The organism is Bradyrhizobium sp. USDA 10063 (genome assembly GCF_054063735.1).
Map to the genome: position 1 here is coordinate 5,167,119 of NZ_JBSSGP010000002.1, position 57,671 is coordinate 5,224,789.

The 57,671-nt window shown below is 60.5% G+C and carries 38 protein-coding genes and 20 pseudogenes (1 of these 58 only partly in view); 28 read left to right on the forward strand and 30 right to left on the reverse strand.

Going from position 1 to position 57,671, the window contains the following annotated elements; all coding sequences use genetic code 11:
* Together ACVJGD_RS26480 and ACVJGD_RS26485 are read left to right on the forward strand one after the other, a co-directional pair.
* Positions 1-415, forward strand: partial view of a Ulp1 family isopeptidase gene (locus ACVJGD_RS26480; protein WP_456637042.1) — the final stretch only. 2,552 nt of this gene lie to the left of the window's left edge; the window shows 415 of its 2,967 coding nt (coding positions 2,553-2,967); its start codon lies off the left edge, out of view; its stop codon occupies positions 413-415.
* Between the two features lie 808 nt (positions 416-1,223).
* Positions 1,224-1,697 (forward strand): hypothetical protein, encoded by a 474-nt coding sequence (locus ACVJGD_RS26485; RefSeq protein ID WP_456637043.1) that lies wholly within the window; start codon positions 1,224-1,226, stop codon positions 1,695-1,697.
* Between the two features lie 52 nt (positions 1,698-1,749).
* Here the strand turns inward: ACVJGD_RS26485 and ACVJGD_RS26490 are convergent.
* The 6 genes and pseudogenes from ACVJGD_RS26490 to ACVJGD_RS26515 all read right to left on the reverse strand — a co-directional run.
* Positions 1,750-2,271 (reverse strand): annotated as a pseudogene (locus ACVJGD_RS26490) (IS110 family RNA-guided transposase); the annotation flags it as partial.
* A gap of 61 nt (positions 2,272-2,332) precedes the next feature.
* Entirely contained in the window at positions 2,333-2,512 is a 180-nt protein-coding gene (locus ACVJGD_RS26495; protein ID WP_456637044.1) for a hypothetical protein, read from the reverse strand.
* A gap of 38 nt (positions 2,513-2,550) precedes the next feature.
* Positions 2,551-3,339: an IS21-like element helper ATPase IstB gene (gene istB / locus ACVJGD_RS26500; RefSeq protein WP_456637045.1), complete on the reverse strand. Its 789-nt coding sequence runs from the start codon at positions 3,337-3,339 to the stop codon at positions 2,551-2,553.
* Positions 3,314-4,828, reverse strand: a complete 1,515-nt coding sequence (gene istA / locus ACVJGD_RS26505; RefSeq protein ID WP_456637046.1) for an IS21 family transposase — start codon at positions 4,826-4,828, stop codon at positions 3,314-3,316. The genes istB and istA (ACVJGD_RS26505) overlap by 26 nt, the downstream gene beginning before the upstream one ends.
* A gap of 867 nt (positions 4,829-5,695) precedes the next feature.
* Positions 5,696-5,986 carry a group II intron maturase-specific domain-containing protein gene (locus ACVJGD_RS26510; protein ID WP_456637047.1) on the reverse strand — a complete coding sequence of 97 codons (291 nt, stop codon included), beginning with the start codon at positions 5,984-5,986 and terminating at the stop codon, positions 5,696-5,698.
* Positions 5,892-6,419: pseudogene (locus ACVJGD_RS26515) on the reverse strand (reverse transcriptase domain-containing protein); the annotation flags it as partial. The pseudogene ACVJGD_RS26515 and the gene ACVJGD_RS26510, both read right to left, overlap by 95 nt.
* Before the next feature lie 523 nt (positions 6,420-6,942).
* Here ACVJGD_RS26515 and ACVJGD_RS26520 point away from each other — a divergent pair.
* Positions 6,943-7,266, forward strand: a pseudogene (locus ACVJGD_RS26520) (recombinase family protein); the annotation flags it as partial.
* Positions 7,267-7,319: 53 nt separating this feature from the next.
* Here the strand turns inward: ACVJGD_RS26520 and ACVJGD_RS26525 are convergent.
* Positions 7,320-7,700 (reverse strand): annotated as a pseudogene (locus tag ACVJGD_RS26525) (recombinase family protein); the annotation flags it as partial.
* A 450-nt stretch (positions 7,701-8,150) separates the two neighbouring features.
* Here ACVJGD_RS26525 and ACVJGD_RS26530 point away from each other — a divergent pair.
* Positions 8,151-8,294 (forward strand): hypothetical protein, encoded by a 144-nt coding sequence (locus ACVJGD_RS26530; protein WP_456640602.1) that lies wholly within the window; start codon positions 8,151-8,153, stop codon positions 8,292-8,294.
* A 471-nt stretch (positions 8,295-8,765) separates the two neighbouring features.
* On the opposite strand, the gene ACVJGD_RS26535 is transcribed toward ACVJGD_RS26530, so the two are convergent.
* Positions 8,766-9,149, reverse strand: a complete 384-nt coding sequence (locus ACVJGD_RS26535; protein ID WP_456637048.1) for a DUF5372 family protein — start codon at positions 9,147-9,149, stop codon at positions 8,766-8,768.
* On the opposite strand from ACVJGD_RS26535, the pseudogene ACVJGD_RS26540 reads away from it, so the two are divergent.
* A pseudogene (locus ACVJGD_RS26540) lies at positions 9,080-9,863 on the forward strand (Mu transposase domain-containing protein); the annotation flags it as partial. The gene ACVJGD_RS26535 and the pseudogene ACVJGD_RS26540 sit on opposite strands and share 70 nt — an antisense overlap.
* Before the next feature lie 181 nt (positions 9,864-10,044).
* A complete protein-coding gene (locus ACVJGD_RS26545) occupies positions 10,045-10,539 on the forward strand; it encodes an ATP-binding protein (protein WP_456637049.1) in 495 nt (164 codons plus the stop codon).
* Positions 10,540-10,607: 68 nt separating this feature from the next.
* Here the strand turns inward: ACVJGD_RS26545 and ACVJGD_RS26550 are convergent, their stop codons facing one another.
* From ACVJGD_RS26550 to ACVJGD_RS26565, 4 genes are all read right to left on the reverse strand, one after another.
* Positions 10,608-10,877, reverse strand: a complete 270-nt coding sequence (locus ACVJGD_RS26550) for a hypothetical protein (protein WP_456637050.1) — start codon at positions 10,875-10,877, stop codon at positions 10,608-10,610.
* Between the two features lie 19 nt (positions 10,878-10,896).
* Entirely contained in the window at positions 10,897-11,502 is a 606-nt protein-coding gene (locus ACVJGD_RS26555; RefSeq protein ID WP_456637051.1) for a hypothetical protein, read from the reverse strand.
* Positions 11,481-12,155, reverse strand: a complete 675-nt coding sequence (locus tag ACVJGD_RS26560) for a formyltransferase family protein (protein WP_456637052.1) — start codon at positions 12,153-12,155, stop codon at positions 11,481-11,483. The genes ACVJGD_RS26555 and ACVJGD_RS26560 overlap by 22 nt, the downstream gene beginning before the upstream one ends.
* 263 nt (positions 12,156-12,418) lie before the next feature.
* Positions 12,419-12,748 (reverse strand): hypothetical protein, encoded by a 330-nt coding sequence (locus tag ACVJGD_RS26565; protein WP_456637053.1) that lies wholly within the window; start codon positions 12,746-12,748, stop codon positions 12,419-12,421.
* Positions 12,749-13,602: 854 nt separating this feature from the next.
* Between ACVJGD_RS26565 and ACVJGD_RS26570 the strand changes: the two are divergent.
* Together ACVJGD_RS26570 and ACVJGD_RS26575 are read left to right on the forward strand one after the other, a co-directional pair.
* Positions 13,603-13,762, forward strand: a pseudogene (locus tag ACVJGD_RS26570) (SOS response-associated peptidase); the annotation flags it as partial.
* 352 nt (positions 13,763-14,114) lie between these two features.
* Complete coding sequence (locus ACVJGD_RS26575) at positions 14,115-14,384, forward strand: transposase (RefSeq protein ID WP_456637054.1); 270 nt, start codon at positions 14,115-14,117, stop codon at positions 14,382-14,384.
* A 28-nt stretch (positions 14,385-14,412) separates the two neighbouring features.
* Here the strand turns inward: ACVJGD_RS26575 and ACVJGD_RS26580 are convergent, their stop codons facing one another.
* Positions 14,413-14,766 carry a transposase gene (locus ACVJGD_RS26580; RefSeq protein WP_456640382.1) on the reverse strand — a complete coding sequence of 118 codons (354 nt, stop codon included), beginning with the start codon at positions 14,764-14,766 and terminating at the stop codon, positions 14,413-14,415.
* Positions 14,767-14,979: 213 nt separating this feature from the next.
* Between ACVJGD_RS26580 and ACVJGD_RS26585 the strand changes: the two genes are divergently transcribed.
* From ACVJGD_RS26585 to ACVJGD_RS26595, 3 genes are all read left to right on the forward strand, one after another.
* Positions 14,980-15,264: a hypothetical protein gene (locus ACVJGD_RS26585; protein ID WP_456637055.1), complete on the forward strand. Its 285-nt coding sequence runs from the start codon at positions 14,980-14,982 to the stop codon at positions 15,262-15,264.
* A gap of 228 nt (positions 15,265-15,492) precedes the next feature.
* Positions 15,493-17,370, forward strand: a complete 1,878-nt coding sequence (gene htpG, locus ACVJGD_RS26590) for a molecular chaperone HtpG (protein ID WP_456637056.1) — start codon at positions 15,493-15,495, stop codon at positions 17,368-17,370.
* Positions 17,371-17,542: 172 nt separating this feature from the next.
* A complete protein-coding gene (locus tag ACVJGD_RS26595; protein WP_456637057.1) occupies positions 17,543-18,577 on the forward strand; it encodes an IS630 family transposase in 1,035 nt (344 codons plus the stop codon).
* Between the two features lie 283 nt (positions 18,578-18,860).
* Here ACVJGD_RS26595 and ACVJGD_RS26600 read toward each other — a convergent pair.
* Positions 18,861-19,525, reverse strand: a pseudogene (locus ACVJGD_RS26600) (IS3 family transposase); the annotation flags it as partial.
* A gap of 405 nt (positions 19,526-19,930) precedes the next feature.
* Here ACVJGD_RS26600 and ACVJGD_RS26605 point away from each other — a divergent pair.
* On the forward strand, positions 19,931-20,518 hold the full coding sequence (locus tag ACVJGD_RS26605) for a GNAT family N-acetyltransferase (RefSeq protein ID WP_456640383.1): 588 nt from the start codon (positions 19,931-19,933) through the stop codon (positions 20,516-20,518).
* A 396-nt stretch (positions 20,519-20,914) separates the two neighbouring features.
* On the opposite strand, the gene ACVJGD_RS26610 is transcribed toward ACVJGD_RS26605, so the two are convergent.
* Entirely contained in the window at positions 20,915-21,130 is a 216-nt protein-coding gene (locus tag ACVJGD_RS26610; RefSeq protein ID WP_456637058.1) for a hypothetical protein, read from the reverse strand.
* Between the two features lie 401 nt (positions 21,131-21,531).
* On the opposite strand from ACVJGD_RS26610, the gene ACVJGD_RS26615 reads away from it, so the two are divergent.
* The 7 genes and pseudogenes from ACVJGD_RS26615 to ACVJGD_RS26645 all read left to right on the forward strand — a co-directional run.
* Positions 21,532-27,987: an amino acid adenylation domain-containing protein gene (locus tag ACVJGD_RS26615; protein WP_456637059.1), complete on the forward strand. Its 6,456-nt coding sequence runs from the start codon at positions 21,532-21,534 to the stop codon at positions 27,985-27,987.
* Positions 27,984-29,435 carry an MATE family efflux transporter gene (locus ACVJGD_RS26620; RefSeq protein WP_456637060.1) on the forward strand — a complete coding sequence of 484 codons (1,452 nt, stop codon included), beginning with the start codon at positions 27,984-27,986 and terminating at the stop codon, positions 29,433-29,435. Before ACVJGD_RS26615 ends, ACVJGD_RS26620 begins: the two co-directional genes overlap by 4 nt.
* Before the next feature lie 234 nt (positions 29,436-29,669).
* Positions 29,670-29,909 (forward strand): annotated as a pseudogene (locus tag ACVJGD_RS26625) (IS5/IS1182 family transposase); the annotation flags it as partial.
* A gap of 42 nt (positions 29,910-29,951) precedes the next feature.
* Positions 29,952-30,398, forward strand: a complete 447-nt coding sequence (gene tnpA / locus ACVJGD_RS26630) for an IS66-like element accessory protein TnpA (RefSeq protein ID WP_456637061.1) — start codon at positions 29,952-29,954, stop codon at positions 30,396-30,398.
* Positions 30,379-30,732, forward strand: a complete 354-nt coding sequence (gene tnpB / locus ACVJGD_RS26635; RefSeq protein WP_018270214.1) for an IS66 family insertion sequence element accessory protein TnpB — start codon at positions 30,379-30,381, stop codon at positions 30,730-30,732. Before tnpA ends, tnpB begins: the two co-directional genes overlap by 20 nt.
* A 100-nt stretch (positions 30,733-30,832) precedes the next feature.
* Positions 30,833-32,431, forward strand: coding sequence for an IS66 family transposase (tnpC, locus tag ACVJGD_RS26640; RefSeq protein ID WP_456637062.1), 1,599 nt, complete (start codon positions 30,833-30,835; stop codon positions 32,429-32,431).
* 114 nt (positions 32,432-32,545) lie between these two features.
* Positions 32,546-33,685: pseudogene (locus tag ACVJGD_RS26645) on the forward strand (IS5 family transposase); the annotation flags it as partial.
* On the opposite strand, the gene ACVJGD_RS26650 reads toward ACVJGD_RS26645, so the two are convergent.
* A complete protein-coding gene (locus ACVJGD_RS26650) occupies positions 33,670-33,957 on the reverse strand; it encodes a T6SS phospholipase effector Tle1-like catalytic domain-containing protein (RefSeq protein WP_456637063.1) in 288 nt (95 codons plus the stop codon). The pseudogene ACVJGD_RS26645 and the gene ACVJGD_RS26650 sit on opposite strands and share 16 nt — an antisense overlap.
* Before the next feature lie 115 nt (positions 33,958-34,072).
* On the opposite strand from ACVJGD_RS26650, the pseudogene ACVJGD_RS26655 reads away from it, so the two are divergent.
* A pseudogene (locus ACVJGD_RS26655) lies at positions 34,073-34,237 on the forward strand (transposase); the annotation flags it as partial.
* Positions 34,238-34,348: 111 nt separating this feature from the next.
* Here the strand turns inward: ACVJGD_RS26655 and ACVJGD_RS26660 are convergent.
* A pseudogene (locus ACVJGD_RS26660) lies at positions 34,349-34,606 on the reverse strand (transposase domain-containing protein); the annotation flags it as partial.
* Between the two features lie 967 nt (positions 34,607-35,573).
* Between ACVJGD_RS26660 and ACVJGD_RS26665 the strand changes: the two are divergent.
* The 3 genes from ACVJGD_RS26665 to ACVJGD_RS26675 all read left to right on the forward strand — a co-directional run bounded on the left by ACVJGD_RS26665 (position 35,574) and on the right by ACVJGD_RS26675 (position 39,461).
* Positions 35,574-36,269: a reverse transcriptase domain-containing protein gene (locus ACVJGD_RS26665; protein WP_456637064.1), complete on the forward strand. Its 696-nt coding sequence runs from the start codon at positions 35,574-35,576 to the stop codon at positions 36,267-36,269.
* 321 nt (positions 36,270-36,590) lie between these two features.
* Entirely contained in the window at positions 36,591-37,586 is a 996-nt protein-coding gene (locus ACVJGD_RS26670) for a hypothetical protein (protein ID WP_456637065.1), read from the forward strand.
* A gap of 33 nt (positions 37,587-37,619) precedes the next feature.
* Positions 37,620-39,461, forward strand: a complete 1,842-nt coding sequence (locus tag ACVJGD_RS26675) for a recombinase family protein (protein WP_456637066.1) — start codon at positions 37,620-37,622, stop codon at positions 39,459-39,461.
* A gap of 6 nt (positions 39,462-39,467) precedes the next feature.
* On the opposite strand, the pseudogene ACVJGD_RS26680 reads toward ACVJGD_RS26675, so the two are convergent.
* Positions 39,468-39,911, reverse strand: a pseudogene (locus tag ACVJGD_RS26680) (reverse transcriptase domain-containing protein); the annotation flags it as partial.
* Between the two features lie 636 nt (positions 39,912-40,547).
* Positions 40,548-40,904 (reverse strand): helix-turn-helix domain-containing protein, encoded by a 357-nt coding sequence (locus ACVJGD_RS26685; RefSeq protein ID WP_456637067.1) that lies wholly within the window; start codon positions 40,902-40,904, stop codon positions 40,548-40,550.
* Positions 40,905-41,139: 235 nt separating this feature from the next.
* Here ACVJGD_RS26685 and ACVJGD_RS26690 point away from each other — a divergent pair.
* A pseudogene (locus ACVJGD_RS26690) lies at positions 41,140-41,524 on the forward strand (transposase); the annotation flags it as partial.
* 478 nt (positions 41,525-42,002) lie between these two features.
* Positions 42,003-42,209 carry a cold-shock protein gene (locus tag ACVJGD_RS26695; protein WP_456637068.1) on the forward strand — a complete coding sequence of 69 codons (207 nt, stop codon included), beginning with the start codon at positions 42,003-42,005 and terminating at the stop codon, positions 42,207-42,209.
* A 336-nt stretch (positions 42,210-42,545) separates the two neighbouring features.
* Here the strand turns inward: ACVJGD_RS26695 and ACVJGD_RS26700 are convergent.
* The 7 genes and pseudogenes from ACVJGD_RS26700 to cysD all read right to left on the reverse strand — a co-directional run.
* Positions 42,546-42,732, reverse strand: a pseudogene (locus ACVJGD_RS26700) (IS110 family transposase); the annotation flags it as partial.
* Between the two features lie 205 nt (positions 42,733-42,937).
* A complete protein-coding gene (locus tag ACVJGD_RS26705) occupies positions 42,938-44,422 on the reverse strand; it encodes a GntP family permease (RefSeq protein WP_456640384.1) in 1,485 nt (494 codons plus the stop codon).
* A gap of 3 nt (positions 44,423-44,425) precedes the next feature.
* Positions 44,426-45,445, reverse strand: coding sequence for a patatin-like phospholipase family protein (locus ACVJGD_RS26710; protein ID WP_456637069.1), 1,020 nt, complete (start codon positions 45,443-45,445; stop codon positions 44,426-44,428).
* A 1,067-nt stretch (positions 45,446-46,512) separates the two neighbouring features.
* A pseudogene (locus tag ACVJGD_RS26715) lies at positions 46,513-47,417 on the reverse strand (IS3 family transposase); the annotation flags it as partial.
* Between the two features lie 89 nt (positions 47,418-47,506).
* Positions 47,507-47,776: pseudogene (locus tag ACVJGD_RS26720) on the reverse strand (ATP-binding protein); the annotation flags it as partial.
* Positions 47,773-49,287: an IS21 family transposase gene (gene istA, locus ACVJGD_RS26725; protein WP_456637070.1), complete on the reverse strand. Its 1,515-nt coding sequence runs from the start codon at positions 49,285-49,287 to the stop codon at positions 47,773-47,775. The gene istA (ACVJGD_RS26725) and the pseudogene ACVJGD_RS26720, both read right to left, overlap by 4 nt.
* Before the next feature lie 211 nt (positions 49,288-49,498).
* Positions 49,499-49,984, reverse strand: a pseudogene (cysD, locus tag ACVJGD_RS26730) (sulfate adenylyltransferase subunit CysD); the annotation flags it as partial.
* 183 nt (positions 49,985-50,167) lie between these two features.
* Between cysD and ACVJGD_RS26735 the strand changes: the two are divergent.
* Positions 50,168-50,425, forward strand: a pseudogene (locus ACVJGD_RS26735) (transposase); the annotation flags it as partial.
* Positions 50,426-50,665: 240 nt separating this feature from the next.
* Here the strand turns inward: ACVJGD_RS26735 and ACVJGD_RS26740 are convergent.
* Positions 50,666-51,715: an IS110 family RNA-guided transposase gene (locus ACVJGD_RS26740; RefSeq protein ID WP_456637071.1), complete on the reverse strand. Its 1,050-nt coding sequence runs from the start codon at positions 51,713-51,715 to the stop codon at positions 50,666-50,668.
* Between the two features lie 73 nt (positions 51,716-51,788).
* Between ACVJGD_RS26740 and ACVJGD_RS26745 the strand changes: the two are divergent.
* Positions 51,789-52,562, forward strand: a pseudogene (locus tag ACVJGD_RS26745) (IS3 family transposase); the annotation flags it as partial.
* An 8-nt stretch (positions 52,563-52,570) separates the two neighbouring features.
* On the opposite strand, the gene ACVJGD_RS26750 reads toward ACVJGD_RS26745, so the two are convergent.
* From ACVJGD_RS26750 to ACVJGD_RS26760, 3 genes and pseudogenes are all read right to left on the reverse strand, one after another.
* Entirely contained in the window at positions 52,571-54,640 is a 2,070-nt protein-coding gene (locus ACVJGD_RS26750; RefSeq protein WP_456637072.1) for a recombinase family protein, read from the reverse strand.
* Positions 54,630-54,854: a hypothetical protein gene (locus ACVJGD_RS26755; RefSeq protein WP_456637073.1), complete on the reverse strand. Its 225-nt coding sequence runs from the start codon at positions 54,852-54,854 to the stop codon at positions 54,630-54,632. The genes ACVJGD_RS26750 and ACVJGD_RS26755 overlap by 11 nt, the downstream gene beginning before the upstream one ends.
* 581 nt (positions 54,855-55,435) lie before the next feature.
* Positions 55,436-56,975: pseudogene (locus tag ACVJGD_RS26760) on the reverse strand (S10 family peptidase).
* 216 nt (positions 56,976-57,191) lie between these two features.
* Between ACVJGD_RS26760 and ACVJGD_RS26765 the strand changes: the two are divergent.
* A complete protein-coding gene (locus tag ACVJGD_RS26765; RefSeq protein ID WP_456637074.1) occupies positions 57,192-57,335 on the forward strand; it encodes a hypothetical protein in 144 nt (47 codons plus the stop codon).
* The last annotated feature ends 336 nt before the right edge of the window (positions 57,336-57,671 follow it).

The following is a 57,671-nucleotide window of genomic DNA, read 5'->3' on the forward strand; positions in this document are numbered from 1 at the left end:
CGACATGCGGCGCGCATTGCATCGCATTGTCGTTGATCGGAACGGTAACGATATGGCCGATTTCCTGTTCTTGCCGGTGAACGATGCCAGCCCTACGGATCCTGGTCGCCGCGGCACCCATTGGTCGCTGCTGCTGGTTGATCGCCGCGATCGGGAAAGGCGGGTCGCCTATCACTACGACTCCGGTGGAGGACGCAACGACGGGCCAGGCGCACGGCTTGCAGCACGGTTGCGCGCCAACCTGCAAGACGCCAGCGTACGTCAGCAGCGGAACGGTTACGATTGCGGCGTCTTCGTCGTGGATGGCACGCGGGCGCTGGTTAGACGACTGGCGGCAAGACGGCAGCCAAACCTGCGGAACCTCGACAACCTCGTCGTCAATCGGCGGGAACTGCAAGATCGTCTGAGGGGCTGATGTCGCCGTCTACCGATAAAGCTGGCTGGTGCCGCTTGCCGCCGACCAGCCTGCCTCTGAGTATGACTTGAACGAGGGAGCCGAGCTGAGATGACTCTCTGCGCTTTGCGGATCTGCCGGTCTGCCGGTCGAGATGCGCGCGCTTCAAATAGTGTTGGCAAGCTGGAACATACGTCGATCTGCGAGCTGCGAGGTCACCGAACGTCTGTCGCGGCGGTGCCAGCATGCGCGGCGGATATCGCTCCGCGCCCCGTCCCGCCAGTCGTCGCCGCGATCGGCAAGCAGTTCATCAGAAGCGAGAGTACCGTTGCGAATTGGTGGCGCTCACGCTTGGTGTCGGGTTGTTCTTCGGATGGACGATCGGCTCGCACTGTACGGGTGCGACGATGGACATTGAGGCCGAGTGCCGACAGGGAAGCGCAGCGCATCCGAAAGGCTCGAGGCTTGCTATGGAAGAGCACAGATAGGTCGGCCTTTCGTTCACACTTTAACGCTTCAGCGACCCAATGAAATCAATGCGTTGGCCTTAGCTCCTTGGCACAGCGCAACCTCTCGGTGACGCCGGTATCTCCACCACCGAAGCGATGGCGGATCTGCTCTGGATCGATTGCAACCTGATGGAGTCGTTCGTGAGGAACGTTTCTGAGCACCGTTTTACGCGAGGCGTTGCGATAGACGGCGACAGCGTATCCAGAGCAGGACGCGTAAAAGTTCCGTGAACCAGTGGCGGAGCAGGCTGAAGATACTATGGGGTGACCGGCAAAGCCGTGAGAGTATTGAGGCTGGTCATGAGCAATGGAGCACCCCCATGCAAAATGCAAACGATCTCAGCCGATCTTCCACGGTCTTGGAACAGAACAGTACGCTGATCGCGGTCATTGAGATGAGCCACTCAAGCTGGCTCGTCGCTGGAATCGTCCCCGGATTGGATCGTCATCCGTTGAAGAAGCTTGGCGCCGACGAAGACGCGCTGCTCCTGTTGCTACATCGCTGGCGCGAGGAGGCCGCAAACGTTGGGCACGCGATCACACGCATAGCGGTCGCCTTTGAGGCCGGTCGCGATGGTTTTTGGCTGGCGCGGTGGCTGCGGGCTCGTGGCGTCGAGGCCTTCGTTATCCACGCAACAAGCGTCGCCGTCCCCCCGAGCCATTATGGATATCCGCCCACTTCTGTCCTCAATAACTCGCCGGCCTCAACGGGCCATGGCTACGAACCAGGCTTCAGAAGTGTCGGTGGAACCGTTTCTCCATTCGTCCTTTCCGTCTCGCAAACCTCGGCGTGATATCGTGCCCACGATTGGATCGTGGATCTTTCTTCCCTTCCCGGCCAGTGTGTTACGCGGTGCGACCCAAATTGGCGTCGTAGTCGCGGGCCTTTGCGAGCATGCTCCAGGCCATGCGCGCGAGTTTTGCGGCCAGGGCAACAACCAATACATTTGAATGGAGCCGCTTGGACGCTGCTTCCAGCCAAGCTCCGAAGCCGTGCCTGGGCCAGGTTTGGCGCCTCAGAAGTACGGCTCTGGCCCCCTGGATGAACAGTGTTCGCAGGTACCGATTGCCGCGCCTCGATATGCGACCGAGAATGGTTCGATCACCGGTCGAGATTTGCTTTGGTACCACGCCAAGCCATGCTGCAAAGTCGCGGCCCTTATGGAAGGCATCACCAGTTCCGATCGCGGCGACCATCGCGCTCGAGATGATTGGTCCGATGCCCGGCGCACTCATCAGGCGACGACAGTGTACATCTTGATCGGCGAGTTCGTTGATTTCCTTCGTGATCGATGCGACGCGCCGGTCGAGATAGCGCCAGTCCTCGGCCAAGTCCTGAATGAGCTGTTGATGGCGGTGCAAAAGCGCGCAAAGATGGCGACAAGAGCGGGGGCGGCGGTGCTGCCCCCGTTGTGCTGACGAGGGCCGGTCAAAGCGGATCATCATAGTTTGCTGGCGTCGCGGGTTGTTGCTGCGAGCGCTGCTTGCGCAGAATGTCGTTGAGTTGATCACCATAGGCGTCTGTGATGACGGCGAGGAGATCGTCGAGCAGTTCGAAGACGGCGAGCGCCTGTTCTGGGGTCCAGTCGTCCGGGACGAGGAAGGCCAAGCCACGCCGGCGGCCTGAGGGCAGCAAGGGTTTTGGGCTCATGATGGCGGCGGCTTTTGCGGGGAGGATTTTGTCGCGGCGCGGCGACTGGCGCGGATTTCGGCGCGTTCGCGGGCTTCCTTGAAGCGGCAGGAATCGCCTTCGATGGAGATCACCTCGGCACGATGGACGAGACGGTCGACCAGGGAGACGACGCATGCGGCGTTCGGGAAGACATCGGACCATTCCGCGAAGGGCTTGTTGGTGGTTACGAGTGTGGAGCGGTTTTGATATCTGCGGCTGATCAGCTCGAACAGCAGATCGGCGTGGCGGTTGGAATAGGAGAGATAACCGACCTCATCGATCACCAGAACGTCGGGCGCGGCGTAGTGGCGCAGGCGTCGGCGCAGCGCGGCATCGCCATCGAGGGCGGCGAGTTCGCCGAGCATCTGGCTGGCGGGTTTGAACAGCACGGTATGGCCCTGGATGAGCGCCTGGTAGGCGACGTTCTGGGCCAGGGTTGACTTCCCGACGCCGTTCGGGCCGACAAAAACGATGTTGGTGGCATCGGCGAGGAAGGCCAGTGACATCAGCTCTTCGACGGCGCCGCGGTCGATCCGTTTTGGCCATGCCCAATCGAAGTCGGCCATGGTTTTGAAGTGGCCGAGCCTGACCTGACGGATGCGACGTTGCAGTGAGCGGTGCGCGCGTTCCTCTTCCTCCCACTTGAGCAGCGGCGCGATCCATTCGGCATCGCCGACCTCGGACCAGTGGGCGACGAGGCCGTTGAGGTGCAGAGCTTTGGCGCGCAAGCGCAGCGGTTCAGTCTGGGTTGGATTGGCTATCATCGTCATCCGTGGTGGTGAGTTGATCGTAGGTGTCGAGCCGGTGAGGCTGCACGGGGCTATCCTTGCGCCGCACGTGCTCTGGGAGGTTCACCGCGACGGGCGGCGGGTTGCCGCGCGCTGCGCGTTGCCGCTCCAGCGCGGCCCGCACGGTGTTGGCGTGGGGCGATCCGGCGCGCAACGCCTCCTCGACGGCGGTCTGCAAGCTGGCCGCGCCGTAGCGATCGAGCAGGCGCAGCAGCGCGCTGGTGAGAGCACCGATGTTGGTGCCGCGCTCGGCGGCACGGGTCAGCAGCAACTGGCAGGTCGGCACGGCCCTGGTCAGAGTGTCGACGCCGCGGTGCTGGCGGGCCTTTTGTTTGAACTGCACGAGCGCTTGCAGGTGGTGCGGGTCCTCGATCTGGGCGTCGCGATCGTAACCGCGGCGATGGCTGGCGATCATCTCGGCGCCATCGAAGATCCGGACCACCTCGACGTCGGCGCGTACGGTCAGCGTGCGGCGCACGCAGGTGTGGGGGACGGTGTAGTCGTTGAGGTCGAAGCGGACATCGGGCGTCTTGGCGACCTTGACGGCCAACTGCTCCTCGACCGGATAGGGGTTCTCCGGCAGCGGCAGCAGCAGCGGCTGTTCCTGGGCCAGGGCCTGCCGGACGGTCATGGTCCGATCCTCAGGACAGGGGCGGTCGGCCGCCTGGCCGCGACACCAGTGCTCGGCCTGCGCGTTCAGATCAGCCAGATTGGTAAAGTTGCGCGCGGCGAAGAAGGCGTCTCGAACGTGACGAATCGCGCGTTCAACCCGCCCCTTCTCGTTGCCCCGGGCAACCGCCACAGGCCGGGGTTCGAAGCGATAGTGGCCCGCGAAAGCCAGAAGCGTGGGGTGGAAACGGATCGCCTCACCCTGGCGCTCGAGCACGGCGCTCTTCAGATTGTCGTAGAGCAGGACTCTCGGCACGCCACACCAGGTATTGAAGGCGCCGACGTGGCCGCGCAAAAAGTTCTCCATTCGCGCATCGAGGAAGAAGCGCAGGTGGATGTCGCGCGAGTATGAAAGCACCATGACAAAGGCCATCAGCGGCCGGCGGGCGCGACCGATCTGGATATGGCCGAAGTGAGCCCAGTCGACCTGGCCCTGCTCGCCGGGTAGCGTTTGCAGCCGCAGGTACGCCTCGGGTGCGGGCCGTCGCCGATACAGGCTGATCAGATGCCGGAAGTGATCCGGGCCGCCCTGGTATCCGCGCTCGCGCACCATGGCATGCAGCCGGCTGGCCGTGAGGTCGGGGAATTTGGTCAAGGTCTGCCGGATGAACGGCAGATAAGGGTCGATCATCGCGGAGCGCAACTGCGGGCCATGCCGGGGCAGTCCAGCCTGCGCCAGCACGCGACGCACGGTGGTATGATGCAGGTGGAGCTGGCGCGCGATGGTGCCGCAGCGCCACTTCTCGACGTGATACAGGCGCAGGATCCGGGCCTCCAGTTCAGCGGTGATGGTCACAAACACGCTCCGTGGTCAGTCGGGTGGATCGAGGGACGGCCCGCGACGTCGCACGAAGTCGATCCGCACGAACAATGGCAGCCGGCTGCAGCAGCGACAGCATCGTGGTGAACGCGATGTCGCTGTCGCCGCAGGGCTGTCGAGACCTGCCGGTTGTCCGCCGGCGACAGCGATCGAGGCCGGCGGCACTACATCATCCACGTCCGGAGCGGGTGAACCCTGATGCGTCACGATTTTATTGCGGGCGCGGTAACGTCGGGCGCGAGCCGCATGCAGATGGCGGCCGCGACGGGTGCGTTGATAGCGCCGGCCGGCGTCGCGCACGCTCGCCCGTCGCATCGTCCTGGAGCACGCAGCTGTGCAATAGCGCTGACCGCGATCGCAACGGTTACAGATCAGCACCTGGGCCCGGCAGCGGGCACACAAGAACAAGCGGCCCGCGGCCTGCATCGGCGATCCCCGGCAAACGCCGAAGACGAGGCCGACGTGAGGCTCGACGGATGTGCGATGGCTGCTAGACTGTGTGCCACGCAATCCGCCGTCTGCCGATCACGCAGACGACGCGTGGATTGGGTACAGGCGCGGCTCCGGCTTCACTTTCCAGGGTTACGACGGCGCCGCGCCTGTGGTCTCTTCAGCGACCCGTTCCCTATCCGCCGAGGCGGGGCGCTGCGGTAGGGTCGAGGACTGGCGCGCCACACGACAAGTATCTTTGTCGAGTGCGTTTCCAGCCCCCGCCACCTCGCACGGAGCGTGCGGATTTCCCGCACTCCGCGCACCCACTTGCTTCACATCAAGGTTTATGTAGCCGTATCATGCTGGGCAGCTTTCATCGTGGATACTTTACCCGGTAGTTGTTGAACAACCTCAAGGTGTCGTACAGCCACGAGTTACTCCACTGCTCCCAACCGAAGCCCCTTCGTTTCCGTGCCTGCGCGCCATTTGGCGCCTGACCTTCTTCTCTACCCAATCTTTGATGTATTTGAAGCACTTGCTAGAGTGTCCAACTGCGAAGTAGTTCACCCACCCTCGGATCTTCGGATTGATCAGGTTGATTACCCTCTCAATCGGTTGGGATCGATGGCGTCGAAACACCTCCGAGAGCTCTCGCAATAGCGCTGTTCGCTTCTTCAGCTTGGGCGTGTACTGCGGCCGCATCACTCCGCGGACGACTGCGGAGATAGCGGAAGTCGAAACCCAGAAAGCCGAAGCTCTCGCCTCGTTCCAGGTCAACTATGCGGCTCTTTTCATCATTGATTTCAACCTGCAACTTGGCAAACTCCTCTCGGAGTCGCTTGGTCACAGCACCAATCAGCCAACCATGGCGCTTGTGGGCGTGGATCAAGATCACCAGGTCGTCCGCGAATCTTGCGTATTCGACGTTGGTGAACTTGCCGTTGCGTGTGATTTCTCGCGCCCTCTCCAGCATCTTGTCCACCTCGTTGAGGTAAAGATTACTGAGCAGGGGCGAAAGAACACTGCCTTGCGGAACGCCTTTCTTGCCAGAGGTCTTCAGCATGACCCTGAGAAGACGCATGACGTCCTGATCGTTGATCCGCTGAGCCACCTTCTCCAGCATCCGGTCATGCCGGACGTTGTCGAAAGACTACTCGACAGACTACCCACCACCGCGCTCATCATCTCGACGACTATCCCGATCAGGTAACCATCGTTCGGTCGCGCCATCCCTTTGAGGGATCTGCGCTTAATGTGCTTGGCTGGTGTCATCGACGCGGCGAACTTCATCTGACGCTTGTACTGCCCGATGGTACCCGTGCCCTTGTACCGGCTGCGTGGACAGATCTGCCTATCGCACAACATTTACCGCGTGCAAGCCCGCAATGCGCTCAAGCGGCATTCCTGGCTTCGCACGCCGAGCTGCTGCACGCCCGGACGATCGTCGACGCTTTGCTGCGGCAGTTGGATGCCGCGCATACTGTCCTGCCACAGCAATCGGAGGACAGCCATGCAGCAGCTAAGCTTTCTCGACCCACCACCTCAGCGCGGGGCCGTACCCGTATGGGAGGCCCTCGATAAAGAGCAGCGCGCACATCTCGTGCTGCGACTCGCCCGACTAATCGCCCGAGCAATCGCCACTGCCGGAGATCACAACGATGAACGAACTGAGCAAGATCACCGCTGAGCACCTACGCCGATGCGCAATCGTCTACGTGCGTCAGTCCAGTACGACGCAGGTCGAGCATAATCGCGAGTCCACTGCCCGTCAGTACGAGTTAGCCGAACGCGCCGCGCGGCTTGGTTGGCGACGCGATCAGGTGAAGGTCATCGATGAGGACCTCGGTATTTCCGGTTCCGGCCTTTCCGAGCGCACCGGCTTCGCGCGTATGACCGCGGAGGTCGGCCTCGGCCAGGTGGGCATCGTGCTCGGCTTGGAAGTCTCGCGACTAGCGCGCAATAATGCTGATTGGTACCGTCTGCTCGATCTATGTGGCCTGACCCACACGCTCATCGGTGATGGAGATGGGATTTACAAGCCGTCTTCGTCCAGGATCAGTGTGTCAGCGAGTGCGCACAGCTCGAGCAATCGATGCCAGTCGGTGTTGTTGCGCGCAAGGCGCGATACTTCAAGTCCGAGTACGATCCCGACACGGCCCAGGCCAACCTCACTGACCAGACGCTGGAAGCCCTCGCGGTCGGTGGCGCTGGCACCGGATTGTCCGAGATCGCTGTCGATCACCACGATCCGATCAAGCGGCCAACCGAGCGCGACGGCACGATCGCGCAGCGCATACTGGCGCTGCGTACTCTCGGTGTTCTCAAAGACCTGGCGGAGCGTCGACTGTCGCACATAAAGGTATGCCATCCGCGACAGATGCGTGGCAGTGATCTTCTGCGAGGCCTCACCGTTCATTGACATCATCGATATCCCTCCCTCGGTATGAGCTGTTCGACACAACGCGTCGAGAGAACCAGATTGGTGAGAAGCGCGGTCAGGTCGCGGTGTGGCACACTGCCGAGCCACGCCGGCGCAGAGTCGTACGCGCCGGGAGGTTCGGCCGCAGACACCTCCGCGGGGGGTGTGGTGTGTCGCACGCCTGACGCCCGGATAACGCCCTCCAGCGCCTTGAGCCATCCGGGCATTCCTTCGTACAACAGCAAGGCGAGACCCACGCCGCGGGGCTGGCCTGCTGCGCTCGCTCCGCCGGGATTGGCTTCCGCGCCGATGACCTGTGAACGAAGCAGCTCGTAATGGGCTACGTACTGCGCGGGATCGAGCGCAATCGCTTCGGCGATCGCAGGCGTTTTTTTTCTGCCGCTTCAGATAGGGGAGCAGACGCCGCAGGATGCTGCGCGGGTGGGCATGAATGCCACAACGTTCGGCGAGGAGTTCGGCCAACTCTGCACCGCCTGGCATGCGTTCGGCCTCGCGCACCGCCTGCGCCAGCACGACAAGGGCCTCCTCGGTAAGCTTGTGCGGGCGCTTCGGCCCGCGCTTGCGGGGTAACAGGCCTGGCAGACCTTCGCGTTTGAACAGCTCCCAGGTCACGTAATAGACCGGCCGGGACAGTCCAAAGGACTCTGCCGCATCCACCACGGCGCGTCCCTCCTTCGCGACGCTGCGGAGCATCTCGTACTTGACCTGGACCAGATCGTTCGGATCGAAGAACGCACTGCCGCGAAAGAGCGGATCGGTCACGGCCTGAGGGCGGGGATTGCAGGCGCCGTGGGCCTGCAAGGCCTGTCGGCGCCGCGCCCGTTGACGTGAATCTGCTGCCATCCGGCCTCCTTGAAGCGCGAATCGCCCATGTGTCTTTATAATTAGCTTCCTTATACTTGCGACGATCAAGAGGAGAAGACCAAGAAAGCAAGCAGTATCCCGATATATACGCGCTTTTACGGAGCAGACTGCGGGTCAACGCGCACGTCAACTCCGATGCACGGACATATTTGTAAAGACACTCTGTACATAATTTGCCTAACATGACGGCGCCTCCTCTTGCCGCCAGCACTGATCGATGAGCTTGCGCAGCTCACGCAGTTGATCGGTTCGGAAGAAGGCGCGACCAGCACCAACCGTGACTACAAGGTCGGGCTCGATAACGTCAGTCCATTCGACCGGAAGTGTGCGCAGCCTCCCTTCGGGGCCTGCGTACATCACGCGGTCTCCGCCCCAGTTGTTGCGCACGGCAAGCAGATCGAACGTCTGTCCTTGTAGCGGATGGAACGGATGCGTGACCGTAAAAACTTGCGCGCCATGCTCATCACCATATGCAATGCGCGCTAGACTCCAAGGGGACCGTGGAGAACGCGATCCAGCACACCCAGGGCACCGCGCTCGCCGGGCGGCGCTTCGAGACACTCGAGGCTCAGAACAGGTTTCTGGAGCACTGGGAGGCGAACTGGGCCTCCAAACGCATCCATGGCAGCACAAGGCGTCAGGTCGAGGCCATGTTCCAGGAGGAGAAGCCGCATCTGCAACCATTGCCCGCGACCGGCTTCCGTTACTTCTCCGAGCTCGTGCGCACCGTCTACGACGACACCACCGTGCGCGTGGATCACAGCGACTATGCCGCGCGCCCCGCGCCGATCGGCAGCCAGGTCGTGGTACGCCTCTACGAGACCACGATCGAGATCCGCGACCGCAGCACCCAGGCGCTGCTGCGCGTTCATGCCCGCGCCGCACGGCCGGGTTCGCTCAAACTGCCGCACAACGAGCGCCCGTTCAATCCATCTCGTCAGACCGCCTTCCTGCTGGCAAGCGCCGGCGACATCGGCCCGCAAGCGAAGGCGCTCTGTCAGCACCTGTTCGACACCGAAGGTCGCGTTGGACAACGCGCGATGTGGGGCACTGTCGGACTTGCGAAGAAGTATCCCGCCCGGCTCGTCGAGCAGGCCTGCGATCACGCGGTGCGATATCATATCCACCGCTACAAACAGGTGCGCGCCATCGTTGAGCGATTATTCGAGCAGGCGCTCGAGCGCGTCGATCAAGCACCACACCTCACGCTGCCTCTGACGCAGGATCATCCACTGATCCGTCCCGCAGACGAATACGGCGAACTCTTTCGCCTCGGCGTCCAGAACCGTGCCAGCAACGAGAGCCGGCCCAGCAACAACGGCGATGATCAGCCCGCACCAAACCGCGCTCGCGTCGTCTCCGCAATCCCGGCCAGCTCCGACGACGCGAGCGCTCCCGTCGAGGCCTTGATTGCCGATCAACTCAGCCTTTCAACCTCCACAGGAGATCATTCGGAATGACCATGACCTTGCCAGAAATCGATCACTGTCTACGACAGTTGCGGCTGTCGGGCATACGCGACACGCTCGAGACCCGTGTCCTGCAGGCCCAGGGCGCCAGCCAACCGTTCCTCGAGACCTTCTGCCTACTCCTGCAGGACGAACTCGATCGTCGTCAGTCCCGTCTCATCGATCGCCGCTACCAGCAATCCGGGCTTGAAGAGAAGCTCACGCTCGCGGAGTTCGACTGGTCCTTCAATCCCAAACTGCCGCGTCAGGCCTGCTTCCAGCTGCATGCGCTGAAGTTTGTCGCCGTCGGTGAAAACGCTCTGTTCATTGGCAAGCCCGGCACTGGAAAATCGCACGTGGCCAAGGCCGTCGCCTACCAGGCCATCCTGCAAGGCCACAAGGTCCAGTATCTCGAGGCCGATGACTTCTTTAACCGCTACGCCCTCAGGGTCGGTGCGAGCGTAGCGCCTCCACACCTCGCAATGTCGGGCAGCGCGCGATAAGATCCCGGGCAAAGCTAGCGTGCGCCCTCAGGTGAGCGAATTCGGCCGCTACGGTTTTGCGCACTTCTTCAATCATTAGCAAGCTCAATGGTCACTTCCATCGGCACGACAGAGGAGATCAACACCTCCATCGCTTTGGAGGCAGCTTGCGATCCATCCGATGCAGGCGTCCATCCGAGTTGAAGCTCTGTTTCTCCCGTGATGCGGGCGAGATAGATCAGCCAAGCCGTTACCAAGTATTCCGAGCGATCGAGTGGGGACAGCTTAGCCAAAGCACTTGGACTGAACCACGAACTCGACTGCCATCTGTGCGGCGCCGCAGCCACGAACGACGACACGAAAGGAGGATGCAATGCTCTAAACTGCCCGAGCCGCTGTCGCCAAAAAATCCTCCCGAGGCGCCAGCAATTCATGGGTGGCAGTTATGCTCCGCACCTCATCATCGCTCAAGATCGGAAGGCGACTACCTTCATCCACATTGAAGTGCCTGGCGAGGGCGCGCGCATCCAACACCTGACCATCGGAGTTGCCAAAGCAAACATCAACATCCTGCGTACCCGTCGCCACACGCCAATGGCTCGAGTGGACCTCAAGCAGGGAACCTGCCGGAACGCCCGATCGTCGAGGCAACACCTCCATGCGCCTGACTGTGACAGCCTCATCGCCAACGAGCGCCTTGGGCAGACACATTGGATTGGGATGATATGGCCCAAAGCCTAGGGCCCGCGTCATCGCGGACAACTCTTGCGCGGATTGATCCCATCGCAGACAGCCTGCCGCATCTGGGCGTCGACGTCTCGGAAAGTAGCTTCTGCCCACCAGCGCCTGCGGATAGGCCGTAAGCCTCCCGTTTTCGAGCCCAGTTAAGAGTTCGCGGAAGCCCTCGATCGCGGCTTCATAGCATTTAAGGTTCAGGGTCAGTGCCGTATCGGTGGGCGCAATCAGCACTTGGCGCTGAACCACGACGTCACCGTATCAACACCATCATCGATCCGATGCCACGTGATGGCATATTCGGTCTCTTGCGCCAGCAGCGCCCAAGACGTCGCGTGCGTTCCCGCGTATCGTGGCAATGGACCGTCGTGGTAATTGAAAGCACCTCGATGCACTCGCCCAAACACGTCCGGTGGCAATATGAACGGATTGGCAATGGAGAAAATCCAATCCATCGGCTCAGCCTTCAAAAAAGAAGAGAGCTCTTCAACGCTTTCTACAGACGGGATGTTCGAGCGAACAGCCCAATCGCGGAATACGCGATCGGCACACAACGCTGCACCAATGACGTGGCCCATCTCAATTGCCAGCTGCGCGCATCTGATAGCGAGCGTACCACTGCCGACAACGACGATAGGGGAGATCGATCGCGCTTCAGGTAGCCTGTTCTGATCGCCTGGTTGGCAGGCGCTCCCGCGCGCCGGAGATGCCCAATATGTCATCTTCACCGCTCCTGCAGTCCATCCATCAAGCTGGGCATTCCCACCAGGTCGCGCCACGTAGCGACTCAAATCAGCCACACTGGTTCGAATTTTGCTCGGGATAACCGCGCCCACAGTCGCTTGCGCAATATGGGGGTATTGGCGGTGCCGAAACTCTTGCGCGCCGCCCAGATCTTCCAATGTCGCGGGCAGGCCCCACGCCTTCAGATATCGTCCGCAGCTGCCACCTTAACCTGGTCTGAGTTTCCGGTGAGCGAGATCATCGGACGACTTCTCCTCAGTCAATGTGCCTTTATAGAGGAGACTACGCATGTATCGTGCCAAAGGAGAAATCGTTCTCTGTCAGTATGCTAGCCCTAACACTGCTATGTCACTTATCCGACTTCGCTGTAGATCGGCGTGGGGTCCGGACGCCGATCAGCACGCCAAACGCTTGATCTCGTTCACATCTCCGGGGTCACACTTGTCCGCTTATTCACACTCGCGATTGTGCAACACCTGATGGGCCGAAGATTGACGCACGTAAAGAATCGCCTTGCGCTCCAGATGATGTCCTTCGCGGGCGGCGTCGCGGTCATCGCAGCATGGTCGAGGATCAACTGCGTCATCAGGCTCGTGAGCGCTGCCCGCGCTTCTGCCGGCAGATCCAGCCATGCCGGCGCGCCGATCGCGCCGTTCGACAGGCCTCTCCCGAACAGATCCATCTGCTGCTGCGGCCGCGGTTGTCGATTGTGTCGGTATCCGCTCCCTGGCACTGCCGTCTGCCGTGACATGAGTCTCTCCCCGATTCTGCTCGTGAGAGGCTCTGGATGCGCCAGAAAGCAGGGCAGCTGATGGCGTTCGATCCTTCAACGCCAGATCGAGAAGCGCAGAGAGCGCCGCAAGTGCGTCGATGCCGACAAACGGCTGAGCTGTCAAAGGCTCTGCGTCAGGGCATGCTGCCCGATCGAACATCCATGCTGGAACCTCCAACCATCGATCCGCTTGCGATCCATCAAGAGAGCAGCGGAAAGCGACATCATCAGCCTTCTCGACCCTTCCATGAACGCAGGCTCGGAGACAAAACCAGGGATGATGTCGATAAAGAACCTCGCGAAGAACGGTCCTGTGGGCGTTCGCCCCACACCGCCTCGTTGACATAGACAAAGAGCTCCCCGGGTCGCTTGGGCACGACTTGAACGTTCAGCATGTTGGACTTCGGATCGTCGGGCTCGAGAACCGCTTCGTCACTTCCCACTGAGCCTACCCGCGCGATGACCTTGAACCGCTCTACGAAGAGGCCGCTTCAGCGGCCAGATCGAGGCCTCCGTATCCCGATCAATCGCGGGCGAGATCATTCCGGAATGGTGGGCGACATCGAGCGGAATCAGCAGTCAAAACCAGAACGCGACGGATCAAGCGCTGAAAATGATTGGCGAGGCAACCAAGCGTCCAGCCAAGTCCGGGGATCGATGATCGTCATCCAAAAGATGTAAAACAATATCATCGGTCCCGCCGCAATGACGCGCCGATCAGAAGATCAGGATCAGGAGCACAAAAATAGATAGTCAGCACCAAATTCAGCTTCGGTCAATCCGGGAGAGTGCGGGGAATTGCTGGAATCGGACAAGTCAAATGACCACCGCCGCCGAACGCTGTAGTCGCGCCGATCCACCCCGAAGGCAATGCCGGTGATCCTGACCACCGATGAAGAGCACGTCTGGATGCGCGCACCGTGGGACCAAGCGAACGTGTTGCAGCAGCCATTGCTAGACGGTGCGCTGCAGATCGTCGCACGGGACCCGTAAAGCGCAGCGGTCTAAAGTGCGTATGCTGTAAATAATCTCTGCGAAAGCGATAGGTCGCCGACCACGCAAGGTGAGGGCCTCGCGACCATGTGGCACGACCAAATGATGGAGACAGAGAATGAAGGATACTCGGCGATTCTGCGACGGGACACGGCTTCATCCGTACCTTGGTGGTGGTGGTAGCGGCGGGAGCTAGCGCGAGCCCTCGGCATAGCGCAGCGCCAGATCCCCGCGCGAGTGGCAGCAAATTGCTCAAGCACGGCAAACGCTTTCATCTCGACTCACCCGCGGTTTGTGTCCACGGCCGTCTCAAAGACCTGGGCTGCCTCCGTAGTCGCACGTATAACCAACGGTGTACAAATCGGGAAACTCACAGCTAACATTCATAAAAGCTTCGCAATATGGAGCCCTCGAAAGCTGCCACCAGTCGCTAAAGCGGAGCGGCCAGAAATGGCGGACCGGATGCGAGGGGCGCATCAGCGTGGCCAAACGGCGGCACGGGCTCGATCGCTGCCGCTACAAAGGTCGCACCGGAATGAAGCGCTGGGTCGGGCTCGGCGTTGTTGCTGACAACCTCATGAGCATCGGTCGCGCGATGGAAGAACGGTCAACAAAAACGTAGTCCACTTCCAGAGCAATCTCTTGGCATCTCATCGCCCGCTCCCCCGGGGGCCTTCTCGTTGTCTGCGTGGTTGACCGCGCCCTTCACAACCGCGATTTTTGCGCTGGAAAGAGGAGCGGACCGGATCACGATAGATGCCACGGGCGCTGATCTTGGTGCCCCAGCGCCGCTCGATGGTGTCATCGAGCCCGATCACCACCGGGCCGTGCGCGGGCACCAGGCTGCGGACCAGCACGACAAGGAGACGTCCTGCGGCCGCCCGCGACGACCATGCCGCACGGTTGAGGATGCGGTGAAAGGTGCAGAAGTCGGGCTCGCGATCTCGCCCCAGAATGCGCAGAGCCGCCGCGACGGTGCGCCGGCCAGCAGCACGTGCGACCAGGTTGGGCGCGTGAACACGTCGGCAAAGCCGGCCAGCCGGGCAACAAAGCGAGGTGGGAGCGGATCAGAAGAACTGGGGAGAAGACGGGACGGTTGCATCGCATCCGTAGAGTCGGCGCGGTGAATCGCGGCAATCTTGCCGGTGTGCGACAAATTGAATCGGCAGGTTCATGCATCTTGGCATGCCCATCGATCGTCGCGCACATTGACCGTCATGTCCAAGCCCGCCCCCGTCCTTGCCCAGATCGCGGCCCAGTTCACGCATCACAACGTGGAAAAGCGCGGCAGCGCCTATACGATTCTCGATCGCCGTAGCTCAAATCCGATTGCCCGGCTGCGACCGATCCCAGATACCGACCGCTTCGAGCTCTTTTATTGGTCGAACGTCAAAGATCGTTGGACGCCCTTCGGCAACATCGGGCGCATGAAACTCATGTTGACCAGCGCTCACGAGATCGTAGAGAACGATCCCATGTTCCGCATCGCGCGCGGTCGATAGACCCACGCCAAAATTGGCCAAAGTCAAGCTCAGGGGCCGCGTCGGAACTTCTGTGGTCGACGGCTTGTTGTGGCCGCGCGGAGCCTCCCGCTTGCGCCCTTCAGGGGGCCTCGGACGACCTCCAGCCACAGGCGGGAAAGGTCAAACAGTCCCATCACGACTCTTGATCCATCGTATTTCTGCGCTATATCCGGGTTTCCCCTTACCCAATTGTGATCCGGTGAATGCATGACGACGTCAGATACGGCTGTGCATACGCAGCCCTTTCAAGCCGAGGTGTCCGAGCTGTTGCACCTGATGGTGCACTCCGTCTATTCGGAGACCGACATCTTCCTGCGCGAGCTTCTTTCGAACGCGTCGGATGCCTGCGACAGGCTCCGCTATGAGGCTATCGCGATCCCTTCATTACTTGGCGAGGGTGAGGCGCTGAAGGTCCGTATCATTCCGAATAAGCCGGCGAATACGCTGACGATCGCCGACAACGGCATCGGCATGGAGCGGCAGGAGCTGGTCGACCATCTCGGTACCATCGCCCGCTCCGGCACCAAGGCGTTCGTGTCGAAGCTGAAGGAGGCCAAGGACGGCCTAGGCCTGATCGGCCAGTTCGGTGTTGGCTTCTATTCTGCCTTCATGGTCGCCGAGAAGATCGTCGTGATCAGCCGCCGCGCCGGCGAGAGTGACGTCTGGACCTGGACGTCCTCCGGCGGCTCCGGATTCGAGATCGCCCGCGCCAGCGACGAGGACGCAGCGCGCGTGGCGCGCGGCACCGAGATCGTCCTGCACCTGAAGGACGACGCGAAGAAGTATCTCGAGACCTACGAGATCGAGCGCATCGTCGGTGCCTATTCCGACAACATCCTGTTTCCCATCGAGCTCGTGCCCGGTGAGGGCGAGCCGCGCCAGATCAATTCGGCAAGCGCGCTGTGGCAGCGCTCGAAATCCGAGCTGACGGCAGACGACTACAAAAAGGCCTATCAGCAGATCGCTTCCGCCTTCGGCGATCCCGCGATCACGCTGCACTACCACGCCGAGGGCCGCCACTCATACGCCGTGCTGCTGTTCGCACCGTCGACGAAGCCGTTCGACCTGTTCGAGCCGAATCGCAAGGGCCGCGTCAAACTCTACGTCCGCCGCGTCTTCATCACCGATGATGCCGATCTGCTGCCGGGTTACCTCCGCTTCATCCGGGGCGTCGTCGACAGCGAGGATCTCCCGCTCAACATCTCCCGCGAGATGCTCCAGAACAATCCGCAGCTCGCGCAGATCCGCAAAGCCGTGGCGACCCGCGTCCTGTCCGAGCTCGAAAGCCTCGCCGAGAAGGACCCGGAGAATTTTGCCAAGATCTGGGATGCTTTTGGCGCGGTGCTGAAAGAAGGCATCTACGAGGATTTCGAGCGTCGCGAAAAGCTGCTGGCGCTGTCGCGCTTCACCACCACGTCAGGCGAGAAGCGCTCGCTCAAGCAGATTATCGCCGATTTCAAGCCGAACCAGACCGAGATCTATTATCTCGTCGGTGACAGCATCGAGCGACTGAAATCCAATCCGCGGCTGGAGGCCGCCACCGCGCGCGGCATCGAGGTGCTGTTGCTGTCCGATCCCGTCGACGCGTTCTGGACCTCGATGCCGGCGGAGTTCGAGGGCAAGCCGCTGAAGTCCTTGAGCCAGGGCGACCTCAATCTCGACCTGATCCCGCGCGTCGACGCAACGGACGAGGCGAAGAAGGACGAGCCGGCCGCCGATGAAGCGGCCACCATCGCCTTGATAAAGGCCGCGCTCGGCGAGCGCGTCAGTGACGTCAAGGCTTCCACGCGCCTCACCAGCTCCGCCTCCTGCCTCGTCGCAGGCACTGACGGCCCGAGTCGCGAGCTGGAGCGCATTCTGTCGCAGCAGAACCGCGGCATGCGCACCAAGCCGATCCTCGAGATCAACCTGCGCCATCCGATGGTGGCGGCGATTACCCGGGCAGAGGCCGGCTCCAAAGCCGTCGACGACCTCAGCCTGCTTCTGCTCGAACAGGCGCAGATCCTGGACGGCGAATTGCCGGAGCACGCGGCGGCCTTTGCAGCAAGGCTGAACCGGCTGGTGCTGCAGGGGCTCGGTAGGTAGCCCGGACAGGTGCCTCCGGGTGGATAGTGATTTGCCGCTGCGCATTTCTTCCAGATGGAGTTAGAGTCCGGCCGAAGATGTAGCGCTACGGCCGAATGTGTGTCATTCGGCCCTTTACTCATTGGTCAGAAATATAGACAACATTGTTGCAGCGTTGGTGTATGCTATCGGCATGAAACGCGACGGCCGACTTCTTGACCACCGGACACTGGAAGAAATCCGCAGGATGGCGCTGGAGCGCGTGCGCGAAGGCGAAAAGCCGAGCGCGGTCATCGGCAGCTATGGATTTCACCGCAGCGTGATTTACCGCTGGATGAACGCGGCGCAAGGTCGTGGGAAAGGCCTGCGGGCGCTGGCGTCGCGCAAAGGAACGGGACGTCCGAAGAAGTTGACGGCGGTGCAAGAGCGACAAGTGTTTCGCTGGATCAACGGCAAGAACCCGCTGCAATACGGGTTCGATTTTGGCCTGTGGACGCGGCAAATCGTGCGCGAACTGGTGGAGCGGGAATTCGGCGTGAGGCTGAGTCTGGCGTCGATCGGGGGGATGCTGGCGCGCTTGGGATTGAGCGCGCAGAAGCCATTGCAACGCGCCTATCAGCGTGACCCGGAAGCGATCGAGCGTTGGCAGCGGGAAACCTATCCGGCCATTGCGCGGCGCGCCAAGCGGGAGAAAGCGGATGTCTATTTCTGGGATGAATCCGGTTTCCGGGCCGATGCGGTGCAAGGCACGACGTGGGGCGTGAAAGGAGAAACGCCGGTGGTGCACACGCCGGGGCAACGGCAAAGCATCGGCGCGGCGTCGGCGGTGAGCGCCAAGGGCGCGTTCTGGTTCGCTACGTACAAGGGCGCACTGTCTGGTGAGCTGTTCGTGGACCTGCTCAAGAAGCTGATGTATCGCCGCAAGAAAGCGCTGCATCTGATTGTGGACGGGCTGCCCGCGCACAAGAAGGCGGTGGTCAAGGACTACGTGGCGAGCACGCAGGGAAAGCTGACGCTGCACTTTCTTCCGGGATATGCCCCGGATTTGAATCCGGACGAGCTCGTATGGAGCCATGCCAAGCGCACTGGCAATGCACGCCGGCCGCTGCGCGCAGGCGAGAAATTGGAAGACCGGGTCCGCACCCAGCTCGCCGACATCGGCAACAGACCAGCTTTGGTGCGCTCCTTCTTCAAGCATCCAGATGTCGCCTATATTTCTGACCTATGAGTAAGCCGTGTAGACGGAGGCGACATTTCAGCCCTCAGATGCGGGTGAACCGGTTCGTGTTTCTCAACCTTCCAATACTTCAGCCTCGGGGACCATCTCAGCTTAACGGGTTCGCCTCAATCCCCTTTACCTGCGGGCTACGTCACCCTGCCAGTTGACGACAGGTCACCGCCGCTTGGGCTCATGTCCCCTCACAGCAGGGAACAAGTCACTTTTTTTCTCAATCCTCCTTTCTCTTTTGCATTCCAGTCATACGCTCCCCCACTGTGGGGCGAGGCGCACTGTAGGTGATGTCCATCGCCCAGACCTGGTTCGGGCGTGTGATCTCCATCCCGCGCAGCAGATACGGATAGATCTTGTGCCCGGGTTCGGGCTTGGTGGTACGCGGTCGGCGGTAGAGCGCCTCTATCCCCATTCGCCGCATCAGCGTTTTGACATGCCGGCGGCCGATCTTGCACCCCTCGGCAGCCAGCAGGTCTCGCAACATTCGCGAACCGGCCAAAGGAAACTCCAAATGCAGCCGGTCAAGCCGCTGCATGATCGCGAGGTCGGCGGGCGACACCGGACGTGGTAGATAATAGACACTGCCACGGCTGATCTTCAAAACTTCCGCCTGTTTCGTGATCGGCAGGTCGTGCTCACGGTCGATCATCGCTTTGCGCTCAGCAGGCCGGCTTTGCTGAGCGCGCCTTCTAAAAAATCGTTCTCAAGCGTCAGCTCCCCGATCTTGGCGTGCAGCGTTTTCACGTCCACCGCGGGCTCGCTCGTTCTGTTGCCTCCGCCGCGGCCGCCAGCTTCCTGAAGCTGGGACTTCCACTGCGTGATCTGGTTCGGGTGCACGTCGAAATGCTCAGCCAGCTGGGCCAGCGTCATCTCGCCCTTGATCGCCGCTAACGCCACCTTGGCCTTGAATGCCGGTGCGTGCTGCCGGCGGGCTCGTCTGCTCATCGTCTCTCCTGATTCGCGGGACAATCTTGCCCGCCGTCAGGCAGAAACTCCACTTATCGCCCTGTCCAGATTTCCGGAGCCAGCTCTGGTCCCACCCATTCTGGGGAGGCCTTCGCTACAATTTCTTCGGATATGCCGCCCCCGGTGACTACAGTTTTCCAAGACAGAGCGAAACAAACATGCCTCAACGCGTGGATCTCGGACCTGGCCTGGCAAGCATCACCAGCGCCAAGAAGTCTTTCGAACCGTTCCGATCAGGGGGCGAGGCGGAGAGCTCGGAACGGAAGCCAAATGCACCCGACGAAATATCCGTCGGTGCATCCATTCTGCTCTCGTTCAGAGGCGTCGATGCCGTTCTCCCCCTTTGCAACGCCGACGCCCAAACAGAGGCCCGAAAACGACATCATGACAGAGGAGTCTGTTATCAGATCTGCGAACGCAAACATTCGGGCAAGCACCGTCTGGACAATTGTGCTCGGCTTTGCCGCCGATCCGTTGATGCGTTGGAGTTGGCCTGACCCAAGGCAATACCTTAGGAGCATGCCTCAGTTCATTGATGCCTGTGGCGGACGAGCATTTGCGCATGGCACAGCCTACGTCACGGGAGAGATTCGCGCCGCAGCCCTGTGGCTGCCTCCCGACGTGCAGCAAGATGAGGAAGCGCTGGATGCAATCATGGCGCTATCCCTGCGCCCGGAGATCACCGAAGATATGGCACACCTACGGCAGGGAATGGCCGAACATCATCCCCCCGAGCCACATTGGTATCTGCCACTCATTGCCGTCGATCCGAACTGGGTCGGACAAGGACTTGGCACATTGCTGATGAAATACGCTCTTCAACGATGTGATGCGGAGGGCATCGCTGCCTACCTCGAAAGCTCGAACCCTGAAAACATTCCCTTTTACCAACGTCACGGCTTCAAGGTCATTGGTGAGATACAACACGGTTCCTCGCCGCCGCTCACGCCAATGTTGCGAACGGCTTATTGAGCAGGAATTTGGTGACGCTTCGCACGCTCCAGTCAGGCAGCTTGCCGGAGCTTCCTTGCGGACACCGCGAACTGTGAGTCTAGCGCAGAGTCGCGCACCAACCGAGGCCGACTTGCCAGCTTTGAGGCACTTCTTATTGTGCCTCTAAGGCATCCCAGCGCAGTGAACTGCAGTCAATCGGCACGCCGTTTGCTCTATTCAGATCATAATCACCACAAACCGGCTCTGATCTGGGAGAACTCGTTCGCCTTGTTGGCTCATGGCCCTGCTGCACGCTCAATCGGAAGACGGTGCGATTCGAAATCGGACGTTCGGGCGGCTCCGGTGAGCGCGAGCTGATGATATCTGGCCTTTTCAAGGACGAGCTCGTGGCGAGGCCTTCGCAAGCCGCTCATGTCAGCGCGCGGCGAGATCGATATGAGTGAACGCGGCCTCCATCCAGACGCTACGAGTGCGCACCGCCACCGAGCAGACCGGCGCGTCCCATAGGTCGAGGGAGCCCCCGTTTTCGAATTCGCCAGCGAGGAAGCAGTGACGACTCAAAAATGTGTTGCTCGACGCTACCCGCGCTCTGTTCACACCGAACTGGTCGATGTCCAGCGGAACCGCCATGAGGAGCCGAGATCGAAGCGGTACGGTCGAGTGGGCATAGCGTGGAGGGCGACCCGCGCCATCTGGCTCGACCGTATTCGGTTTTGAGCTCACACGACGAGTTATTCATACCGTCGCCCTATCCGGTTAGGATTGATTGGCAATAACCTGACATGACCGCGTTCGGTTGAGGACGGCTTATGTTCGCGGCCAGACACTGAACACGTGAGGCGGCCCGCCCAGCTAGCGCAAAGCATACGAATCGTCTCTTTGGCAAAGTTGGCACGTCTGATGCTGAGGTCTGGTGGGCTCAAATCCACCAAGCGTGGGTCATTCCCACCGGGCGACTGCATCGAATGCGGTGGGCTTCAAACAATTTTTTGATCTAAGGGCCGCAGAAAGCGATGAATGGCGAGACGCGTATGCTTACCGAAACCCGATCCGGCACAACTCAATTTGTGGACCGCGAACCGATCGACGCGATCACGGCGCTGGATCGTTTTGCAAGATCGGCTCCGGAGAGGGGCGCGCTGAGCTACGGCGGAGCCGAACTTACCTACCAGGCGTTGCAACTAAGATCGGATGCTCTCGCAAGGACGTTGCAAGAGCATGGCGCTCAGGGCGCGGTCGTCGGCTATTGGGGCAAGCGAGATCTCGACTGGGCAACGGCAGTTGTCGCAATTTTGAAGGCCGGATCAACGTACCTGCCACTCGATCCATCATTACCGGCTTCGCGTACATCATTCATGATCGAGCAGAGCCGCTGCGCTCTGATCATTGGCCCCGACCGGCTGGCTTGGCCTAACCAACTCTCTGCGAGCAGCAACGACGCCACGCAATTCATCCCGATAGCGGCGGCGCTATGTGAGGGCCAGACCTCGTCCGTCGCGCCATCATCGCGCGGGCATCGACTTGCCTATATTCTGTTTACGTCTGGTTCGACCGGCCAACCAAAGGGCGCAACGATCGAGCGCGCAGCCCTAAACAATCACTTGATGGCAAAGATCGACGCCCTGCGCCTCACAGGGATGGATTGTATCGCGCAGACTGCATCGCACTGCTTTGACATTTCGCTGTGGCAGCTTTTGGCAGGGCTTTGCGTCGGAGCCAGGATCGCGATCATTGATGAAGCGACACTGAAGTCGCCAGGCTGCTTTCTCAGAGCGATTCAAGGATGCGGCGTAACGGTGGCGCAATTCGTCCCGTCAATGCTCGCGATATTTGTCGAGCATCTGCAGTCGCTTGCGGCGGCTGACCGAGCTCTGGACAGTTTGCGGATTATTTCCACGGTCGGAGAACCTCTAACGCCCGGATTGGCACGCGCGTGGCTTGCTTTATATCCCCGGATCCCGATTCTCAACCACTACGGGCCGACCGAGTGCGCGGACGGCGTGACACATCATCTGGTTTCTGCACCGCCTGCGCCAGCCGACCTCTATGTGCCGATCGGCAAGCCGATTTCTAACCTTGCGGTTTATGTCGCTGACGGACCGCGGCTGTGCGGCATGGGAGAGGTCGGCGAAATCTGTGTTAGCGGCGTTGGTGTCGCTGCCGGTTACGTCAATGACGATGTCCGCAGCAGGGATGCCTTTGGGCCCAACCCGTTCTCAACCGATCCCTCGTTCCGCCGCCTATACAAGACAGGTGATCTCGGGCGCGTTCGTTCTGATGGTCTTCTGGAATGTCTCGGTCGACGGGACCGCCAAGTCAAAATCCGCGGGCACAGAATTGAGCTGGGAGAAATCGAAGCCCGCCTCTGCGCTCACCATTTGGTACGTGGCGCTGTCGCGGTTGCCTCCGTCCGCACCGGCGTAAAGCTTACGGCAAGGGACATAACCCAGGCAGAAGCCGCCGGATCGAAACGACTCATCGCGTATGTGTCAGCTCCGATCGACGTAGCAGAAGACGAACTTCAGAACTTCCTCGCTGAATCGCTTCCCACGTACATGCTCCCAGAGAGGATCATCCACGTCGGTGCCATTCCACTGACCAGAAACGGAAAGATCGATTTAGGCGCATTGCCGGACCCGACCAGTATTCGCCCCTCATTGCTGACGCCATTCGAGGCGCCACAAACAAAGCTCGAAGCCCAGCTGAGTCAGATCTGGTCCGGCGTTCTGCGTATTGAAAACATTGGCGTAAACGACGAGTTCATAAGCCTCGGCGGAGACTCGCTCCGGGCAATGCTTATATTGAGCCAGTTGCATACCACGCTCGGACAGAGAGTGGACTTCAGGCTGGTCTTGAATGGAACGATCCGATCGCTGGCGGCAGCGATCGCGGCCCGACTCGACTCCGAACCGTGCAAAGCTCCGGCGCCTGGAAAGCTCACACGATCGCCTCTAACGAGGGTTCAAGAGCATCTCTGGTTTCTCTCGCAGCTCGATCCGTCCGCGAGGAACTACATCATTCAAGGTGGCCTGCGAATAAGGGGCAACATTGATCTAGCCGCGTTCAATCGCGCCTGGACCGACGTCGTTCATTCCCATCAGGCACTTTCGGCGCGCTTTATCGACGATGACGGTCCGGTTCAGCTGTTTGATGTTCCGCAATGCGCAGATCTAGACTTGGTTGATGCATCTCATCTCACAGCGAAGGGCGCTGAGGAGCTCATCGCGGAGTTGCGGCAGACAGAGTTGAACAGCAGCTTTGATCCCAGCCAAGGCCACCTGTTTCGCGCGCGCATGATCCGTTTTGGCGCTGATAACCATCTCATCCTGATCAGCGCTCACGAAATTATCATCGACGCCTGGTCGATCTCTGTTCTGCTCAGAGACCTTCGACACAGATACGCAGATGCCGCGGCGTTCTTGCCTGAGAACCGCGCATCACTCTCGGCCTACGCAATATGGGAACAACAACACCTTACGTTAGAGGCGCTGGCCGGCCAACGCAGCTATTGGCGTCGTCAGATTGGCGATGATCCGCCGGTGCTTTCGCTTGGAACGGGGCGGGCGCGGGCGCAGACAAATTCCTACCGCGGCGCCTCGCAAGCGGTGTTACTTGGCAGTGAGCTCTCCAATCAGGTACGGGAGTTTGCACGCCGACATAGGTGCACCACCTCGACCACACTTCTCGCGTGCTTCAAGCTGCTGCTGCGAAAGTATGGCGGTCAGGACGATATTATCGTTGGCATCCCGCACGTCGTCCGCGACCAACCTGGCAGCGCCGAAATTGTCGGCTTTTTCCTGAATATGCTGCCAATCCGCACCGCGATCGATGTCGGCCAGTCGTTTGAGGATCATGCCTTGCGCGTCCAGGGCCTGGTCAGCGATGCGATCGCAAATTCGGCATATCCGTTCAGCTGGATGGTGAGAGATACCCGGCTATATCGCGAAGCGGGACGATCACCGATCTTCCAGGTCATGTTCAACATGTATTCTGAGGCGGCAGAGCCACCTGGCCAACATGGGTTGGATCTGACATTCCGCGAGTATGAGACCGGCTACGTAAAATTCGATCTGACACTGTACGCACAAGATCAGGGCGATGAAATTGCTCTTCAGCTCGCGTATGCGGAAGACATAATTTCCGGCGATCTGATCGCCCGCATGGCCGACAACTTGCGATGTCTTATTGCAGCCTGCGTTGAGAAGCCGCTTGCGCCCATTATGGACCTGAGCTGTCTCAGCGCGTCAGACGTCGCTGTGCTGGACTCGCTTAATGGCTCGGCGCAGCCGTATGAGGCTGAATGCCCGCTTGTCGAAGCATTCGAGCAAGTCAGCGTCTCCAATCGCAACAAAGTGGCATATTTCGGTGATTTCGGAGAGATCACATTTCACCAGCTACGTGAGCGCATTACGGCAATCAGGTCGTCACTACGGGCCTCTGGCGTAGGGACTGGCGATATGGTCGCGATGCTGGTCGACCGGTCGCCTGACGTGGCCGCTATTATTCTGGCGGCACGCGCCTTGCGGTCCATTGTTGTCCCTATATCACCAGATTATCCTCGTGATCGGATCGAACATATCCTGCGAGATAGTCAGGCAAGGCTTTTGGTTCACGCAGATAGCGTCGACCCTGGGTTTGACTTGCCGTCGGTTTGTCTATCGACCCTGGAAGGGTGCAGCGTGTCCGCTAACGGTTGTGAGTGCAGCGGGAAACCATCAGATCCGGGTATTGCAAACCTTATATACACGTCGTCCTCAACCGGGAAAGCGAAGGGGGTTCCTATACCGGAATCGGCAATTCTCAATCGACTGAACTGGATGTGGCGACGCTTTCCCTTCGACAGTACCGACGTGATAGTTGTTCAGAAGTCCGCGTCACTTGTTGCGTCCGCTTGGGAGTACTTTGGGGGGCTTTTGCGAGGCGTGCCCGCACTGATCCTGACTCAAGAGCAGTTGCTTGATCCAGATCTATTGTTGGGCGTGTTGGCGAGACATCGCGTGACACGCTTATTTGCCTCACCGGCACTGCTGTCCGGCCTCATTGCTTCCCAGGACCGTAACCCGCAACTGACCACCTTGCGGTTGGTCACAAGCAGCGCCGAACCAATGCCTTCCTGGCTCCCCGTTCGCTGGCGGGCGCATTTTCCGAACGTGCCGTTGTGGAACTTCTATGGCGCTACGGAATGTGCATCCAATGCCGCTGTCTACGAGACATCGGATACCGACGACGGCTCGTCCCTCGTCCCCGTTGGGCGCGCAATCGACCACGTCAAACTCTACGTGCTCGATGCCCACTTGAAGAGAGTCCCGGTCGGAGCAGCCGGCGAGCTCTGCATCGCGGGACGCTGCGTGAGCGCTGGATATTGGGGGGATGACGATCGGACCAGTCGCTGTTTCGTGTCAAATCCTTATGATGATGGACAATACAGCATTCTTTATCGCACTGGTGATATCGCGCGCATTTCAACCAGCGGCCTTCTTGAGATTTGCGGAAGATCGGACAACCAGATCAAACTACGAGGCTTTCGCATCGAGCTGGAGGAGATCGAAACGGCCCTTGAGTCTCATCCGGGCATTGCAAAGGCGGCGGTCGTCGCAGAAGTCCTGGAGGACCACGGTCGCTTGATCGCTAGCGTGGTGCCCGTACGCGACAGTCTGGGCTCGGGAGATATTGGCACCCACCTGCGCCATACGTTGCCATCCAATATGATTCCCTCCTCCTTCCGTCTGGTTGCCAGCATCCCGCTTACGGCTAGCGGCAAGATAGATCGAGCTCGCCTGCAGACCGTTCCTTACCGCGAAGCTGGCTCTGGTCCATCTGCTGAGCCCCGCACGACCAAGGAGCTTATTCTTGCCGGGATTTGGCAGGACCTGTTAGGCGTCAGCTGTGTCGGAATCGATCAGAACTTCTTTGATATCGGGGGAAATTCTCTTCTGAGCGTGCGCTCCGTGACGCTGGCGCGCAAAGCCGGGCTGACTCTCACTGTCGACCAAATCTATCGAACACCGACTATCAGGGAATTGGCGGCAGGCGAAGGGGCGGTAACAAACTTCCCATCGGCGAGTGGCTCATTGCCTGTTACCCCCGCAATCTCGTCTTGGAATAGCCTTGCCGGGTTCGATGAGCATTTCAACATCGGCGATCTGTTCTTCTTGCCAGCCGGCACCCTGAACATCCGCATACTGGAGCGCGGTCTTGCCCATGTCATGGGTCGGCATGAAGGCCTCAGGCTCCGTATTGACCGAACCGACAATGGTCTCCGTCTGACAATCGGGCCTTCCGCCGTCGAACGCGTCTTGGAGGAGATCGATCTTGTCGGAATGACCAGTCTACAGCAGCGTAAGGCAATCGAGAGTATCTCGGCAGAACGTCAGCATAAATTTCAGTTTGATGGCCTGTCGCCCCTCATCAACATCACGGTGTTCCGCACATCGGAAAGCGGCGAGTACTATCTGCTGGTTCTGATCCATCATTTTGCAGTGGATGGGATCGGCTATCGACTGTTCCTGGAAGCATTGGATGCAGCGTATAACGCCCTTGCCTCGGGCCACACCACGAATGGCCCCGAGAACATACAAATGCTCTCCTCCTGGTTGACGCGCCTTGAGCACTACGCAAACAGCGAAGCGCCAGCCGAACTCGAATATTGGGAGGCGATTGACTATCATCAATTCAATGTGCAAGTCGACGACGCTCCTCCGGGCCGCGCTAGCTTTTCGGAAGCGACCGCAAGAGAGCTTCACTATGCACGCATTGAAGGGCGGATGGATAAACCGACTTGCCGATCCCTTTGGGAAGATCAGGCCAAATACTATCTGGAAATTGACAAGCTTGCGACAGCTGATCTTTTCAATGTTGCCACCCGATCGGCGCATTGTCAGGACGTTGACGTGGTTCTTGCCGCCTTGTCTGGCACCTTTGGACGGGTATTTGGCAACTATTCGCTCTGGATTGATTGCCTTATCTCGACTCGCGGTCGGCTGTTTGACGATCTCGACCCATCTCAGATTCTCGGCGTTATCAGCGAGATCGTTCCACTTCCCTTGAGTCTCACTGGAACGGAGCCGCGTGCCGATCGTGCCCGTTCAATACACCGCCAGCGCAATGCCGTGCCGCGCAGGGGAGCGGGCTTTCGGGCCATGAAATTCCTGAACCGAGATCCAGCCGTGCAGAGCCGGATCAATCGCCTTCCGTTACCCAGAATTGGATTGAATTATCGCGTGGGTTTGCAGCGCCATTTTCCTCGCCGTCTGCTTGCCCAGGACCCCTCACCACTCTGGATCGGCAAAGACATGGATGAAGCTGGCGTGAACTACCTGTTCTGGTTCAGTGTCGGCTATGAAGCCGGCCAACTGCAGATCGAAACGAGGTATAATCCAACCCAGGGCGGTTATGAGGTGACCCGCAGTCTTTGCACGGTGTTGCAGGAAGAGCTGTTGCAGACGATCAGCGAATTCGGACGCGCTCGCGGCGCCTCGATCCAGTGAATGAGTCGGATGGAGAGTTTGCCGTCGAGAGCGATCGCGACGTGATGCCAAGGACAAAGCGGCACATCGATCTATCGGACTCCAACCTCTCGAGCCTCATCCTGCGGCTCGCCATTCCGTCCATCGTTGGTGTATCCATCAACGCGTTACAGCAGGTCGTCAACGCGATCTTCGTTGGCGCACTTGGCACGCAAGCGATCGCAGCTGTCAGCATGACCTTTCCGATCGTGGTCCTGCTCACGGCGATCGGACAGGGAATCGGTATCGGAACAGCGTCGTTGATATCTCGTCATTTTGGCGCCGGTGACTATCAGGAGGCTAGCCAATGCGCGATTACTGCACTCGCGCTCGCCGCTCCGATCGGCATCATGCTTACGTTCGTTCTGCTTCTAAATCTGCAAGCGATCTTCGTAACACTCGGCGCAACTCCAACCATCATGCCTGTGGCGCTGGACTACGCGGTGCCTCTTTTGTTCGGGTGCACCCTTATGCTTCTGAACATCGTCAACGGCTTCATCGTCAGAGCCGAGGGCGATACACGTTTCAGCATGTGGACGATGATTACCGCCTTCACGTTGAATGCTGTGCTTGATCCCGTCTTCATATTCCTGCTTCACCTCGGTGCACGAGGTGCGGGCCTCGCAACGCTGGCATCTCAGGTCGTCGCTATCAACCTCTATATCGCGCATTTTTCGATGCGTCGCGGGATCGTCCGAGTCAGGATGTCTCACATCTCGTTGCGAGCAGATCGCATCAGACAGCTGGCATTCATAGGGGCGCCGGCGACCATGACCAGTATTTTATCTGCCATTGCCTTTATGCTCTTGTACCGAGCAGTTACGCCATTCGGGGACGATTCCATCGCGGCTATCGGAATAGCAGTACGCTTTCTGACGATTGGCGCACTGCCTATCACCGGCTTCTGTATCGGATCTCAAGCTATCCTGGGTTTCAGCTGGGGCGCACGCGACTATGCTCGCGTATTGAAGGCTGCGAAGTTCCTACTCTTCATGACTATCTCTCTTTCGGTAGCGTATTCTGCAGCCGTTGTGATCTTTACCCGACCGTTGGTTAGGCTGTTCAGCGATAGCGAGAAGGTCACGGACATTGCCGTCTCGACCTGCATCGTCTTCCATCTGTTTTTTGGGCTTTTTGGTATTCAGGCCTTCGTGACAACGATGCTTCAGTCGTTCGGGAGAGCACGCCTCAGTGCGGTTGTGTCCTTGGCGAGGCAAGGCTATCTCTTCATACCGGCGGTGCCGTTGTTCTCGGTCGTATGGGGCTTCAACGGGCTACTGGCCAGTCAGGCAATCGCTGAGCTGGGCGCCGGAATGATCGCGCTGATCGTCATGCTCCACCAGTTTGCTGACCTCGGACGAGCGCTCCGGCCGCCTTGCTCTCCGCCTTGCTCTGCAAATCCGAAGGGGAAAAGCGAGGCAAGTTGCTGATGCCAGTTGTGTTCGGTTGAGGTAACGCCTCGCCAGCAGCGATCTGATCGTCGACGCATCGTAGTCGTCCGTGAAGAATGCGGATTGGGTCGAAAAATAAGCAGAATTGGTCTCGCTACAGTATTTGATTTTGCAGGAAAGCCGGGTGTCTGGCCTCGCTTTCTTGCGTTTTGGGATTTTGCTTTTGAGCGATTCGTGATTCCCTGACGGCGTTGTCGGCATCGGGGAAAGGCGATGAGCAAACCGCGGGATAATCGCCAGAAAGACCTGTTGCTTCCGGCGCTCGATCAGATCATCGACATGGGCCATCCATTGGTGCGGTTGGCGGCGCTGATCGACTGGAACGTCCTGGATGACCGCTTCAGTTCGGTGTGCCAAACAGGGTCGGGGCAGCCTGGCCTGCCGACGCGGCTTGTCGCCGGCCTGTTCATTTGTAAGCGCTTTTTTCTACGCACCTGTGCAATTGAGAACCCGGATGGGATGAGGTGTCCACCATGAACAAGGTGGACACCATCGATGATCACTCCAGAAGAACCTTTTAAGCTTGAGACGCTCGGCATGTTACGGAATGGCCGGCGTCGCTATGACCCAGCCAGCAAACAGCGGCTGGTCGAGGCCTGTCTGCAGCCTGACGTGTCGCTGGCGGGGCTGGCGTTGCAACACGGCGTGAACGCGAACCTGCTGCGCAAGTGGGTGGCCAAGCGACAACGTCGGAACGGGGATGGCCAGCCGGAGGCGCGGGCGCCGATTGCGCCAGCCTTTGTTCCGGTTCGCGCGCCGTCGCCGTCGCCAACTCGATCTGCTGGCGCGATCGCGGTTTGCGCGACGGAGCGATCCTGTGCAGGGCGGCTGACGGCATCGATGCCCAACGGCGTGACGCTTTCGCTGGAAGGCGGCGACGCGCAGTTGCTGTCGGCGGTGATTGAAGCGCTGAGGCGTTGCGATGTTCCGGCTGGCGTCTGATCTTCGGGTCTACCTTCACCGCGAACCGATTGACTTCCGGGCGGGCATCAACAGCCTGGCGATCGTGGTCGAGCAGTCGATGGGGCTGGATCCGTTCCAGCGCGCGGTGTTCGCGTTCTGCAATCGTCGCCGCGACCGGATCAAGCTGCTGATTTATGACCGGTCAGGATTTTGGATGCTGCTGAAGCGGCTGGAGGCCGACAGATTCCACTGGCCCCGAAGTCAGGAGGCGGTGCTGACGCTGACGACGGAGGAGCTGCACTGGCTGCTTGACGGCATCAACATCGCGGCGGTGCGTCGTCATCCGGTGCGGCAATATCACAGCGTGGGCTGAGCGTGTTCGATGCGGGCGGCGGCGTCAACGCTATCGGATGACGCCGCCCACCGCATGGAACTCGGTTGACGCGGCGGCATGACTTCGATTCAAGACTACGATGAGTCGCAGGCCCACGACGCACGAGCTGGAAGCCTTGATCGCGGCGCACGCGGCCGAGCTCGCGGCGCTGAAGGCGGAGAACGAGAAACTCGCGCAACGCGTCCTGCATCTTGAGGAGCAGTTGCGCCTGGAGCGCTTGCGCGGCTACGCGCCGAAGAGCGAAAAGCTCAAGGAGCGCATCTTCAACGAAGCCGAGCAGGCCGCCGCTGAAAGCCGGGACGACGGCGATGTCGAGGCGGTCGCCGTGCCGGACACGGGATTGCCGGAGGCTCCAAAGCCGGCGCCGAAGACACGCGGCCGCAAGCCGCTGCCTGACGATCTGCCGCGCCAACGCGTCGAATATGATCTGGGTGAGGATCAAAAGAACTGTCCGTGCTGCCAAAATCGGATGCATCGGATGGGCGAGACCGTCACCGAGCAGTTGCACGTCGAGGTGAAGGCGTCGGTGCTGCAACATGTGCGGTTCAAATATGCCTGCCGTCACTGCGAGCGCACCGCGCTGAACACCCCGATCGTGACCGCGCCGATGCCGGCGCAGCCGCTGCCGGGTAGCGTCGCCACGCCATCGACGCTGGCGCTGGTGCTCGCCAACAAATACGTCGACGGCACGCCGCTGTACCGTGTGGCGGACGCGCTGGGGCGCGCCGACGTCAGCATCGGCCGCGGGACGCTGGGCAACTGGGTGATCCGGGCGAGCGAGTTGCATCTGCATCGGGTCTATGACGCGCTACAGCAAAAGCTCAGGGCGCAGCCCCTGGTCCACGGTGACGAAACCTGGGTCCAGGTTCTGAAAGAGGAAGGCCGGGACGCGCAGGCCAAATCCTTCATGTGGGCCTACCGCAGCGGCCAGGACTGCGCGCAGCCGGTCGTGCTGTTCGATTACCAGCCCGGTCGCGGTCAGGAGTATCCGCAGGCGTTCCTGGCCGGCTATCGCGGCTTGTTGATGAGCGATGGCTATGACGCCTGGCGCACACTGACAGGCACGACCCATCTCGGCTGTATGGCGCATGCGCGCAGGAAATTTACCGATGCGCTCAAGGCCAGGAAGACGCCCGGCGGTCCGCCATTGCAAGCGCTCAAGTTCTTCGAGGCGTTGTATGAGGTCGAGAGGGTGGCGCGCCAGACGCCGTCCGACGGCGAAACGCGCGCCGCATACACCTTGCGGCTGCGCCAGCAGCATAGCCTGCCGGTATTGGCCGCCTTCAAGACGTGGCTCGACGACCAGGCGCCGAAGGTCCTGCCCGAAAGCTTGACCGGCAAGGCGATCGCCTATGCGCGCAACCAATGGGACTATCTGACCCGCTACACCAGTGACGGTCTTGCCCCGATCGACAACAATGTTCTGGAGCGCGACATCAGGCCGTTTTGCACCGGAAGAAAAAGTTGGCTGTTCAGCGACACCGTTGCCGGCGCCAAGGCAAGCGCCGTGATCTACAGTTTGGTGCTGACATGCCGGGCATGCGACGTCGATCCCTATGCATGGCTACGTCACGCGCTCACTGAATTGCCTCAGCGTGCGCCCGACGCCGATATCGAAGATCTGTTGCCGTTCAGCTGCACCGCTCAAAAACACCTGCCAGCTGCGAACAACGGCTGACGTTCGAACGCTCAGGTCAACCAAGCCGTTCCGATGATCCCGCCGGGGCCCGGCCTCACACCACGCCGCGGCCACCCGCGCGCAGCCTGTGCAGTAAAATGCGCGCTTACGTTCATTTTGAAGCACATGCACAATCTGTCAGATGAGGTGTTGTGCGCCCGCTGGATCGAGAACCCCTATTACCAATACTTCTGCGGCGAATTGAGCTTCTGCCACCGGCTGCCGTTTGATCGATCGTCGATGACGCGCTGGCGCCAGCGGCTTGGCGAGGAACAGCTCGTCGCGCTGATCCAGGAAAGCCTGTCGGTGGCGCACAAGACTGGCGCCATCGGGCCCAAGGACCTGGAGCGGGTGGTGGTCGATACCACGGTGCAGCCCAAGGCAGTTGCACATCCGACCGACGCGCGGCTGATACATCGGGCAATCATCAAGCTGGTCGGGCTCGCCAAGCGCAACCGCGTGCCGCTGCGCCAGAGCTATCTGCGTCTGGCCAAGCGCGCCGCCATCATGGTCGGCCGCTATACCCACGCCCACCAGTTCAAACGTGCCCGGCGCCAGCTCAAGTTCCTGCGGACACGGCTTGGCCGGATCATCCGCGACATCCGCCGCAAGATTGATGGCGATGCGGTGCTGGAAGCTCGCTTCGGCCCGCTGCTCGGTTTAGCGTAGCAGGTGCGCAGCCAGGATCAGCATCAGCGCGGTCCAAAGGTCTATGCGTTACATGCCCCGGAGGTCGAGTGCATCGGAAAGGGTAAAGCCCGCGCGCCTTACGAGTTCGGCTGCAAGGTCAGTATCGCTATCCCCGTGACGTCTCCGAAGGGCGGACAGTTCGTGCTCCATGCCAAGGCTCTGCATGGCAATCCCTTCGACGGGCACACGCTCGGTCCCGTGATCGCCGACATGGAGAAGCTCACCGGCGTGGAGGCTCGCCGCATCCACGTCGACAAGGGGTATCGCGGTCACAACCACCCACATCGGTTCAGGGTCTGGATCTCGGGTCAGGTCCGCCGCGTCACGGCTTCCATCCGTCGCGAGATGAAGCGTCGCGCGGCCATCGAGCCCGTCATCGGCCACGTCAAGGCCGAGCATCGCATGGACCGCAACTATCTCAAAGGACGCCTCGGCGACCGCATCAACGCTGTCCTCGCCGCTGCCGGCTATAACTTCGGTCTGCTCCTGCGATGGCTCGCAGAACTCTTGCGCCTCATTATCCGGGCGTTCACCGAGACCCTCCCGGCTCAAACCATCGCTTGAGCCCGGTTCTTCACGGACGACATCGTAGATATGCAGTACCGGGCGTACAACTGCTCGATCGACAGCGGCGCGCCAAGCTTGAGGACGCCGCACTTGCAGCTCAGTCCCGACAGGCTGCGAGCGGTGTACGCGCCCCGGCTGAACCCGAAGATGAAGATCTCGTCGCCGTCGTCGAAGTTCTGGACGAGCCAAGTGTACGCTTCGATGATCTCGTCGTCGATGCCCCAGCCGGTGACGCCGCCGCGCGCGGCCTCACCGCGTTGCGTGCCCACGCCTTCTATTGTAGACGCGCTGATCGGTAGTCTCCGCCGTCAGCGACTTCAGGCGTAAGCGATCATTTCCTCCCACCTTGTTGTAGGTGGTCTGGCCTGCAATATGCGTTCCGTCATGAAGAAAGCGGAGCGCAACGTGAGTACGGATATTGTTGACGCACTGTGGGCCCGGCGCCGTCGTTCGAGCGACGATGTCAAGGCGCAGATCGTGACGGAATCCTACGCACCCGGCGCGGTGGTGTCGGAGGTTGCGCGTCGGCACGAGATCTCGCCACAGCAACTTTCGGTCTGGCGCAAGGCGGCCCGCGACGGTTTGTTGAAGCTGCCGGACGGCGCCGAGCCGGTGGCGACGGGGCGCTGCGGAACGGCCGCGATCCAGGATCCGAGCTCGTCAAGCGGCGAGGTGTGCCGCGTGCCCTTTGGCCCACGCCCAAGGCATGAGTTCATCCAGGCGGGAAGTCGGCCAGAGATTGACAAGCTTGGTGAGAACGTCGGTCAGGTAGGCCTGGGGCTCGACACCGCAGAGCTTGCAGGTCTCAATCAGCGAAGCGATGCAGGCCCAGTTCTCCGCGCCCTGATCATGCCCCGCGAACAATGCGTTCTTACGATTGAGGACAAGAGGGCGGATGCTTCGCTCGACTATATTCGAGTGTGTGCCTTGCAAGGCGCACTGTTCTCCCTGGTGGAAATCCAGGCCGGCTAACTCTCGCTCCAGCCGGAAGTATTCGGGGCGGGTCAGGAGGCAACGAATGACCTGAAGCACTCCGAAAATGAGCCCTTTCGAGGGTCGACGGTCCGCGCGGGCCGCAACGTGAGTGAACATTGAGCAGGCCTCGAAATGTCGTTGTGGGAGCCAACCCGCCATTCTAACGGGGAAGGCCGTCGTCGTGGGGGAAGCGAGCGAGAAACGCACCCCAAGGTCCCACCGGGGTAGTGATGGCAGCACGCGCGGGACATGGACAGTGGGCAACAAGGGAAGTCTGCCGCCGTGGATAGGCGTAAGCCCATATCCAACGACGAGCCCGTGAGGGCCAGCGTCGGCGACGGTAGACGGCGGATGGGTCCGTAGTGTGCGCTGGGCAGCGCGTGAATCAGGAGGGTTGAAGTCCCTTCGGTGCTCGAATGAGGAGCACCGTATCCGAAGACGGGGGTAATGCCTCGTTGGCCAGACGCGAGAGCGTTTGGAGGACAGGGTGTCCGGAGCGATCCGGAATCCGAAGGGTTTGAGGAGAAGTATCGGGCTGTAATCGAGGGGCAACCCACAGATGAACAGGTCGGCCAAAGATGGGGCAAGGTCGAGCCCGCAGTATGGGGGCGAAGGCGTTACTCATTCACCCATCGTACCAAGGTGTTTGCTGACGGCACGATACGGAAGATTCATGCGTGACCCCAGGAGACCTGTCTGTGTCCCGGCAGTAACCGGGAAAGTGACCCTATAAGCGCAAGCGAAGTGGGAAGCGATGCACAGGCAGGAGTCGGAGAACGGAGTAGTACCTGAAGCGCGAGACGAATAACTCGCGTGACCAGCAATGGCGGATCGAGAGTGATCCGGGGAAGGACGTTCGTGAACGGGTCGAGAGAAGATGCGTCGAGATAGATGAGAAAGAAGCGTGGAGATGGACAGTTCCTTTTGTGAAAAACCCGAACGTCACGCTTCGAGGAGACTATCGGATCATCTTGTTCTCGAAGATCAGAAGCAGAAGGTCCACTCTCTGGTGGACAAGGTGTATTCACGCAAGAACTTGAAGCTTGCGTGGGAGCGCGTTCGCGCCAATCATGGGGCAGGCGGCGCCGACAGGGTGACCATTGAGGAGTTCGAGGCCAGTCTGGATGAAAATCTGGAACGGCTTCATCAAGAGCTTCGCGAGGGCTCCTATCAGCCGCGAGCAGTGCGACGATTAGAGATTCCGAAAAGAGGAGCTCCGGGCAAGACAAGGCCGCTCGGCATACCTTCGGTCTACGACAGAGTATGTCAGCAGGCTCTGGTCAACCGTCTGGAGCCCATCTTAGAACGCGTCTTTGATCCGAGCAGTTTTGGATATCGCAAAGGTCGCAAGACCGCGGATGCCCTGACCAAGATTTGGCGTGAAGTGGAGAGCGGAAACGAGTGGATCGTGGATGCGGACTTGAAAGACTTTTTGGATGTTGCGTCATACTACACCTTCAGTTTTTTTGAGAGGGTCGAAGAGGTCCGGAGCAGCTGCAGGTACTTGAATTCGTATGCCTTTTGCCCGTCCGCGATAGACGTGAACGGCGTTAAGCTCGCCGCGCTTTACACGTTGCAAGATGGTTTGCCGCGAGACGCCGAGTAGATTCATGGCCTTGAACATCTTCACGTAACCTTCGGGCGCGCTCTCCACAAAGCGCGACCGCAATTCGTCATTGATACGGATACGCCACGGCGCGCCAGGTGTGATCTGCTCTCCGGCAATGAAGCCATCGTTGAGGCAGCGATGCAAAGTAGAGGGTGCGATCCCGAGAGCGCGTGCTGCTTTCTCGATCGTCATGCACTCGCCGTCCTGCACTTGCCGTTTCGGCTCGAAGCAGGGGATCTCCCAGTGCGTCCGCAGGCTCGACACACGATTTGCCGTAAACGACAGTAGGGCGGGTCCCGCTACGTCTGCAATTCCCTGTTGAACCACCAAGGCAAGACGCTATGCCAGCATCTTCCCGCCGATCCAATCGACGCACAGGTGGTGGCTGCATTCTTTGCAGCGATCGCTCCCGCTGAGGTGGAGGCCTGGAGGCGTGCGCTCAATGCGCGGCAGCAGACTGACGAAGCGCTTGATCGCGCCGAAGAGCAGCAGGTTGAGCGACTGCGCTATCAGGCACTCCTGGCCGAACGACAGTATAATCGGGTCGATCCTGACAATCGCCTCATCGCCGCTGAGTTGGAGCGGCGATGGGAAAACGCGTTACGCGAACTCCGGCAGGCTGAAGAGGCGCTGACCACCCGCCGAGCCACGAAGAGCAAATCAGCCATGTTGACCCCAGAGGAGCAGAATGAGTTTCTTGCGCTTGGTCCACACTTGCCTGAGCTCTGGCGGCGGCCTGATGTGAGCCGGGCAGATAAGAAGCAGTTATTACGAACGCTGATTGACAAGGTTGTTCTCCACCGCATCACGCGCGATCGAATCGCGGTTCGGATCGTCTGGTGTGGTGGCGAGATATCCGAATTGGAAGTCGAGCCGAGGGTCCATGCACTGCATGCTCTAACTCGAGGGACTGAGATGCAAGCACGGATCCTTGAGCTGGCCCGCCAGGGCTTCGATGATGCCGAAATCGCCAACACCTTGACCCAGGAGGGGCACCGCTCACCGCGCCGAAATTATGTTCCAGTACGAACCGTTCAGATCGTGCGGCAGCGCCATCGCGTACTGCAGGACGGCGTCGCAACGCGTGCTCGTCACATTGCTGGTTGGCTGCCGGTGACCGCAATGGCAAAGCGTTTGGGAGTTTCGAGTTCTTGGATCAAGCGACGTATCCGCAGCGGCACCATTGATATCCAGCGCGATCCTTGGGACAAGCGATTCCTCTTTCCTGATACGGAAGCCAGCATTGTTGCGTTGCGAGAGCTTAAGACAGGAGCTCGAGATCACCTCGTTTTCGACCCGAGACCAAACAAATGAAGGTATCAACATGATCGATCGTATCATCCGGGCTTGTTCAATGACCGCCTGGTGCTCGGGCTCAAGGGTACGATGTCAGAGGCAGAGCTGCATGTGCTGCGTGCGCGGCTGCTCGGTGGCATCCGCAACAAGGCCGCACGGGGAGAACTGCACCGCGGGCTGCCGGTGGGTCTGGTACGGGGCGACGCCGACGGGGAGGTGCTGTTGCATCCTGACGAGTCGGTGCAAGCCGCGATCCATGCTGTCTTCGACAGCTTCGCCGAATTCGGCTCGGCACGACGCGTATGGCTGTGGTTCCGCTCGCAAGGCCTGCGCTTTCCGCTGCACTCCAACAGCCTTGTCGATCTCCGCTGGGTCGCCCCGACTTACACAAAGATCCACCAGGTCCTCACCAACCCGTTCTATGCCGGCGTTTATGTGTATGGCCGCACCCAGCAGACATGCTATCTCGATGCGGGCGGTCGAATCCGAAAGCGCATCAGACAACGCGACCGCGAGCAGTGGCCGGTGTTCATTCGTGACCATCATGCCGGATACATCGATTGGAATACCTTCGAGGCGAACCAGAAGCGCCTGGCGCAGAACATCCGTCCTCGACCGCACCAGAGCGGGGGTGCCGTGAGAGAAGGCGCAGCACTCCTGCAAGGCCTCGCCGTATGCGGACACTGCGGTCGGCGCCTGGCCGTACACTACAGCGGCCGGTTCTCGGCGCCCGGATATCACTGCGCCGGCAAGAACATCGTCAACGGCCGGGGCGAGTACTGCCTCAACATCGGCGGTGTGCAGATCGATGCGGCTGTCGCCGAAGCGTTCCTTGCGGCTCTCGCGCCCGCAGGCCTGGAAGCCTCGCTCCAGGCGATCGAGCAATTCGACGCCGATCACGAGACGACTCTCGCGCAGTTCCGTCGCGACGTCGAGCGTGCGCGCTACAACGCGCAGCGCGCCGAGCGACGCTATCGCGCCGTGGACCCGGAGAATAGACTCGTCGCGCGTGGACTCGAAGCAGAATGGGAAAACGCTCTGCTGGAACTGCAGACTGCCGAATCCGAACTCTCGGACCGCGAACACGCCCGACCGCGCTCGCTTACGCACGAAGAACGCGACGCGATCCTTGCACTCGGTAAAGACCTTAAGCGTATCTGGTTCGCTCCCACGACGAGCGATCGCGATCGCAAGGAGTTGCTCCGCACGCTGCTCGACGATGTCACCTTGAGAGTCGAGCGCGATAAATACAACGCTCACCTGACGCTGCGTTGGCGCGGCGGTCTCTTCAGTGAAGTTAATGTCCCATTGCCGCACTCGCATCCATCGCCGATCCGCACCGCCGACGATACGATCGATCTGCTGCGGCGACTGGCTGCACATTATCCCGACACCAAGATCGCCGGCATCCTCAATCGCCAAGGCCGTACCACGGCCACAGGACTGTCGTTTACGGCAAATCGTGTGTCGAGCCTGCGGACGCACTGGGAGATCCCCTGCTTCGAGCCGAAACGGCAAGTGCAGGACGGCGAGTGCATGACGATCGAGAAAGCAGCACGCGCTCTCGGGATCGCACCCTCTACTTTGCATCGCTGCCTCAACGATGGCTTCATTGCCGGAGAGCAGATCACACCTGGCGCGCCGTGGCGTATCCGTATCAATGACGAATTGCGGTCGCGCTTTGTGGAGAGCGCGCCCGAAGGTTACGTGAAGATGTTCAAGGCCATGAATCTACTCGGCGTCTCGCGGCAAACCATCTTGCAACGTGTAAAGCGCGGCGAGCTTAACGCCGTTCACGTCTATCGCGGACGGGCAAAAGGCATACGAATTCAAGTACCTGCAGCTGCTCCGGACCTCTTCGACCCTCTCAAAAAAACTGAAGGTGTAGTATGACGCAACATCCAACAGTCCTTTGATGTCGAACTCCAGGACCCAATCATATTTCCAGCACCGCTGACGCGTGACACCCACGGCGTCCAGAGCCGATTTTCCCGGCCTGTATCCGTAAGAGTCCGGCAGGAAGATGGGTTCCAGTTCCGGCTCAATCATCTGTTTGACCACCATCTGCGCGATCCGATCGCTGATAGTGGGCACACCTAAAATCCTTTCGCCGCCCGTCTTCTTTGGAATGGAGACGGCACGTACCGGTGGTGGGAAGTAGGTCCCTGACGACATCCGATTCCAGATCTTGTAGAGATTCCCTGCAAGATCCGTCTCGAACATCTCCAAAGTCTGTCCGTCCACTCCGGCCGCACCGCGATTGGATTTGACCGCCTTGTACGCTTCGTACACTTGCCGCTTCTCAATCGAGAACGGCTTGTTTGTCGTACCGTTCGAAGTCATCCTGTTTCCAGTTGGTTCAAGAATACGACTACCTGACCCGATCCCTTTGCTCCGACCCCATTACAGGGCCCTCAACGCTCCTACAGATCGGTCCGCCCCAGTCTCTTGCATCGGTACTCTCGCCTCACGGTTGGCCGCTTGCGCTTCTCCCTTGGCATCAAGAGCCTGGTTCCTGCAGTTCCACGCGAAAGCCTGTGTCCGACTCACGCCCCCTCTACGCCGGTCGCCGCCCGCCCGGTCATCAGGCATCTGGCGGACTTGTCCCAGGATGACGAGACGGTCCTGGTTTTGACGACACTTGGATTCATAACGACGCGTCTTCGGAGGGTTCACTTTCGTTCGTCTTTCGGACACTCACCTGCTCGGTTTGATCCGAACTTTTGATCCGACGCTCACCACCACGGCTCTTTACCGCAGCGGCTCGGACTAGTTTGGGACCCGCTCCTGAAAGCCGATCCCGGAGGGCCGTCCTCCATCATTCACGCAGCTTTACGTTACGGTGTCAGTTCATATAGAGAACTCCTTCCGTGCCTCTGCAGCACACTCTCGTCGATAAAAACGAGCCGGGCGGGATCAAGAAAACCTTGCTCTCGTATCCAACGTCGGCGAGCTCGCGCAACGTCCTCTCGCTGCCGTTCAGTAGCCTGCAGGCTTTTTTTTAAAGGTGATGTTGTGACGGTCGAGAAAGCGCCAGAGCGCGCTGCGGCTGGTTCGAATTCGCCGCTTGCGCAGCTCTGCAAGCGTCTCCACCAGGGTCAGGTCTGGATGCTCAGCAACCACAGCCAAAATCTCGGTTGCGAACTCTTCGAGCGGCGAAACGCTTCCGCCGCGCGGCTTCGCAGCCGCACTGTTATCGTCCCGCCAGCGCTGCACCCACTTGACCGCCGATGCTACACTCACCTCGAAGCGTTCGGCCGCCTCGCGCCGCGACGCGCCCGCAGCCACGGCCTCGATAACGCGCTCCCGCAGGTCACAAGAATAGGCCTTCGGCACCGCCCGCCCCCACCGGCAAGGAGAATCAATGCACACAGTCTCCATCATCGCTAACCGTTTGGGAATCCCTCAGATTCAGATCGGGCGGAAACTGCTTTAGTAGCTCCGAATTGCCGTCAGCACGTAGTTCTTGGATTACATAGCGACCGGAACGATGCTGGCAACTTGCGAAGTCAGAGTTTCTGTCTGGGGGCATAGCCATATCAGGAAAGAGAATCTATTCGTTAACACGTGCCGTACGGCGGCAGGTCCCGGTGCACCTCCGCCGGGTTACTGCGAAGCGGATCTGGTTGCGCATGGCGGCATGTCCGTATCCGGCGCATTTATTCAGACGCTAACAATGGTGGATGTCGCAACGGGGTGGACCGAATGCTTTCCGCTCATCGTGCGTGAGGCAGCTCTTGTGGTCAAGGCTCTCGAACGCGCGCAGAACCGACCTCCTGGGGCTCGATTGTGACAACGACACCGCTTTCATGAACGACACGGTCGTATCGTGGTGCCGCTCTCACAATGTCGAAGTAACTCGTTCCAGAGCGTACAAGAAGAACGATCAGGCGTTCGTCGAGCAAAAAAATGGAGTTATCGTTCGCCGCCTGGTGGGCCGACCGGCTTATCGAAGAGGTGTTCGGCCGTTTTATTGGGTGGCCACCGGGCAGCTTAGAAGTGGTGACGACGTCCGGAGCTTCGCTTGCGAACATGACTGCTGCACTAATAGTAGCCCGCAACCGTTATGATCGGCTATGGTCTCTTTGACGCCCATTTTTCGTCAAGTGTCACGTAGGAGCGCTTCACGACGACGCAGGCTGTCCAGTGTACCTGTCGAGTGTCGACGCATGCGAAGCAAAGGCATAGGTGAAAGCGTCTCGATAGTTACCGGTCGCGCCGTGTGCTGCCTGCAAGTAATCTCATCTGATCGAGCCAGCATGAGAATGTTGGCAATCGCACACGATTGTCCGCTTTGCGCCCACCCTCCTCGACTGGACGCTTGCCATCCCTGTAGGAACAGCATTTTCGATCCGGCACGCCGGTTGCTCTGTTCTCGGCACCATCACCAACCAGCGCTCGGGATTGGGCGCGGCGGCAAAGGGAAGTGATCGTATGGCAACAGGTACTGTGAAGTGGTTTAATAATCAAAAGCGGTTCGGATTTATCGTTCCAGATGACGGCGGAAACGACATTTTCGTTCACATCAGCGCCGTAGAGCGCGCTGGACTCTCTAGTTTAGCAGAAGGGCAAAAGATTTCCTATGAAATCAAGGTCGACCCCAAACATGCCAAAGGCTGCGCAGAAAAACTGCGGGTCTGACACGTCCGCTGATAATAGATATCCGGCAGAACTTGCTAAGACGAACAGGCTGGCTTTTCAAAGATGACGCTGCGAATGGAGTTCTGACCAACACGAGGGCGATTGTCTTGCAAACTCCAATGATGGATCCAGCCGAATCGCCGGTCGTGATTCTCTCCTCAAGGCATAAGCGGAGGCCTGGATGCTGCCACGGGAGCAGCGCGAGACAGGCGAGCAGGATCTGTTCCGCTCCCAGCTCGATCAGATCTGGACATGGAGCATTCGCTGGTAACGCTGGCACGCACGGCGGATTGAGGCTTCCTGGAGCGAGAGTTCGGAGCGGTCTACACGGACGGCTCTGGGCCAACCAAGAAGGGCGCGCTTCAAATGCTCGGTGTCGAGCCGATCGGTCTTTAGCCCGCCGGTGCTCGCGGGAGACGGCAATGCTTGTTGAATGGATCACGAAGGCCTCGACGCCATGAGCCCGCAGCCAGTGCGCCAGCCAAAAACCATCGCGATCGGTTTCAAAGGCGACCGCCATGCGGTGACGCCCCTTCATGCCAATCGCTTGCACCAGCTCGTCGACTAAGCCAGAGGAGACGCTCACCGCGGTGGTACAGGAGGCCAACGTCCAAGGCGCCTTCTCGGCCATGCCGCCGCAGGTGAACGCCGAGGCCCTCAAATCGGCCGACAGACGTGCAGCCGTTCAGCGCGGCTGGATCCTCGAATTGTGGGTCTTGAAGCAGCACTCATCTGGCGGGCGCCAGGTCATCGACGCGAGCCCATTCAAACGATCCCAAGACCCCGCTGAGAACGATCACGGCAGCCAGCGCCAAGAGCGAACTGACGATGCCGACCATGACGATTCCCATATAACTCTCGCGGTGCGTCAATCCGCAGATCGAGAGCAGGCTCACCACCGCCCCATTATGCGGCAGGAGGTCGAGCGAGCCCGAGCCAATCACCGCAACGCGATGCATGAGAGCAGGGTCCACGCCTGTCCGCGAAGCGATTTCCATATAGGTCTGAGCGAGCGCATCGAGCGCGATGGTCAAGCCGCCGGAGGCTGAACCGGTCAAAGCGGCTAGTATATTGGTGGCAACAGCGAGCGACACCAGCGGACCGCCTCCAATCGAAAGCACCCAGTCTCGCACCGTCGCGAAGGAGGGCAGGGAGGCGATCACCGCACCAAAGCCGACGAGGCTTGCGACATTCATCACCGGCAGGACCGATGCGTTGGCGCCGGCGTCCATGGTCTGCCGTAACGCCGGCAGCCGCGTATGATTGCACAGGATGGCTGTCGCGATCGCCGCAGCGAGCGCGACTGTTACCGACCACACACCGGCGACCTTCGATGTGCCGCCCCAGCGTTCCTCCCCCAGGAACGCGAGATCAAGCCGCGGCAGCACGACGAGCGACATCACGAGATTGACGGCAACGACGACGATCAACGGCAGGATGGCATTGAGGGCTGGCCCCGGGCCTTTGCTGCGCTGTCCATGCCCAATCTCGGCGGGATCGAATTCGCGAGCCGTTGTGGCGCGTTCGCGCAATAGTTCATCGAACGCGGCGTGTTCAGCCGCGTCGTGCGGCGCCTCACCAAATCCCTCGCCGGCCCGCCTTGCCGCTGCCTCTGCCCTTTGAAGCCACCACAATCCGATGCCTAGCATGATGATGGATGCAATGATACCGAGCCCAGGCGCTGCGAACGGCGTCGTGCCAAAAAACGGCATTGGGATCGCATTCTGTATGGATGGAGTCCCGGGCATGGCCGACATGGTGAAAGTCGATGTACCCAGAACGATCGCCGCAGGTATCAAGCGGCGGGGGATCGACGCCGCACGGAACAGCGATTGCGCCATGGGGACGATGACAAAAAACGCCACGAACAAGCTTACGCCACCATAGGTGACCAGCGCGCCCGCCAGCACGACCGCCGCCATTACGCGGTGCTTGCCGAGGCACCGGGCGATGAAGGCGGCCACGGACGAGACCGCGCCGCTATCGTCCATTAACTTGCCGAAGACAGCGCCGAGCAGGAAAATCGGAAAAAACTGCGCCAGGAATCCGGCGGCGCTGGCCATAAAGACCTGCGTCCAGTTGGCCAACAGCGGCTCTCCACCGAACAGCGCCGCAACCAGCGCGGCGGTCGGCGCCAGCAACAGAACACTCAAGCCGCGGAAAGCGAACAGAACAAGCAGGCCGAGTCCTACGAGAATGCCAAGGAATCCCATCATTCAGCACTCGCCCAGCAAGACATCGAGGTCGGCGGTGGAGCGCTCGCCCAGACTTGCTCCGTGATTCTCGAGGAATTCGCTCGCCGCGCGCCGTCCTTCCTCTCGCAGCATCGACACGAACCTCCATTCCGCATTGAGCTTGGACGACGCACCGAGCTGAGCCAGCATGTCGCTCTCGATCCGGTGGGTGCGCATCTGGGCCCAACGCGTCCCCTCGCCATGTCCTGGATCTACCGCCTGGCGCAACAGCGCGATCATGCGTAATTCCTTCATGAGCGGCGAGTTGAAGGAAGTTTCGTTGAGCCGATTGAGAATGTCTGGTGCCGAGCGCGGCGCGTCAAGCCGCTCCGTCGAATTGATCTGCACCAGGATGGTATCGTGCGCGTCGCTTTCGCGAACGAGCGGCGTAATGGTCGGGTTGCCGGCGAAGCCACCGTCCCAATAGGGCTCACCGTCGATCTCGATCGCCGGGAACATGGAGGGGAGGCAAGCCGAGGCGAGCAGAACGCTGGCAGTGATCTCCGCGTTGCGAAAGATGCGTCCACGGCCGGTTCGTACCCGCGTTGCGGTTATGAACAATTTGATCGGCGAACGGAAAAGGCGCTTGAAATCGACGTTCTCCGCCAGAACCTTGCTCAGCGGATTATAGCCGAGCGGATTGAGATCATAGGGCGAGAGCAGGCGTGACATCAGGTCCGCAAAGACGTAGGCGGGCGATGTGTCGAGCGTCCAACGGACCAACAACCTGTCGAGCGGCGAACGCTGCAGGGGACTAAACGCCGCGGCGCGCGCTACGCGTCGCCAGTATCGGTCGAGCGCCTCGCGGGCACCTTGAGCTCCGCCCTCCGCCCACCCGTCGGCCAGAACTGCGGCATTCATAGCGCCTGCGGAGGTCCCGGAGATCGCTGCGATCTCAAGCCACCTCTCTTCGAGGAGACGGTCAAGGACGCCCCAGGCGAACGCGCCGTGCGAGCCCCCGCCCTGCAGCGCAAGATCGATCAATACGGCATCTCGGTCCATGGCGTTCACGCTCTCGAAGTTAGCTAGAGTTGGACCAGAAATCGTCGGCTCCGAAAAATCGACGGTGAGCAGGGAACTACTGGAGTCTTGGCGTTCTGTTTCGATCTATCGGCTGGTTGAAGCGCTCGGGTCGAAAGGCGCCAAGCACCTCACATGATCCGTCCCTTGCAATTGTCGATTGGGTAGCCCATCTTTGGGGCGGGCCAGCTCCCTCTCCGCGCGGCAATGTCCTTCCAAAGGACGGCTCTTCGAGCTCGCCCCATATTAGGGAGCCATTCTCTCTGGCTCTCTGGCACCGTTGATCTCTCTAGACCACAGTCGCAGAAACCCGTGGGATCGTCGGCGCCCGGATGAGAGGGGCCGCTGCCAATAACGGATTGTGGTTGATGTTCCGTTCCGAACACCCGCAGGCGAGGCTTATCAGTGTGAGGTTCATCAACCAGTCAGTGACCTGCGTCTTTGATCGGATCAACTACTAACGTTGGTGGTCGAGGAAATTGTTGGCTCTCTGTAATTACGAGCTGGGAATAAGCGAGTTTTCAGCACGCGTGCCCGGCGAGTTGTGGCGGGGCACAGGCTCAACCATGGAGAGATCGCGCCCTTTGTCGGTGACCGCGCCGGTACCGCGGCTACCAGTGCGGTGGCGTTCAGCGGTCCGATGGCGGGAATGCCGGTCAGCCTTCGGATAGGGTCGTCAGTCGGGGCTATTGTTGAAATCCGCGACTATGTGCCGGCCGATGAGTGCGAGCGGCAGGTTCTTTACGCCGATCTGGAGGAATACGCATTGGGCAAGCTTCGGCGACCTCATAGCCATTACGTTGCCCTGATCGCAGTCAACGCGGTTCGCCTTGACCGGAGATAGAAGGGCAGAGTCGAGAAGAGGCTGATGGAGCGCTCAGCCGCAGCGCCCAGCCAGGATGAACGGGATGTTCCGCCATGAAAGCGCTTGTGTACCTGGAGCCTGGTAAAAAACTGCTTGAAGAGCGTTTCAGGCCGAAACTGGCGGATCCGACCGATGGTCGTTGCCCGACGCTTGCACCATATGTAGCGCCACTGCTCGCCGGGACCATGCTGATCGAGACGCCTGCCGCCGTCAGCACGCTCGTGAACTCCTGGCTCGTAAACTGGCTGCCTTGATCCGTGTTGAAGATCTCCGGCTGACCGTGGCGCGCCAGCGCCTCCTCGAGCGCCTCGATGCAGCACGCGGCCTCCATCGTGATCGACACCCGATGCGCCAGCACGCGACGGCTGGCGACGTCGACCACCGCTGCCAGGTACACGAAGCCACGCCGCATCGGCACATAGCTGATATCCATCGCCCAGACGTGGTTTGGCCGTTCGACCTTCACACCCCGCAGCAGATACGGATAGAGCTTGTGACCTGGCGTCGGCTTGCTCGTGTTCGGGCGGCGATAGATCGCCGAAATCCCCATGCGCTTCATCAGCCTCACCACATGCCGCCGGCCAACCGAAAGGCCTTCGCGACGCAGCAGCGAGCGCAGCATTCGCGCTCCCGCAAAGGGATAATCGAGATGCAACTCGTCGAGCCGACGCATTAAGGCCAGGTCCTCGGCCGAAACCGGCCGTGATTGATAGTAGACCGTGCTGCGGGCAAGGTTCAGGACCTTCGCCTGCCGTACCACAGGCAGCTCATGCTCGCGGTCGATCATTTCTTTGCGCTCAGCAGGCCGGCTTTGCCGAGTGCGCCGGACAAAAAATCGTTCTCCAGCGTCAGCTCCCCGATTTTGGCGTGCAGCGCTTTCAAATCGACCGGCGCCTCAGCCGATCCCTTGTCCTGCCCGAACACCCCCGCGGCGCCGTCCAGAAGCTGATTCTTCCAGGCCGTGATCTGATTCGGATGAACATCAAACTGCTGCGCCAGCTCGGCGAGCGTCTTGTCTCTCTTCACGGCGGCCAAAGCCACCTTTGCCTTAAACGCCGATGAATGCGTCCGGCGCGATCTCTTCGTCATCTTAGCTCCTGATTCGCAGCGAGAAGCTTCGCTGCTGTCAGGCAGAAAATCCACTTATTCCACTGTCCGAATTTGCGGAGCCAGCTCTCTTTGGAGATCATCGGCACGGCCTCGAAGTCGAAGTTGTCGAAGGTCTTTCCGGCGGGCAGGCGCGCCTCGACGAGATGGCGCTCGATGCGACGGCGGCCGCGTTCGGCAATCTCGTGCTCGGCAATGGTGGCGAGGAAGCGAGCCGCCGGCCAACCTTCCTTGTCGGACTGCTCGGCAAATTGCGGCCACAGCACCTTGATGGCGGGCAGCCGCAGCTCGTTGAGCAACAGATTGAGGCGCGCGGTGTCGACTGTGTTGGCTGTGTTCATGCGGCGTCTCCGATCTGGCTGGCGCCGATGAGACACTCATAGCTGGCGAGCGGGGCAAGCTGCACCATGACCTGCGGCATGCAGGCAGGATCGGGCGCGAAGTGGGCGCGCAGCCGTCCGAGATCGGGCAGTTGGCCGGCGTCCAGGTCGGCGGCGAGCTGACCGACGAGTTCGGCCTCGCAGCCACGCTCGTGCGCCAGCGCAAGCAGATCGACCATGAGCCGGCAGGCTTTCTTGTCCGGCAGCCGTTCGCGCAAACGATCGAAGGTCCTCCGATAGGCATCGCGCGGGAACAGCCGATCCCGGTAGACGAGATTGAGCAGCGCCATTGGCTTGCGCCGCAAGGAATGGATCACGTGCCGATAATCGACGACCTGGTCGTGCTTGCCGTTGGGATGCGGCCGCCCACGCGGCAGGGTGACGAGATGGGTGCCGCCGACGAACACGTCGAGACGATCATCGTAAAGGCGCACCCGCAGCTGGTGGCCGATCAGGCGTGACGGCACGGTGTAGAACACCTTGCGCAAGGTGAAGCCGCCGCTTGACGTCACGCGGACAATCACCTCCTCGTAGTCCGAGGTGCGGCGATCTGGCAATGCCTGCAGGGTGGCGCGCTCGCGGTCGATGCGCTTGGCGTTGCGGGCATTGCGGCGGCTGACGATCTCGTCGATGAAGCCGCGGTAGGCCGCGAGATCGTCAAAGTCGGCAGTGCCGCGCAATAGCAGCGCATCGGCGATCGTCCGCTTGAGATGGCCGTGCGAGCTCTCGATCGCCCCGTTCTCATGGGCGATGCCGCGATTGTTGCGGGAAGGCCGCATGCCGTAATGGGCGCAGAGGTCCTCGTACCGCCGGGTCAGATCGTCCTGAGCATTCCGGTCCAGATTGCAGAAGGCGGCCGACAGACTGTCGGTCCGATGCTCCCGCGGCGCGCCGCCGAGCGACCACAGAGCATTCTGCAGTCCTTCCGCCAAGGCGACGAAGCTCTCGCCACCGAGCACGACATGGGCGTGCTCAAAGCCGGAATAGGCCAGCCGGAAGTGATAGAGGCGATGATCGAGCGGCACGCCCGCGATGTTGACCCTGAGCTCGCCCATGTCGGTGAAGTCGGACAGGCCGACCTGACCCTCTTCGTGGGTCTGACGGAAGACGACTTCCTGCTCCTCGCCGTGGATTGCCCGCCAGGCGCGAATCCGGCGCTCCAGCGTGCGGCGGATTCCAGCCCCGAGCTCAGGGTGGCGGCGTAACAGCTCCTCGAAGATCGCGACAGCCCGTACGCCGGGGGCCGCCTTCAACATCGGCACGACCTCGGTCTCAAAAACACTGGCCAACGGGTCCGGTCGGCGCCGGCCGCGGGCTCCCTTCTTCTGCGATGGGAGCCTTCGATCCTTCTCGAAGCGATACGCGGTCGAGGTACTGAACGATGCCTTGGCGGCGGCCACTGGCGGGGTATCGGTCTGACGGTACTTCATGTAGAGCCTCATCTGGTGATCGGTAACGTGTCGGCCTGGCAAGCGAGTGATTCCTCTTGGCGGAAGAACCACTTGCACAACCAGCCGGCCGCGATCACCAGTCGGCGCGGTCCCCTGTGGATCGCGCCGACGCCGGGCGCGTAACTCCGGTCGGGCTACGCCCTCCCTGCGTCACGAGCCCGGCGTAGCCCTCTCATCCTGTTCGACGCTCCACTTCCATCCTGTTCGCCGCGCGGCAGCATGGGATTCAACGGGCCCCGCTCAAGGGATAGCATCCGAGCGTGCGAAAACGGATGATCCGCATTTCCGGCATCTCGTTGGGGTTAAGCGGTAATCGCTTGTCGTCGACCACGATCGTCGCGCCGTTTCGACGTACCGCGGGTCTTCGCTTTGCGAAGTAGAGCGGCACGACCGGGATCTTTTCGAGCATGATGTATTCCCAGACGTCGAGCTCAGTCCAGTTTGACATCGCGAACACACGCATGGTTTCGCTGTGGCGAATCCGTGTGTTGAACAGGTTCCAGAGCTCCGGCCGCTGATTACGGGGATCCCATACGTGTCCCGCTGAACGGAAGGAGAAGATCCGCTCTTTCGCGCGGCTTTTTTCCTCATCACGCCGGGCTCCCCCAAAGGCGGCATCAAATTGGTAGAGGTCGAGCGCCTGCTTCAGGGCGTCGGTCTTCATTACCTGGGTATGCAGCGCCGAGCCGGACTCGATCGGATTGATCCCGCGCTCCAGCGTGCGACGGATGCCGGCGCCGAGTTCAGGATGGCGTCGGAGCAACTCCTCGAAGATCGTGACCGGCCGCACACCGGGGGCGGCCTTCAGCATCGGCACGATCTCTGTCTGAGGCCGGCAAACTGGACCGTTTTTGGCTAGAGTTTTTCGCACCGATTCCCTGGCTGGGAGGAGCGAAGGACGATGAAGGCCTCACGGTTTTCGGACGCCCAGAAGGCGTTCATTTTGAAGCAGGGCAGTGACGGGGTTGCGGTGGCGGAGATCTGCCGCAAGGCCGGGATCAGCCAGGCGACCTATTTCAACTGGAAGAAGAAGTACGACGGGCTGCTGCCGACCGAGATGCGACGGCTGTAGCAGCTCGAGGAAGAGAATGGCAAGCTGAAGAAGCTGGTGGCGGACCTGTCGCTCGACAAGGAGATGCTGCAGGACGTGATCCGCCGAAATGTATGGTCTGCCCCGCCTGTGCTAGGCTCTTGGGCGATCCGACTTCGACAGTCTGCGTAAATGTATCCGGCCCTCTCGCGAGTGGGCTGCGGTTGCAGCCAGGCCATGATGAGATCAGCACGCCGCGTTCCCAGATAGCTAATCGGGCACTGGCCCGTTTTCGGCGAAGGGCTTACGCGGCGCCGATCAACTGTCTCGTCATCACTACCTCGAACCTCGCAGTCTGCTGCCCGGGCCCTACGAGAATGCGGGAAGCCGCCGCTCGTAGGTCGAGCCGGGCCGCGTGAGGATGACCCAGGCCACCCGCGCAATCTTTGCGGCCAGGGCCACAGTGACTTTGTTGGCATGCATGCGCTTTTCGAGGCCAGTCAACCACGAACCCAGGCGATCGGAAGTACGGTTCAGATGCATGACGCATGACCTTGCGCCGTGAATCAGCAGCCGTCTGAGGTAATGATTGCCTCTTTTGCTGATCCCAAGGAGGGTCGTCTTACCACCCGTTGAGTGTTCGCGAGGGACCAACCCAAGCCACGCGGCGAGGTCTTTGGCCCTTCGGAACTGACTAGCATTGCCGGCGCTCGCGACGAATGCCGTCGCCACCAGTGGGCCTATCCCGGGAACAGTCATGAGCCGCCGCGCTCGTTCATCACTCGCCGCCAAAGCCTCGATTTCACGTGTGATCTCGGCGATGCGGTGTTCGACGTGCCCGAAGTCCTCGAACAGCCGACGAAGCGTGCGCCTCATCATCGGCGTCAGATCATTGCCCTCGTCGGTCAATACGCGAGGGAAGTCGGCTTTGAATTTGCCGATGCCCTGATGGATTGCGATCCCGTATTCGAGGCAAAACGCCCGCATTTGGCAGACGAGCTGAGTTCGCAGGGCAACCTTCTGATCTCGGATGCGGTGCAGCGCCTGGATATCGACCTGGGCTTCCGATTTGATCTCAACAAAGTGCATCGCGGGTCGGGTGGCGGCCTCGGCGATCGCTTCCGCATCGATGATATCGTTCTTGTTGGACTTGACGTAGGGCTTCACGAACTGCGCAGGAATCATTCGGACCACGTGCCCGAGCTGATGTAACTTGCGTGCCAGCCATTGGGAGCCTGGGCAAGCCTCCATCGCGACGGCCATACGCTGCGCGGCATCGAAGAACTGCAAAAGTGTGTCGCGGCGGAGCTTTACTTTTTGAATGACTCTACCGCCTGCGTCGGTTGCTACGACATGGAAAACATTCTTTCCGATATCGATGCCGAAGACAGCGGCGGGCTGAGGCTTGTTGCGCAGCATTTTCTGGTCCTTTTCTCGGTCGAAAACTCGCCGCGCAGTATGCGCGGGTTCGGCGGGGCAGACCATCCCATTAGCTATGAAGCCTGGCCGGAAGCGCAAGCTGGTCGACGAGGTCTGTGGCGAGTGGCAGGTCTCGATCCGCAGAGCCTGTGACGCTCTCGAGTTCGACCGCTCGACCTATCACTACAAGTCCCGTCGCTCCGGCCAGGCTGCCCTCGAACAGAAGATCAAGGAGATCTGTCATGTCCGCGTTCGCTACGGCTGCCGTCGTGTTCACGTCCTGCTCCGCCGCGAGGGCTGGCGTCATGGGCAAAACAAGACGCGGCGCATCTATCGCGAATTGGGCCTGCAATTACGCAACAAAACGCCCAAGCGCCGGGTCAAGGCCAAGCTGCGCGATGACCGCACGCCGGCCACGCGGTCGAACGAGACCTGGGCGATGGACTTCGTCCATGACCAGTTGGCGACGGGACACAAGCTTCGCGTGCTTACGATCGTCGATATCTTCTCCCGCTTCTCGCCGGCGCTGCAGCCACGGTTCACCTTCCGCGGCAGCGACGTCGTGGCGATACTGGAAAGGGCCTGCAAGGAAGTGGGATTCCCGGCGACGATCCGGGTCGATCAAGGCAGCGAGTTCGTATCGCGCGATCTTGACCTGTGGGCCTACCAGCGCGGCGTCACGCTGGACTTCTCACGGCCCGGCAAGCCGACCGACAACGCGTTCATCGAGGCCTTCAACGGCCGCTTCCGGGCCGAATGCCTCAACACCCATTGGTTCCTCAGCCTTGCAGACGCCCAGCAAAAGGTGGAGACTTGGCGCAGATACTACAACCGCGCATCAGAACACCCATTTGTCTATGTTGTTGAAGGAAAGAGACTTTGCTGGCCGCGAGCTGGTCCCGCGGGGCGTCTCACATTGTTGCCCGCCCGCTCGACGATCGACTTGGCGGCATCGGTCGCAAGCGCGGCCCGCGCAAATATCCAAACGCCATCCGGCAGCGGGCGGCTCGCCTTGATCTCGCCGGCCTCGGCCGCTCGCCGCAGCGTCTTGGCCGCTATGTTGAGGATGCGCGCGGCGTCAGAGAGATTGAGCCACGGCTCAACGCCATCCACGGCGGCCTGGAAGACCGGAATGCGATGGTGCGAACGCAACGACGTGACACGTTCGCGAGTCCAACGGTTGCCGTAGCCGGTTTTGAGTCCGTTGCGATTGAGAAGGCCAGCGATCAGATCGTCGCTGGCAATCAATGCCAACTCGCGCACGGCCTCGATGATGTCAGCCGAGGTGCTGCTACGCTGACCACGTCTGCGCTTGGGTAAGCGGATCTCGCTGTGAACGCCGCCTGACCAGTGAACAACGATGACGATCTCCGACGTTGTATCGTCGATATCCGCCACCACTTCGTGAATCAGGGTGCGTACGATGCGCTTCTTTAAGCGAGAGTCCGTTGTCGGGGCTGACCAGACTGTTTCCAAGTTTGCGCCAAGAAGAGCGAACGCAGCCGGGTCGAACGCCCGCGCCGGAGAAGCCGCCTCATGCGCGAAGATCTTGCTCTCCACTTCGGCGACGCGGGTCAGCGCTTGGTTCCAGCGTGCCTCGAGTTCGCTGGCGACCAGTCGGTTGACGGGATCAGCGGCGTCATACTGCCGGAAGCCACGGTCGGCGGCATAGCGCGCCGCTTCGAGATCACGGCCGAGAGCCTCTCGCACCTGATCCCGTCGCTCGTTGGCTTGTTCGGCCGCAGCTATCGAAGCAGCGACAGCACCGGGGCCGACAACACCGAGGATTGCCTTCTCTATCGCGTCGTCGACGCGCAGGCCTCCAAATGCAATGCAGCGTGGTTCGGCAGCATCCATCCAGCCGCGCCAGCAGCTGTAACGCGGTATGTGATGCTGTGCACCGCTATAGCGGAGCGTCAGCTTGCGTCCGCAGCGGCGACAACGGATCAAGCCGGCGAGCAAGGCGTCGCCATGCTTGGGGGCGCCGTGATGCTGACTCGTCGGCATATTGTTGGAGACCATCGTCCGGATCGCTTCGAACCTCTCCCAGCTGACATAGCCTTCGTGAGTGCCAGGCTTGAGGCAAACCCAGTCGGCGCGCGCCTTACGGCGAATCTTCACGCCTGCGCTCCTTTCCACATATCCCATCGCCGCGGCCGTTTTACCATACGCATATGCGCCGCCGTACACTGGGTTCTCGATCATCCTGTGGAGAGTGGCGTAGCTCGGTCGCCGCCAAACCGTGTCGCCAGTGATCTGCCTCGTCGGAAGTTCGAGGCTTTGCTCTTGGAACCAGAGCAATGCCTGTCGAGCGCTTCCGAGTTGTTCGATCTTGTCGAAGACCAGCGAGATTGCCGCTTGCACGCGTCGATCTGGATCCTTCTCATAGCGGTCGCCAACCTTCACGAAGCCGACTGGCGCGGCTACGACGAGCTCACCGCGACGGGCTTTCTCATAGCGTGCGGAGAGCGAGCGCTGGCGTAGAAGATCAAGCTCGTACTCGTTGAGACTTCCCTTGAGCCCGAGCAGGAGACGGTCATTACCGTGTCGAGGCGCATAGACCGTCTCTTGGTCGACGAGCACCGTGTCGACGACACGGCACATCTCGATCAGTTGTTGCCAGTCGCGGCTGTTGCGAGCAAAGCGCGAAACTTCACGCGCGCAGACAGCCCCGACCTTGCCGAGACAAACTTCGGCCACCATGCGTTCGAAACCGGAGCGCTGCATGCTGCCGGCCGCAGAGCGGCCGAGATCTTCATCGATCACCTCGATTTCCGCGAAGCCCAGTGTCACCAGCCGATCCCGCATGGCGTACTGCAAAGCGCCGCTCTCGCGATTATGCAACACCTGGTGCGCCGAGGATTGGCGCACATAGAGGATCGCCTTCCGCCTCAGATGTTGCGGGCCGATCTTGTCAGCATTCATCGCCGCCCCCCACCTTTACTGGTAACGTGGCCGTCCGCACATGCTCCAAAATCAACCTCCTTATCAGGTCGATCAGCAACTCTCGTGTCTCGTCGGGCAGCTCGAGCCAATTCGGCGTCCCGAGGGCCGCCCCGCTTACGAACATTTCCATCTGCTCGGCAGCGCGCCTTTTGTGCCGCTTCCCGATCGCCGGCGCCGTCGTATTCTCGGTCATGCGCCTCTCCCCGATTCTGTTCGTGGGAGCTTCCACATGCACCAGTAGGTTGGGCATTCAATGATGGCCCAGCAGCCTTCAACACCTGGTGTAGCAGGGATGATAAAGCGTTGAGCGCTTCCAGGCTGACAAACGGGTCGACCGCGAAGTGTCCATCACCCGCGCACCCCGGGCGATCGAACATCCATGCGGGAATCTCCAGACACCGCTCGATCTCCGAGCCATCCAAGGTGCAACGAAAAGCCGAACAGGTCGCCGATTTGTTCACCAGCTCATGGACAAAGACGTTGCGCCCGAACCAGGGATGAAGCCGATAGAGAACTTCCCGACGAACAATCCTGTGGGTGTTCTCGAACTTCGTTGTACAACGAAGAACGGCCCCATGGATCGATCGGCAATCGACCGCCGATTTTGCTGCAAAACCACGTCGGCGCAACCAGCCCGCCAGCGTGATCAGAGGCGCAAAACTCAAATTCCGGGTGGTCCAAACTTCGGTCTCGCTGCACTTCGGGCCGGACTCTAACTCGTTCTGGAGGAAATACTCAGCGGCAGGTCACTTGTGACCAAGTTGGTCGTCGGCGTTACTTCATCACCGCTTCGACCTCTGCACGAAAAGCTTGGCGCGAGGCGTCTCGTGAATAGAACATGTGGCCGCCCGGAAAGACTACAAGTTTGACGCGCGGTGCCGAGGCAAATGGCGGCAATTGATCGAGCACGATCTGTGATCCGAGATAAGGCGTGACGAGGTCAAACAGGCCGTGCCCGACCAGCAATTTCATCTTCCGGTCCGTTGCCAGGATCTGGCGCAGCTCCGAAACCGACTCCGCAGGCCCGCGGCCGAAATCCCAAGCCTGCGCGACCGTGCCGTTGAGCAGCTCATAGGAGCCGTCCGGCCGCCAGTTAAGCTTGCGCGTAAGGAGATCGACAGTGGCGCTGGTCAGAGGCGCCAGCAGCGTATCGCTCGAGGGATCGCCGGAAAGGTGGAAATCGGAGTCCGGATACGGATCGAGGCCACGCACCGAGGCGTCATAATTGCCGATTAACTTGCCGTTCTTACGGTCGAACTCGCGGCGGAACTCGGCGAGGTCGAAGCGGCCCGCGAGCCTACGACTGACCGCTTGGTCGATGCCGGTCAGCGCCGCGGCCCTTGTCGGCCAGGCGCGTGGTCGCTACCTTGTCCGCCTGGCCTTTGATGAGATCAACCAGAAACTCGCCGCGTGCATAAGCTTCCACCTCGGCGAGATCGGCTCGCTTTACCGGACCCTCGGCTTGACGCAGGGTCGCGGCATAGCTTGGCAGCCTTGCGACGTATTGCAGCAGGCTCGTGCGGGCAAACTGGCTGTAGTCGAACAGTGGCGAGACCATGATCAGGCCCTTGACGCCTATGCCCTGCCGCATCTGCAATTGGTGGACAACCTTTGGCCCGCGAATGCCGCCATAGCTTTCACCCGCGATGTACTTCGGCGACAACAGCCGGTCATGCTTTTCGAGCCAGCGGCGGACCACCAGCGCGAGCGCGTTGACGTCGCCCTCAACGGAATAGAGCCGCTTGCGCACATCATCGCCGGTCCCCACGAAACGGCTATAGCCGGTGCCTACGGGGTCGAGAAACACCAGATCGGTGAAATCGAGCCAAGTTTCCGCGTTTGGCCTCACCTCCGGAAATGTCGATGGCGTGACCTCGTCAGCATTGATCGGCAGCCGCCACGGTCCGGCATTGCCGAGCTGCAGCCAGGCCGATGATGAGCCCGGTCCGCCGTTGAAGAAGAATGTTACCGGGCGCGTGCCGCGATCGGTGCCGTCAAGCTGATAGGAGGTATAGACGATGTCGGCCTGTGGCTCGCCCTTGTCGTCGAACAGGCGGATGGAGCCGGCGGTCGCGACGAAAGAAAGCGTCCGCGCAGGGAGCTCAAGCGTGTGCCTGGTGCTGGAGTCCGGCGGCAGGCGATGCTGCTCGGGCGCCGACGGCATACTCGGCGTTTGGCCGGCGCCACCCTTCTGGCCGGCCGGCGTCGTGGTCTGGGCGCGCGGCGGCGGATCGTCGGCCCGCGCGCTCCCCATTAACCCGCAGGCAAACAGGATCAGCGCAAGAAAGGTGCGGCGCAGCGCGGTCAACTGCATCGAGTTTCTCCTGTCCCGGCGCGCACTTGGTGCGCGAGGCGTATTTGTCAAAACCGCTCTAACCACTAGCTCATGCCGGGGAACAACAAACCTACTAGATCCAGTAATCGTCACCATCGCAGGTGCCCTATCAACCGAGGCGCGAAGCCCGTCATTCCTAACAAATCTAACAGGGTGCCCCCCACAGCTACAGCAAACGCGCCTACAGAGGGCGCAATGTTGCTTCTGCCGGCTCACGCCCCTCATGCGGTCCGGCGGTCTTCGATCTTCGGGATGACGGCGGTGTTCCCGACCATCGACAAATCCGCCGTGATGGACCGTCTGCGGGAAGAACGGGACGACTTCGTTGCGCCACCCTGAAGACGATGGATCGGATACCGCGGGGATCATGGCAAAAGCCCTACATTCGAGGAAGGGCTGAAGGCGCCGTTGCGGCAGATCTGCGACCGGGTCGGATCGGACGTCAGCCATCTCGACGATGTCGCGCCTCCGGGCGCATGATGTCCGCGTGGCCCGAACACTCGTCAGGTCGCGCGGCGATTGACGGCGGCTGGCACGCCGTGTCGTGGATCTTGTGCGCCAGCGTCATGCCATTTGAGACACTCGAACAACGGCTAGCCGAAGAAGCTGCACGCCTGCGCAAACAGCTCCAAGTCACTCGACTGGGCTTCGAACGCGATCAACTTGTCCGCAGGG

Excerpts from the sequence above, each read along its gene's own strand:
- ACVJGD_RS26485 (WP_456637043.1), top strand. The coding sequence starts at position 1,224 with ATGCAAAATGCAAACGATCTCAGCCGATCTTCCACGGTCTTGGAACAG.
- istB (WP_456637045.1), bottom strand. The coding sequence starts at position 3,339 with ATGATAGCCAATCCAACCCAGACTGAACCGCTGCGCTTGCGCGCCAAA.
- ACVJGD_RS26510 (WP_456637047.1), bottom strand. The coding sequence starts at position 5,986 with ATGCGGCCGCAGTACACGCCCAAGCTGAAGAAGCGAACAGCGCTATTG.
- ACVJGD_RS26530 (WP_456640602.1), top strand. The coding sequence starts at position 8,151 with ATGAATGCCACAACGTTCGGCGAGGAGTTCGGCCAACTCTGCACCGCC.
- ACVJGD_RS26545 (WP_456637049.1), top strand. The coding sequence starts at position 10,045 with ATGACCATGACCTTGCCAGAAATCGATCACTGTCTACGACAGTTGCGG.
- ACVJGD_RS26565 (WP_456637053.1), bottom strand. The coding sequence starts at position 12,748 with ATGTCACGGCAGACGGCAGTGCCAGGGAGCGGATACCGACACAATCGA.
- ACVJGD_RS26585 (WP_456637055.1), top strand. The coding sequence starts at position 14,980 with ATGTCCAAGCCCGCCCCCGTCCTTGCCCAGATCGCGGCCCAGTTCACG.
- htpG (WP_456637056.1), top strand. The coding sequence starts at position 15,493 with ATGACGACGTCAGATACGGCTGTGCATACGCAGCCCTTTCAAGCCGAG.
- ACVJGD_RS26595 (WP_456637057.1), top strand. The coding sequence starts at position 17,543 with ATGAAACGCGACGGCCGACTTCTTGACCACCGGACACTGGAAGAAATC.
- ACVJGD_RS26605 (WP_456640383.1), top strand. The coding sequence starts at position 19,931 with ATGACAGAGGAGTCTGTTATCAGATCTGCGAACGCAAACATTCGGGCA.
- ACVJGD_RS26610 (WP_456637058.1), bottom strand. The coding sequence starts at position 21,130 with ATGGCGGTTCCGCTGGACATCGACCAGTTCGGTGTGAACAGAGCGCGG.
- ACVJGD_RS26615 (WP_456637059.1), top strand. The coding sequence starts at position 21,532 with ATGCTTACCGAAACCCGATCCGGCACAACTCAATTTGTGGACCGCGAA.
- tnpA (WP_456637061.1), top strand. The coding sequence starts at position 29,952 with ATGATCACTCCAGAAGAACCTTTTAAGCTTGAGACGCTCGGCATGTTA.
- tnpB (WP_018270214.1), top strand. The coding sequence starts at position 30,379 with ATGTTCCGGCTGGCGTCTGATCTTCGGGTCTACCTTCACCGCGAACCG.
- tnpC (WP_456637062.1), top strand. The coding sequence starts at position 30,833 with ATGAGTCGCAGGCCCACGACGCACGAGCTGGAAGCCTTGATCGCGGCG.
- ACVJGD_RS26665 (WP_456637064.1), top strand. The coding sequence starts at position 35,574 with ATGGACAGTTCCTTTTGTGAAAAACCCGAACGTCACGCTTCGAGGAGA.
- ACVJGD_RS26695 (WP_456637068.1), top strand. The coding sequence starts at position 42,003 with ATGGCAACAGGTACTGTGAAGTGGTTTAATAATCAAAAGCGGTTCGGA.
- ACVJGD_RS26705 (WP_456640384.1), bottom strand. The coding sequence starts at position 44,422 with ATGGGATTCCTTGGCATTCTCGTAGGACTCGGCCTGCTTGTTCTGTTC.
- ACVJGD_RS26710 (WP_456637069.1), bottom strand. The coding sequence starts at position 45,445 with ATGGACCGAGATGCCGTATTGATCGATCTTGCGCTGCAGGGCGGGGGC.
- ACVJGD_RS26740 (WP_456637071.1), bottom strand. The coding sequence starts at position 51,715 with ATGCTGCGCAACAAGCCTCAGCCCGCCGCTGTCTTCGGCATCGATATC.
- ACVJGD_RS26750 (WP_456637072.1), bottom strand. The coding sequence starts at position 54,640 with ATGAATGCTGACAAGATCGGCCCGCAACATCTGAGGCGGAAGGCGATC.
- ACVJGD_RS26755 (WP_456637073.1), bottom strand. The coding sequence starts at position 54,854 with ATGACCGAGAATACGACGGCGCCGGCGATCGGGAAGCGGCACAAAAGG.
- ACVJGD_RS26765 (WP_456637074.1), top strand. The coding sequence starts at position 57,192 with ATGTTGCTTCTGCCGGCTCACGCCCCTCATGCGGTCCGGCGGTCTTCG.